This is a genomic window from Providencia sp. PROV261, from assembly GCF_028477945.1.
GTDB lineage: Bacteria > Pseudomonadota > Gammaproteobacteria > Enterobacterales > Enterobacteriaceae > Providencia > Providencia stuartii.
On record NZ_JAMPMC010000003.1, the window covers coordinates 1 to 57671 of the forward strand.

Consider the following 57671-nt stretch of genomic DNA (forward strand, 5'->3'; position numbering starts at 1 on the left):
TTTAAGCTGTTACGCACCATATGAATGATGCAGAGCTGAATTTGTGTTTGAGGATAAACGCTATGTTAGTAGACTTCGGTAGAGTGAGATTTCGCTGGAACGCTTGATTTAACTGAGGTTAGGAGACTTTAATAGACGTGATTGGAAGTGAAGATGGCGGAGGAGGAGAGATTCGAACTCTCGGATGGTTTCCCATCGGCGGTTTTCAAGACCGCTGCCTTCAGCCGCTCGGCCACCCCTCCGCAATGACGTGCACTATAAACATCTGCGCTTTCGATGTAAACCCCCTATTTTATCAATTGCTATAAAAATAAGCACTTAATGTGTTAATGGGCTAAATTATCAACATTTCCAACAGGTCGCTTGGGTTATCGCCTATTTTTTGCTAAATTTGCACTCTGTTTTTGTTTAGGTTGAAATCTGTATGTTGCTTTTTAACGGCCAAGAAATTGAGACTGACCCTCAGGGTTACCTTATCGATAGCCAACAATGGAGCGAAGATCTTATTCCTCTTCTCGCAGAGCAAGAAAATATCACTTTGACAGAAGAGCATCTTGAAATCATTCGCTTTGTTCGCGCATTCTACTTGGAATTTAATACATCTCCTGCCATCCGTATGCTCGTGAAAGCCGTTTCACAGCAATTTGGGGAAGATAAAGGAAATAGCCGCTACTTATATCGACTATTCCCTAAAGGCCCAGCAAAGCAAGCAACAAAACTTGCCGGCCTGCCAAAGCCCGTGAAATGTATTTAAATGGCTAGCCAATTAATAGCGGACCGAAAAATCCGCTATTTTTTCAGTGTGCCAATTTTCACTAAAATAGTGATCAATCTTTGCTCCTGGAGGGCCACCTGCATTGAGCCATTCTTCGACAAAACGGATATCTTGGTCTGAACCATAGATACCCAGTGCTACACTGCCATCTTCGCGATTATAGACATACCCTTTTATGCCATTTTGATTCGCCCAATGATACGTTTGGTAACGAAAACCAACTCCTTGTACGCGACCATAGATATAAAACAAACGTCCGGTTGATGTTGTCATTTTGGCCCCCATTATCAGTGCATTATTTACTAAAATACGATTTATTACAGTTGTCTTTTATTCATCGAACATATAATCTGGAATTGAGGCACTGCTTTTCAATGTTGCATATAAGACAGTGTATTGCGTTATGAGTAATTGTCCATACATTGGCTTGAAAACGCGGAACACTGCCCCAATATAAAGTTATAGCATAAGCAAGGCTTTTAGGAGGTGGCTATGATGATCACCAGTAAATATGGGATCGGGCAACAAGTTAGACATAAACTACTCGGCTACCTAGGCGTTGTGGTCGACGTCGATGCCGAATATTCGCTCGAACAACCACACGATGATGATATTGCTTCAAACAGCACATTACGTGATCTGCCTTGGTACCATGTTGTTATGGAAGATGACAACGGCGAAGCTATTCATACTTATTTGGCTGAAGCGCAAATTACTTATGAAACCGCTGATGACCATCCAGAGCAACCTTCCATGGACGAATTGGCAGAGTCTATTCGCTCACAATTACAGGCACCGCGCCTACGTAACTAGTTGTTTATAAAATTATTAACTTGTATCCAACAGTAAAGCAGCCCAACGCTGCTTTACTGTATTGTCATGCTTACTTTTCTAAACCTAATAAAGGGATTTCTTGTTTTGGGCATCTATCCATAACAAATTTCATGCCCGCAGCAAGTGCGATGTTTTTCGCATCTTCACTAATAACCCCCTTTTGTAGCCACAGTACTTTGGCTTTAATCGCAACGGCTTCCTGTGCGATCCCCACCGCGGCTTCAGCATTACGAAATACATCCACCATATCTATTGGTTGAGGAATATCCGCTAATTTTGCGTAGACTTTTTGCCCTAATAGCATTTGCCCTGCTAATTTAGGGCTGACAGGGATTATGGTATATCCTTGCTCTAATAAGTACTCCATCACTTCATAACTTGGACGACCTTTTTTATCACTTGCGCCAACTAAGGCGATCGTATTGACACTACGTAATATTTCAGCAATTTCTTGGTTAGTCATCAAAATAACTCCCTAAATCAGTAAACTATTAATCTACAATATGATATATGTTGTAGTGTGTGCTAACTCAATTTTTCTACTATGAGTACCACGTTGATGTTGCTGGCAAGATGAGAGAAAACATGGATTATGTTTTCAATTACCCCAGAAAGTTATGAGATAGTCTTTCTCTCATTATTGCGATAAAAACCAGCAGATCGCGACAAACACGTCATTATTAATATGCTTAGCGTGATACCACGCCACCTTTAAGGGAACATCATGGAATCAACTACTCGTACAATAAAAAACACTAAAAATATAGCACTCGTTGCCCATGACCACTGTAAATCTTCATTATTAGCTTGGGCAACAAAGAATAGCGAACAACTTAAATCCCACCAACTGTTTGGAACGGGTACCACAGCGAAACTGATTAGTCACCATACAGGGCTTCATGTTACTGGTATGCTTAGCGGCCCTATGGGCGGTGACCAACAAATAGGAGCGATGATCTCCGAACAAAAAATCGATGTTTTGATCTTTTTCTGGGACCCTCTGAATGCCGTTCCTCATGATCCAGACGTGAAAGCCTTATTACGTTTAGCGGCTGTTTGGAATATCCCTGTAGCCACTAATCCAGCAACAGCAGACTTTATTATTACGTCACCCTATTTTAATGGTGCAATTGATATAGTGATCCCTGATTACCAGCAGTACTTACAAGAACGCACAAAATAAGCCTTCAAGAGCCGGATAGTTTATCCGGCTCTTTGCTATTTAAGGTTTTTTCTGTCTAGGCACACCTAACTGTTTTAATTCACTAACGAACTCTGATGGTTCATCGGGGTTATACAGTAGCCATACTTGCTGTTTTGCACGCGTCATTGCCACATATAACAGCCGCCTCTCTTCTGCGTGCTCAAACTCCTCATGTTTAGGGAGTAACACTTGTTCCATAATGGATTCGCGTGCCGCCGCTGGGAATCCATCCTTCCCACTGTTCAGCCCACAAATAATGACATGATCGGCTTGCTTCCCTTTAGAGGCATGAATGGTCATAAACTCAATCTTAAGCTTTGGCCAGCGTGTTTGCGCTTTATTTAAGATTTCTGGTCGCAGATAGTGATAACGTGCTAAACATAAAATAGTTTCATTTTCCGTGACATAACCACTCATCTTATCGAATAAACGCTCCAGTGCATTTTCATAAAGCAAAACGACTGACTTTTTATTGCCTTTAACGAGGCTATTAAGTGGTTTATCGAGCTGCGTCGGATTTTGCAATATAAAGTGATTCGCAATTTCACCAATGCGCTGATTAAACCGATAAGTGGTGTCTAATGCGCACAGCGCTCCTTCGCCAAAATTGTGTTCAAAAGAGGTTGTCAGGTCAAGCTCTGCCCCGCTAAAACGATATATAGCCTGCCAATCATCACCAACAGCAAAGAGTGACGTTTGTTTATTCTGTTGACGCAATGCCTGTAGCAGTTTTGCTCTTAACGGCGAAATATCTTGAAATTCATCGACCAATATGTGTTTCCAAGGGCTAATAAAACGCCCTTTCTCTAATAAATTAACAGCTTGATGGATCAACCCAGAGAAATCGATAGCCCCTTCATCTTTTAGAGCAGTTTTCCAAGCCTTTAATAAAGGTGACATGAGACGAAGGCGTTTTTGAAACAGATCTCTAAACTGCTCGTCGGCAGATTCGATCATCTCTTTCTGGCTACCGCCATGCATACGCATTAAACTTAACCAGCGCTCTAAGCGACTTACTATCTTTTTACTGATTTTTTCATCTTTCCAGAATTCACCTTCCGGCACATCCCACTGTAGCTCCTCAGTTAGCCACTCACGCCAGCCTTTCGCTTGCGCTTTTTTCGTACTGCACTGTGTACGCCATTCATTCAATAACAATTCACCGCGTTTTTGAGAGTCAGTTTCGAATTCACTGATAGCAGGTGATTTATTGCTTCCTTCACGAATGATATAGAGCGCTAGCGCATGAAATGTTTTGGCTTCAATATCCTCCTGCTGCAAACGCTCTTGGATACGTTCATTCATTTCTTGCGCCGCTTTACGACCAAACGCTAATAATAAGATTTGCTCAGCCTTAGCGAGCTTTCTTAAAAGAAGCCAGCCGGCTCTCGCGACTAATACTGACGTTTTCCCACTCCCCGCCCCAGCAAGTACTAAAACGTTATCTTCTCCATTAATGACGGAGAGTGCTTGGCTTGAGTTTAACGGGGAGGTTTCAACATGTTGGAAAAAATCACTATAGCGTGACAGGATTGATTCACTCCATTGTTGGTTAACCTGTTGCCGACAACGTTCTCCATCATTGAGCCATTGCAAACAGTAGTGATAAGGGGCAGCACAGTTTTCAAATTGACTGACTCGCGCTAACGGCAGAGGAAGGGAGGAAAATTGCTCGCTGATCTTTTTACGAAAGGTGTTTAATTCACGCAAGCTAAACCAATTATCCTGCTGAGTTTGCTGCTGTATTCCTTTTGCGAGGGCGACAAGCACTTGAGCACTGACCTCACTCATTTCAATGCTCCATTGTTGCCATTTATCATTTAAATAGTGATAAAAGCGTTGCGTTTGCTTCCATTCGGTTCCATGCAAACGAACAACTTGCTCATCAGCTAGTTCAAACTCTAACTCCCCCCAAACAATTCCCCTTTTGCAATGAATATCAATTAATTGGTTAAAAGGGATAAGATATTGATGTTTTTCACCACTCACCTCAATGCCAGCATTTAATAAGCGAACCCGATTATAGGGATGCTGAGCCAGGCGCTGCCCAATCTGTGTTGATTTCAGTTCCATACATCCTGCACCTGAGTAGTTCAATCATGAAAATAACGGCTGCTTGATTCCAGACAGTTTTTTATTACTTACAAACACGCTATCCTATATAGACTCTAAATATTCGAGTTGTATCTAGGCGGCAGGTTAAACTGCTTGTTTATTCGTCGAAAAGACGCCCAAGGAGCCTATAAACCTTGAGCACTTCAACACGTAACAGCTAGGCAACTTAAAATATAACGAGTATAGACTACGAAATGTTCGCCTCTGAGGTACTTTGTGTTAACGCTGCTTACCAGTTATCGTCGTGTTTTATATAACAGTCATGCTCTATATTATATCCGAATCTTAATCGCCCTGACAGGGACGACACTGATCCCTTGGTTATTGGGGCAAGAGCCTAAAGTCACAATCCCTCTGACATTAGGTATGGTAGCGGCCGCCTTGACCGACCTAGATGATAGGTTGACTGGCCGATTAAAAAACCTAGCTATCACCCTACTTTGTTTTTTTATTGCCTCAGTTTCGATTGAGTTACTGTTCCCGCATCCCGTTCTGTTCTTTTTTGGGTTGGCACTCTCGACCTGTGGGTTTATTCTCTTAGGGGCGCTAGGTCAACGCTACGCCACTATTGCATTTGGTGCGTTATTGATAGCCATCTATACCATGCTTGGGGTGCCAATATTTGATACTTGGTACCAACAACCCACCCTATTACTTATTGGGGCTATTTGGTATAACCTTCTTACGTTGATCGGCCACATTCTTTTCCCTGTTCGGCCTTTACAAGATGCGATCACTCAATGTTATCAACAGTTAGCCTCCTACCTCGATGCAAAGGCCAACTTATTCGACCCTGATCTTGAAGATGACTACCAACAGTCAGTCTATGATTTAGCCTTAGTCAATAGCACCTTAGTCAGTACGATGAATCAGGCTAAAATTGCGCTGCTCAGTCGGCTCAAAGGCGATAGAGGCCAGAAAGGAACACGTAATACCCTACAATATTATTTCGTTGCACAAGATATCCATGAACGGGCGAGCTCATCACACATACAATATCAGCAACTGAGTCGTACGCTACGCCATAGCGATATTCTCTTTCGTTTCCAACGACTACTTAGCATGCAAGCGCGGGCTTGCCAACAGGTAGCACAATCTGTTTTGTGGCGTAAGCAGTACCAACATAACCCGCGCTTTGAAGGTACTTTTGCTTACCTTGAAAACTCACTGCAACTGCTAAAACAACAGTCACCTGCAATTCATGAAATTAAGGCGCTGTATAATCTACTCAAAAATCTAAAAGGGATTGATGTCCAACTGAGAGGGCTTGGCCTCGAACAAGGTTCACGCCAACAGAATAATAAACAATTTGAACAACTCTCAGATGAGTCACCTTCAGGCATCAGTGATATCATCGCGCGCTTCAAGCACCATTTAACGCCGCAATCCGCCCTGTTCCGCCATGCAGTTAGGATGTCTCTCTTATTATGTACAGGCTATCTCATCATCCAATTATTTGATTTAGAAAGAGGATATTGGATTTTATTGACTAGCTTGTTCGTTTGTCAGCCTAACTATAGCGCAACAAAACGGCGGCTCGCACTCCGTATTATTGGCACACTGATTGGGATCCTCGTTGGCTTGCCGCTATTAAAATTTGTTCCTTCTATGGAAGGGCAGCTCACCTTAATTGTTATCTCTGGGTTACTGTTTTTTGTTTTCCGCAGTAGCCAATATGCGCAAGCGACACTATTTATTACTCTGCTCGTTCTATTTTGTTTCAACCTGCTAGGGGAAGGATTTGAAGTTGCTCTCCCTCGGGTCATTGATACGCTAGTTGGTTGTTTTATAGCCTTCCTTGCTGTTAGCTTTATATGGCCTGATTGGAAATTCCGCCAATTACCGCAGGTTGTGCAAAAAACCATGAACAGTAACTGCCGCTATTTAGATGCGATTTTACAGCAATATTACCAAGGTAAAGATAACAGTCTGGAATACCGTGTTGCACGCCGCGATGCCCACAATAATGATGCTGAGTTTGCTTCTATCGTTTCCAATATGGCATCCGATCCTAAATCGTATAAAGTCACTCAAGAGCAAGCCTTTAGGCTCCTCTGCCTCAACCACACCTTACTGAGTTATATTTCAGCATTGGGTGCGCACCGAGAGCAAATGCAAAATGAGGAAAACCTGATTATTTTGAGTGATGCTATCTGTTATGTAGAAACATCATTACAAGTCATGAGCCTAGATACCTTAATGGATGAGAAATCAGAACGTCTACGAGAGAGTATCACTCATCGCATAGATAGCATATCGACCAGCGATGATGAAAAGACGGTCCTTATTATGGAACAAACAAGGCTGCTGCTTGAACTGATCCCTGAAATAAAATCCATGATCAAACAAATTAATATTCCCGTTACTTCGCCTCTTGCAAATGGCCATTATTCAGCCATATAGCGGATAAATCAAACTGATGAGCGGGTGTCAAAATACAGCGTTAATCGTTACACCCGCTTGTGCGACCTTTAGCCTAATACGGTTCAACCAACGCTGTTGTACCAATTAATCAACTCTTGTTTAATTTGTGTCGGCAGCACAGCACTGTGATAACCTTCGATTGCACCAGCCAACCCAATTAATAATTTGATACTAGGGGAAAAACGACCAAGCTGTTTTAACTTCAAAAAACACGCTTTCGCGCCTATTTCACGTAAATCGTCGGCTTTATGAATACCTATTTTCCCTAATGCCCTTTCAACCGACATATTCATATTAGGTAAATCTTTTATCCGAGTGACGGCAGACTGCTTTTGCTGCCGCTCTTCAATAGCTGAACGATAGGCTAAATCAATGCAGTGCAATAAAAGCGCTTCATTCTCCCAAATCTGCTGAGGTAACTGATAATAGCGCAGCTCTAGTGGGATCCCTTTTTTACTGAAAACTAACCGTTCAAGTTCAATTGATTCAAAGTAGCTCCTTGCAAAAAGGCAGCCACGTAAATATAAGAGCCCATCAAGCGCTAAGCCAACAATAACGTTATCAACAATCAAACAATAGCCGCCAAAATAGTTTTTCTTTTTAAATTCACCAAAACCTTTTAACAGCTGATCTAATCGAGAATCATTTTTTTCCGTTAAAGACATACACCCAAACTCCTTATGAGCATTCATCTACTTCCATCCTTGTGTGTGAAACTATAAATACCTTAATTTTACAAACAATTAGCAGAAGTACATTCTGAGAGGATCCGCTAAAAACTCCAAGAATATTGCAGATAAAAACAACAAAGTTGCGAAGCGCTTTGAAAAAATAGTCTTGATATTGGATAAATATACAGTTACTGTATATGCATACAGTTTGATTGCGAGGTGAACTATGGCTATTTATTCTTGGAACAAGGCAACTGAACATTCTGTTAACCACAGCACACAAGCAATGCCTTCAACACCGCCTATTGATGGCTCGATGCAACAAGGCATGGTGAGTGAGCTGGTTTACGATGAAAAACATCCTATTATGGATTACATTCTACTGCCGATGTTGCGTCAGTTCGGGGCGCAATCTCGTTGGCTGCTTTGGCTAAGCCCCAATAAAAAGTTAAGTCGTCACTGGTTAATGCAATCAGGCTTGCCTATTAACAAAATTATGCAACTCAGCAATATGGCGTCGATAACGACGATAGATGCGATGGAAAAGGCATTAAGAAGTGGTAATTATAGTGTTGTTTTAGGTTGGCTACCGGAATTAAATAAACAGGACTTTGCTCGCTTACAAACGGCAGCACAAGAAGGACATTCTATCGGCTTTATTATGCGCCCTCAAAAAACACATAATATCGCAAGTATCCATTCTGGACAGCAAAATAACCTAAAAATTCACTCTAACTATTATCACTAGCCAAGATTAAGAATATTCTTAGTAAATTTGACATTCGGATATCTCAGACTCAGAAAATACCGAAAAAATAATTGAGATCAATGTGATAGATAATAATCAACTCAAAATAGGATTACGTTTATCTCTCTGATTTATCCGCTAAAAAATGTTTTTTTACCATGATTTTTGCTTGCTCTACTTGTATCTTTTTTAGTTCGTTGTAGACTTTAGCTTGTTAAGGTTATGGCATTATTTTTTACTTTTTATAAATTTTTGTAGATAATGTCAGCGAAACCTAGCAAGTATTTTAAACCAATGGCGAATAATAAGGCTCTTTGAAGCCATGCCTATATTGGATGATAACGAGGCGTAAAAAATGAAAAAGACAGCTATCGCAGTAGCAGTGGCAGTAGCAGCTTTCGCAACTGTTGCGCAGGCAGCTCCAAAAGACAACACTTGGTATACCGGTGCTAAACTGGGTTGGTCTCACTATGAAGATACCAGCTTCACTCCAGTTGATCGTGAAAACACTGTAGGTAAAAGTACTGACCGTGATACTTTCGGTGCTGGTGCATACGCAGGTTACCAATACAACCAGTACATGGGCTTCGAGCTTGGTTATGACTGGTTTGGTAAAATGAAATACAAAGGTGCTGGTAACAACGGCGACCTGAAATCAATGGGTGTTTCTCTGACTACCAAACTGAGCTATCCAGTAATGGACGACTTAGACGTTTACACTCGTTTAGGTGGTATGGTATGGCGTACTGATGTTAAAGCACACCAAACAGGTGAAGAGCGTTACAAAGAAAACGATACTGGTGTTTCTCCTGTATACGCACTGGGTGTTGAATATGCAATCACTCCAAACTGGGCAACTCGTTTAGATTACCAATGGGTTAGCAACATCGGTGATAACGACAACCTGGGCGTACGTCCTGACAACGGCATGCTGAGCGTTGGTCTGGCATACCGCTTCAACCAAGAAGCAGCACCAGTTGTTGAGCCAGCTCCAGTTGTTGAGCCAGCGCCAGTTGTTGAGAACAAGCGTTTCACTCTGCGTTCAGACGTTCTGTTCAACTTCAACAAAGCAACTCTGAAACCAGAAGGTCAGCAAGCACTGAACGAACTGTATAACGAACTGAGCAGCATCGACCCAACTCAAGGTCGCGTACTGGTAGTTGGTTTCACAGACCGTATCGGTTCACAAAACTACAACCTGCCACTGTCACAAAAACGTGCTCAGTCAGTTGTTGATTACTTAGTTGCTAAAGGCGTTCCAGCAAGCGCAATCGCTGCTGAAGGTCGTGGTAAAGAAGATCCAGTAACTGGTAACAAATGTGACAACGTTAAAGGCCGTGCAGCTCTGATCGAGTGTCTGGCTCCAGACCGTCGCGTTGAAATCGAAATTCAAGGTACAACTGAAGTTGTCACTCAACCAGGTGCTTAATTCTTAGCCCCTCGTTCGAATTTCGAACTGAATACAAAAAACCCCATTTCGATGGGGTTTTTTTTTATGCTAAAAATCATCAGGTCACTAAACACAATCTGTCATTGTTACGATTAAATCAATCGTGGTCGAAAAAATAATGGCAGGTTACAAAGCATTTCGTTGGGAATAAAACGATCGTGGTTGATCAACGGGCAACTTGAGATAATCGTCTCCCCTATTTCTTGGTACTTGAATTCCCTAGAATCGCCTGTAGGTCTTGCTTTAACGAACTCATTTGGCTCTCATACTTATCTTTATGCTCGGCATCTTCGATCAACTGAATGATCGTCTCTGATAATGTTTTATTGCGTTTCACTGCAAGGTTAGATAAACGCTGCCAAACAGAAAAGTTAAGGTCGATAGATTTTTTTCTGGTATGGGGATGCTCAGCATTGAAATGACGTTTACGTCTTGCTCGAATGCTTTGCTTCATACGGTTATCCAATTGTGGATTCATATGCAAAGCGATCCATTTTAAAACCTCTGTGGGCTGGTTTTCCATTTTGAGCAATAGCGCGATAGCCTCACTTTCGGCACTTCTTTCGATATACCGAGTAATTGGCTCACCACTTCGGGACTTCTTCACCAGATATTCCCATTTCCAGCCACATTCTAAATTTTCAAGCTGCTGATATTTCATATTTTTTCCTGACGAAGATCGAACCTGACCTATATTAGCAATTTTAGATGAAGATACGCAATTTAAGCACCACCGTCGACCTATTATTGACAAAGAAGATAACAACTAGGCACAAAATAGTGTACAATCAACGCTCACCTATTAACAATTTAATGAACAAGCATGTCCACATTTGAATGCATACTTCTCGTATATGGGATAGGCGGGGTGTGCTCAGCGCTTATAACACTACTCCTGACTAAAGACCCTAATATCTTTATGAGATTGCTCAGTGCGCTCTTAATTGGCTTAACATGGCCAATGTCTTTGCCTGTTGTGCTATTATTTTCTTTATTCTAACTGATTATACGACAATTATTGCTGCAAGATTGGCGCTCAAACGCTAATATAGCAACCTTGCCCTATGGGTAATAAATTGGCCTGAAAACAACATATACTCTAAATAGTTTGCAGTACAGCGAATTGCTCAAAAAATGAGCCACTACTAATGTACTAAAGTCTGTGAGTCGTACATATGTATGTCGTCAATAACGGGGCAGCCTACAATAAAAAGAGTATAAAATATCCAAACCAAATTCAGGCATACGCGCCCTGCTCACCGACAGGCATTTTACTTATAATCATATTAATAGCAGAAAAATTATAGTGATCAGTCAAGAACTAACATGGCAAGGCCTAATACCTGACCTAACGCCTTACCAGGCAAACTTTGTTTCTTCAGATACCCTGACTCCTGCTTCTTTGTCAGAAATCCAGCCAAGGCTATTTGATAGCATTGAGCGCTTTATCAAAGAGAATTCACGGACTCGATTTATGTTTATCAAGTCCGACGACAGTGAGCATTATCTAGCAACATTTGCTGAGGCGATCCGCCCTTTACTGACCCCATTTTCGCCCATTAATGGTGATTATCAACTCACTGAAAATAAACTTGCTTTCAAATGGTGTCCTGAAATTGAGGGGCGCTTCTCAAGCCGAGCAAATATTGCCTGTCGCCATTGGATTGAGCCGGAACAACTGTTTGGGTATATCACACCATCATTACATCCAGTGCCGGGTTTATTACATCACGTTAATGGTGGAGTATTGATATTATCGGCATCATCATTGGTCTCTCAACCCCTGATGTGGCAGCGGCTACAAAATATGATAGCTCGCCGCCAATTCGAATGGTTGCCTTTCTCCGATAATCAACCATTACCGATTGAAATTGAACCTCAGCCACTCGATATCAAGTTAATCATTGTTGGTGACCGGCTTGAGCTTGAAGAGTTTGAGTACACTCACGCAGATCTCTTTGAACATGCTATTTATGGGGAATATGAACCCATAATGTTCTTTGATAATGAAGAACAACTCGCCTTGTGGATGCGCTATATAAAATCAATTATTAATGCTAACCATCTCCCCGAAATCGCACCTGATGGTTGGCCTACGTTTATCACTCAGGCAACACGGTTTTGTGAAGATAAATTTAATCTGCCTCTTGATACACAGTGGCTAGCCCGCCGATTGACGGATGCCTCTCACTATCAGTCAGGCAACTTAATGGACGCCAATGCCTTTAATCAGGCTGTGGAAAACCGCCTATGGCGCCATAGTTTCCTGACAGAACGTTCACAAGACGATATTTTGCAAGAACAGGTTTTTATCAAAACCGAAGGCGAAGTGATAGGACAAATCAATGGATTGTCCGTCTTGCATTATCCTGGGCACCCAGAAGCGCTGGGAGAGCCTTCGCGCATTACCTGTGTCGCCCATTTAGGTGATGGGGAATTTGTCGATGTTGAACGGAAAGCCGAGCTTGGCGGCAACATTCATGCTAAAGGCATGATGATCATGCAAGCTTATTTAAATTATGAGCTAAAATTGGAGCAGCCTCAGCCATTCTCAGCCTCGATTGTTTTTGAGCAATCCTATGGTGAAGTTGATGGCGATAGCGCCTCTCTTGCCGAACTTTGTGCGTTAATTAGTGCATTAGCGCTCCAGCCTATCGATCAGCAAATCGCCGTCACCGGTGCTGTCGACCAGTTTGGTTATGTGCAGCCTATAGGTGGTGTAAACGAAAAAATCGAAGGCTTCTATGATATTTGTGCTCAGCGTGGTTTAACAGGGCAACAAGGGGTAATTATCCCAATGGCTAATGTGCGCCATCTCTGTGTCAAAGAGGCTGTTGTCAATGCCGTACAAGAGGGGCAATTCCATATTTGGCCTGTGGAGCATGTTGCTCAAGCGATCACATTACTCACTAAGCAGCCCTATTTTGAGCAGCAAGCTGAAGGTGATAACGTACACCTGTTAGCTTTAATTCAAGAACGCATCAATCAAGCAAATTCACCCGAAAAACCAAAACTTCCATGGTTCCTAAAATGGCTTGGTTGAATAAAAAAATATCAGATCGGAGTTGTTCAGCGTACAAGTGTAAGCTATCCTGTATTCTTAAACTTAATTAAGGCTATCAGAAGAACATGGTTGATAAACGCAGTTCCTATACAAAAAGTGATTTAGAAGCTTCTGGAAGAGGCGAATTATTTGGCGAAAATGGGCCTCCATTACCTTCAGGTAATATGTTGATGATGGATCGTATCATCACCATGACTGAAGATGGTGGTACCTTCAATAAAGGCTATGTCGAAGCTGAATTGGATATCAATCCAGACTTATGGTTCTTCGGCTGCCATTTTGTTAATGACCCTGTTATGCCTGGCTGTTTAGGCCTAGATGCCATGTGGCAACTCGTTGGTTTCTACCTCGGGTGGCTCGGCGGGGAAGGCAAAGGTCGTGCTCTTGGTGTTGGTGAAGTAAAATTCACGGGCCAAGTACTTCCAACGGCTAAAAAAGTGACTTACCGTATCAATTTTAAACGTGTTATTAACCGTAAATTGATTATGGGTCTTGCCGATGGTGAAGTACTGGTTGATGGTAAAGTCATTTACGTGGCTAATGACCTAAAAGTGGGTCTATTTAAAGACACTAGTGCTTTCTGATCCCGCACCTAAGCGCTAAAAACTAAAACCTCCGCAATGGCGGAGGTTTAAAATTTGTTTGAAGTGAATTAAAAAACCGTTTATTTAGGTTCTCTAACGAATAAGTTAGGCTTTGTTCTGCCTGATTATGCAGAGAGAATCGCCCTGTCCTCCATGGCTTTACGCCAGCCTCCTAACCAGTGCGATCGTGCATCTACAGATTGATAGGGGCACAATTCTTTGGAACGACCTGCTATACCTGCTTGATAACCTCTTGATAAAGCTCTTTCTAAACGGTCTCGCTTCTGTCTTTTCATGCCTTACTTCCCTCATTGTCTAAAATGGAAAAGAAAACAGCACCTAAGCCCTTCATAGCGTTAAGTTAAGTCACTAGTGGGATTCCGCTCACCGACCCTTTCTTGATACTTAGGGATAGCTTGCCTTGCCACTCACAGACAATTCAAACTATGTAGGGGATCATCTCATTTAGGTACACTATAGAAATACAGCCGACAGATTAGAAAATCAAGTAAAGAATTTCATATAAATGTCATAAATGCTATAAATGTGATTTATATTTTCAAATTATGACAACTCGTTGATTTTAAATAAATTAATATCAATTTTATTATATGTATTTATATTGAAATATTTTATAATTGAATGATATGCAACCAATTTTATAAAAAAATGCACCTTAGCCAATGACGGCGTAAGATGCACTTTATTGATGAAAATAGTGAATATTACTTAAGATTTATTGGCCTCTTTAGCAATCTCACTCGCAACTTGCTGCCATCCATCAGCTAGCGTACGGACTAATTCTGGATAGCCATCTTCTTTTTGTTCAAGCTGTATATCGAAGTTACGACGGATGATCTCTTTGCCACGCGACAAAGTCCAGAACCCTTGAACTAATACCTTGCCATCGTAGCGGCCATTAAAACTTGTTAGCGTAATATCCAATGTGTCCGGCGAATTCTGCAAAGGTTGTAATGAGACTAAACGCCCCGGCAACGCAGAAGACAATTCACTCACCATGGATTGTCCTAACTGTTGTTCTAATGGGCTAGCCCATAAATGGGAGCTAGCATTATTGTAACTGACATCTGACGTTTGGTAAGTAATACCATTTGATGTCAGAACATCCGCCAGCATGATGCGCTGTAACCAAATTTGATTTTGTTGCCCCATCACAACCGCACTTTGTGTTGCCGGCGATTTCACCGGCAATTGGTAATACACTTTTTCAGGGGTGCTGCTACAAGCCGCCAGCATTAAAACAAATATCGATATCAGATATCTCATTATTTTTTCACTCCTTTCGGTACAGGATCCTTAGACGGCTCAGCTTCGAATACCAAGGCATTACTCTTATTATTCAAAGTACGTAACAGTGGCTGGACTTCCCTAAGCACCTGATCTAAACGTTGCATATTATCGACCATCTTATTATATGCAGGAGACCCCGGCTGGAACCCTTGCATCGCACGGTTCATTTCATTCAACGTTTTTTGCAAGTCTTGAGGGAGTTTCTGGAACTCTTTACTTCCCATCACTTTATTTAGCTCAGCGAGCATAACTTGCGCTTCTTTGATCGTTTTTTGCCCTTCAGCCAACGTTTGAGTCGTTTGATTCAGCATAGGCTCAATCGGCATCGCATTGATTTTATCCAGCACAGAAATCACTTTTTGCTGAATTTGCGCTAAGCCACCGCTCGTCGTTGGGATGACTTTATAACCAGCCACCACAGTTGGCCCTTTATATTCAGGCACATTAGGCACAAAGTCGAGATCAACAAAAAGTGCCCCTGTTAGCAAGTTCCCAGATTTTAACGATGCACGAAGCCCATCCTTCATCGCTAATTTCAACTCATTTTTCAAGTTAAAATCAGCACCAACATCTTTTGCAAAACGCTCAGGCTCAATATGAATTAATACAGGAATACGGAAATCGTTATCCAGTTTTTGGTCGAGGCCTTTGGTATAGAATGGCACTTGAGCGACCGTTCCTAGGCGAATACCACGGAACTCCACCGGTGCACCAGGCTGTAGCCCACGTACTGAGTCAGAGAAGAACAGAACGAAATCTTGGTATTCAGTATACAGAGAGTTTTGAATACTACTTTGGTTATCAAAGAGTTTAAATTCTGTATTTTCTTTTACACCTTCTCCCGGCGCCCAGCCAGCAGGTACATCAAAGCTTACGCCTCCTGTCAGCAAGGTGGCAATAGAGCCAAGCTCAACATGGATCCCTTGCGATGACATATCAAATGCAATACCACTGTCCTTCCAAAAGCGCACATTCGTACTAATTAACTTATCATAAGGTGCGTTGATGAACAGTTGATAGCGCATATCACGCTTACTCATGTCGAAATTACTGGTTTCAACTGAGCCAACACGGTAACCTCTAAACAGTACAGGGTCGCCTAGATTGAGTTGCCCAGCGCGGTCACTCACCAAGATAACGCGGATCCCTTTCGCATCCGGTGATGCTAAAGGCGGCGAATCAAGCAGTGTAAACTCGTTATGCTCCTTTTTAGAGTTACCCGGTTGTAATTCGATGAAAACTCCCGAAAGCAATGTGCCTAATCCTGTCACACCTTCACGGCCAATTGTCGGCTTTACGATCCAAAATGCAGAATCCGCACGTAGGAGATCTTTCATATCGCTATTTAAGCGTGCTTTGATAACAACTCGACTGAAGTTGTCATCCAGCGTCACGCTTTCAACAATACCAATATCCACACTACGGCTCTTGATTTTGGTTTTACCCGCTTCAATGCCTTCTGCATTGTAAGTAATTAATGTCACTTCAGGGCCTTGATGGCTGAAGTGATAAAATAGTATCCAAGCACCAATGAGAACAGTAACGATAGGGATCACCCAAACAGGTGACCAACTTTTCAATTTACTGATTTTGGCATTGGCCTGTGGTGTTTCTTGTTCACTCACCCGATGGCTCCTTCTTGTTCAACAACTTTTACCGCACTTTTCTTTTCACAACGATCCCATGTTAATCGAGGGTCGAAAGTCATCGCAGCAAACATCGTTAAAATCACAACGACACCAAAGAAAATAACGCCCTGTGCAGGGACGATACTCATTAATTGCCCCATTTGTACCAATGCGGCCAAAATAGTAATGACAAACACATCGATCATTGACCAACGCCCCACATACTCCACCAATTCATAAATAAAGTGCATTCGATGTGGGTCTCGGTTGCCATAACCTTGAGAGTCAAGACATAACCACGCGATACCTATCATTTTTAACGAGGGCACCATAATACTGGCGATAAAAATAATTAATGCGACAGGATAAGAGCCATCCCCCCACAATAATATCACGCCGTCCATAATCGTTGAGTCCATATCGCTACCCAACATATTGGTCGTCATCACCGGTAAGACATTCGCTGGAATATATAGGAAAAACGAGGTCAATAGCAGCGCAACTGTCCACTGTATACTTTGATGCTTACGTACGCTACCACGAGCGTAACAGCGCGGACATTGGGATTGTTCCGCCGGTAAGATAGCCGTGCACACTAGGCACAGCCTTACGTTCTGGCTGATCCCAGTTCGCCCTACTTCTAATTTATGGGCTAACTTAGGGGCTGCTTCAATTTTGTTCCACATCCAATGCCGGTCAAGGCATTGAAATGCCCTAACTTGCAAGAGGCAAAATAGACAATACGGCAAAAAGCTTAACCCAACACCAATGTCACCATAAGCAATCAGTTTTACAAAGCTAACCAGAACCCCTGCGAGGAAAATTTCCGCCATACACCAAGATTTCATTTGAAATAGGATACGGCTGATCCACACTTTGATTCTTTTTGGAACATACACTTGTAATCCCAATAGTATGATTGTCACCATACAAAAGGCAGGGATGACTAATGAAAATAACAGAAAAAAGAGGGCTAAGCTGCTGTAACGCGTTGTCGAAATAATCTCGATAATTTGAAATATAGAAATTTCATTTTCAATCCCAGCCGCACTCATTTTGACAAATGGAAACATACAAGCGACGAGCAGCATAATTAATGCGCTAAACGCATACGCTGCCGGCTGCTTGTATGGATAGCGCCACTTTGACACCAACACTGTATGACAGCGTGGGCAGGTTGCTTTAGTTCCCTGTTCTAATTCAGGTACCGCAACCAGCATGTCGCATTGTGTGCACAGCACATGTTCATGAGACTCATGAGAGCACAAGGTGATTCGCCCCTTCTTATTTCCTGAACGATAAACTAGCCATTTTTCAGTAGCTCAAGCTCTTGCCAGCGGTCGAACGCCTGCTCTAGCGCTTGTTCCTTTTCAGCTAATGTATTTAATGTTTTTTCGGTTATATCGTGAGGCTGGTTAAAGAAATCAGCATCACCAATCGCCGCTTGAAGTGCTTCAATTTCACCTTCTAGCTGTTCGAGCTTCGATGGTAATTGTTCTAATTCACGTAGTAAATGGTAGCTTATCTTATTATTTCGCTTTGTAGGTTCTTTTACCTTAGGCGATTTATCTTGCTCCGCTATTTTACTTTGTTGTGAATTTTTCAAGCTCACGGTTTGTGCTTTTTGCTGTTGGGCATCAAAATAGCCTCCAGCGTAACGGTTAATCACCCCGTTACCTTCAAAAATCCAACACTCTGTTACGCTATTATCAACAAATTCACGATCATGACTAACCAATAAAACAGTGCCTTGATAGCTATCGACCAACTCTTCAAGCAGTTCTAGTGTTTCGACATCAAGGTCATTGGTCGGTTCATCGAGGATCAATAAGTTGCTTGGCTTTAAAAATAAGCGTGCAAGTAACAAACGATTACGCTCACCACCAGATAATGCTCGTACCGGTGTCATGGCGCGTTTGGGCGGGAACATAAAGTCTTGTAGATAACCGAGTACGTGGCGTGGTTTACCATTGACCATCACCTCTTGCTTCCCTTCTGCAAGGTTATCCATGACCGTCTTATCAGGATCGAGTGCGGCGCGGTGCTGATCAAAATAAGCGACTTCTAATTTAGTTCCACAGTGCACTCTGCCACTATCTGCTTTAAGATCACCCAACATCAATTTGAGCAGGGTTGTTTTACCGCAGCCGTTTGGCCCAACTAAAGCGATTTTGTCTCCACGTAACACTTGCGCACTAAAGTCTTTAACCAGTACTTTATCATTGATTTGGTAATTCACATTTTCCAGTTCAAAGACAATTTTCCCTGAGCGAGACGCTTCCTCAACCTGCATTTTCGCACTTCCCAGCACTTCACGGCGCTGAGAGCGTTCTACGCGCAAGGCCTTGAGTGCACGAACACGCCCTTCATTACGGGTACGTCTCGCTTTAATACCTTGTCTGATCCACGCTTCTTCTTGGGCCAGCTTGCGGTCAAATTCTGCATTTTGCATCTCTTCCACACGCAACGCTTCTTCTTTTGCCACCAAGTAATCATCATAATTGCCCGGCCATGACGACAACTTACCTCTATCCAGATCAACAATACGTGTTGCCATATTGCGAATAAATGAGCGGTCATGGGAAATAAATACGATACTACCTTGGAAATCTTTCAAAAAGTTTTCTAACCATAAAATGGTTTCGATATCCAAGTGGTTAGTCGGCTCATCAAGAAAGAGGACTTGTGGATTACTCACTAATGCACGACCAAGAGCCGCTTTACGTAGCCAGCCCCCAGACAGTGATGACAGTTGAGTATCCGCTGGCAAATCCAATTTTTTCAAGACATCACTGATACGGGCATCCAATAGCCATAAGTTACGGCTATCTAGTACTTCTTGTAATTCAGCTAATTTATTTAAATTCTTTTCACTCGGATCGGTTTCCACCAATTTAGAAACATGGTGATACTCTTTGAGGTATTCCGCCTGCTCTGCTACGCCTTCGGCAACAAAGTCAAAAATCGTCCCTTCAATATTACGGGGTGGGTCTTGCTGTAAACGAGCAACCACGAGATCTTGTTGGTAAAGCAGTTGCCCATCATCAAGAGGCTGCTCTTTAGTTAGGACGCGCATGAGTGTCGATTTACCCGCACCGTTGCGTCCAACTAAACAGACACGCTCATTTTCTTCGATATGAAGTTCCGTGTTATCCAATAAAGGGGCATCACTAAACGAAAGGTATGCACCCGATAAATTAATTAAAGCCATTGATGTTATCCTTTATGCTGCATGGCGGATCAGCCAGCAGTTATGAATCTGACGATTACGAGCAAAATCTTCTGAACGCGTTTTGGCGGTAATTTCTTCTGCTTGTAGTCCTAACGCATTCAGAGCTTCGATATCCATTTTAAAGCCACGCTTATTGTTAGAGAACATGATGGTACCACCACGACGTAACATGCGTTTTAGGTGAGTGATCAACTGAACATGGTCGCGCTGTACATCAAAAGTACCATCCATTCGCTTTGAGTTTGAGAATGTTGGCGGATCAATAAAGATCAAATCAAATTGTTCTGGGCTATTCGCCAACCAGTTTAAGCAGTCAGCTTGGATCAAGCGATGTTGGCGACCCGTTAAGCCGTTAGCCTGTAAGTTTTTCTCTGCCCACTCAAGATAGGTACGCGACATATCAACTGACGTGGTACTTTTCGCGCCCCCAAGCCCTGCATGAACTGTTGCGGAGCCGGTGTAGCAGAAGAGATTAAGAAAATCTGCACCACGACTCATTTGTCCTAACATGCGCCGAGCAATGCGGTGGTCTAAAAACAGCCCCGTATCAAGGTAGTCGGTTAAGTTCACCAGCATCTTAGCGTTGTATTCTTGCACTAAAAAGAAATCCTCTTTTTGTGCTAGTTTTTCATATTGCTGTTTACCTTTCTGACGTTGGCGTGTTTTTAATACCAACTGGTTAGATGACAGCTGCAATACATTCATCGTCGCCGTGATCACATCAAATAAACGTTGGCGCGCTTTGCGTTCATCCACCGTTTTCGGTGGTGCATACTCCTGTACGACCACTTTGTCACGATAAACATCGATAGCCACATTATATTCTGGCAAATCTGCATCATAGATGCGGTAGCAATCAATCCCTTGCTGTTTAGCCCACTTGCTGAGTTTTTTATGGTTCTTACGTAAGCGATTAGCAAAATCAGGAGAGATTTCACCGACCGTTTCCGACGGTGTTTCTGCCAATAAATAATTTTTCTGTACGCAATCCAATGGGCCATTTTTGGCCTTAAATTCACGTTCAGAGCGTAGTTGTAAGCAACTTAACAGTTCAGGAGAGGCACTAAAAATAGATAAACGCCAACCAGGGAAACGCGCCTTCACAATACGCCCTAATTGGCTATGTAAAGCAATCAATGCAGGCTCACTTTCAAGACGTTCGCCATAAGGCGGGTTACTTAAAATGGTTCCCTTAATGCCTGTTTCAACAGGATTTTCAAGCATAGCAGCATCGCCATGATTGAAAATCACTAATGTTTGAACGCCCGCCCTACGTGCATTAGAGCGCGCCATATCAAGCACTCGTTTATCGATATCAAAACCATAAAAACGCGATGCTGTCTCTTTTAGGCCTTGACGAAAACGCACTTGCGCTTCCGTGATCAGCTCTCGCCATAATGCAGGGTTATATTTTGACCAAGCATAGAACCCCCAGTGTTCACGGTACAAGCCAGGCGCTCTGTCTGCTGCAATCATAGCCGCTTCAATCAATAGTGTGCCGGAGCCACACATAGGATCGACAAGGGGGGTGCCCTGCTGCCAGCCTGAGCGATTGATAATCGCAGCGGCTAACGTCTCTTTTAATGGCGCTTGCCCTGCCAAATCACGATAACCACGGATATGAAGTGCATCACCACTTAAATCAAGCGCTACGCTAGCTTTCTCTTTATTCAAGTAAACATTGATACGAATATCAGGCTGCTGGCGTGCAACATCAGGCCGCTGATCTAATTTACGTACGAAGCAATCGACAATGGCATCTTTAACTTTTAAAGCACCATATTGGCTATTGCGGATCTCTTCGTTTGTACCACTAAAGTGAACTGAAAATGTGTCCTCAACTGAGAATACCTCAGTCCAATCGATAGCTTGTACACCAAGGTATAAATCTAAGTCGCTATAAACATCAAATTCATTCAATGGTAATAAGATACGGGATGCCAGCCTACTCCAGAGTAGACTCTGATACATCACCCGTTCATCAGCCTGAAAATAGACGCCCCCTTGTGCAACTCGGCACTGACTAGCGCCCAGAGCTTCCAATTCCGATTTCAATAGTTCTTCTAGGCCACGAGCTGTGCTGGCAAACAGAGAATTCATAGTATTTTTTACCAATTTGGATGAAAAATTGTTGCGCATTATAGCTAATCTTATGGACTTGTCATAAAGTTGCTCAGCAACAATTATAAGGATTAAATAATGATTACGCTTTCACGCCTTTATACGCACCCAGTCAAATCAATGAGAGGGATACGCCTGTCTCATGCATACGCCGATACCAGTGGGCTAATATTTGATCGCAATTTTATGGTAACAACGCTGGAAGGTAAATTTATCACGGCAAGAAAATACCCTCAGATGTTACTATTTACACCAGCAATGTTAAATAATGGGCTTTATCTCAAAGCACCCGATGGTGAAAGTGTGACGGTATTGTATCAGGACTTTGATGAGAATCAGAGCCCAACTGAAGTCTGGGGCAATCATTTTCATGCACTTATTGCGCCTGAATCAGTCAATACTTGGCTAAGTCGTTATTTTGATGAGCCTGTTCAACTACGCTGGTTAAGTCCTCACTTGTCACGTCGCGTCAAAACCATGCCCGATGTGCCTATGTCGTTTGCCGATGGCTACCCCTTCTTATTAATTAATGAAGCTTCGGTACAAGAGCTACAAAGGCGTTGCCCCGCCAGCATTAAGCTTGAGCAATTTCGCGGTAATTTGATTATCACCGGTGCCCAACCTTTCGAAGAAGATACATGGAAAACGATTCAGATTGGCGATGTCGTTTTTAGCTTAGACAGACCATGTAGCCGCTGTATTCTAACGACTGTTAGCCCTGAAAAAGGCATTAAACATCCACACAGCGAACCATTAGCAACACTACAAACCTTCCGTACCACGGAAAGTGGTGATGTGGATTTCGGGCAAAATGTCGTTATCCATAATACTGGAATTATACGAGTGGGTGATACCGTGACGGTTCTTGAAAAGAAACAACCTAATCAGTATATCCCAAAAGAGCGAGAAACGGATAATAAAGCGAAAAGTCCTTCTACGCCATTAAGTACGGTCACAGTCACTTTTGAAAATCATGATTATGAAGGAAATAACCAAGAAGTGATCCTTGAACAATTGGAATCAAAAGGGATCACTTTACCTTATTCCTGCCGTGCTGGTATTTGTGGTCAATGCAAAATAAAGTTGATTGAAGGGGAAGTCACGCCATTAAAACAAAGCGCAATTAAAGCGGATGGTTATATCTTAGCCTGTAGTTGCATTCCCAAAAGTGCGATTAAATTAGCTTTAAGCTAATTTTCTAACACCATCATCTCAATAATAACGATTATTTTATTGATGGTGTTATTGGCGAATATTAAAGAATATCCATATTAATAGATCATGGACGATCAATTAAATGACATTCTCATACAGTAAGCGATTAGACTTGCGTTTATATTGCCTCATACGATCATTCATGATCTTAATTGGATCACAAAAGCGTAATTTACGATCAGGCAATTCTAATTGTGCCTCCGCTAATAAACACAAACTTGCCGACGTACCAGCCTCAGCAATAATAAATGTCGCTATATGATGGCTATTTTCTAAACACACTTGAATAAGCTGACCTTGCGCAGGTACTTGAATATCGTGAAAAGGAGAAAAATACCAACTTTTCGGCATTTGCGGTTTTAAAAAGCGAAATGCCACTAAACTGTTCAGTACTAATTCAGCCCGTTCTTCATGAGATAGATTTAATTTTTTAGCCTGCTCATCAAATATATAAAACTCCGCAGCATCTTCAATGCTAAAAGGCATTTCATCACGTGCGAATGCTGTCAGCATTTTTGCGGGAAAACATGAGCGAAATATCATGCCGTTGGCGAGATCTAGCATCACCCTATCATGGTCATGATCAAAATACCAACGCCAATGATCATCGGGTTTTATTATCATAAACGATCCCTTAGCGATTTACCGGTATACTCACCATACTTTAAGTTGCCAATTGAGTCGTGCTCAATTACCCTAGCTGTTGCATTATTTTGCTCTAAGGATTTTTTAAACGAATAATTCGCTTACTGCCTAAAAGCAACTCAAATGAGTTAGAGTATAAATATATTTTTAAGATACTAGCTCAAAATAATTCGATCTTAAAAATGCAAAACAAAATGATTTAAAAATAGACAGCCAACTCAATATAGATTAAAAGGGAGCATAAATAAAGCCCCCTTTAGGTAAATTTACAGTTAACTATATATGGTTCACAATATCTTTTATTAATTTTGGCCCATTATATATAAAACCAGAATAAATTTGGATTAATGATGCCCCCGCGTCCATTTTTTCTCTCGCAGCAGTTAATGAGTCTATACCACCCACTCCAATAATAGGTAACTGCCCTTTTAATTCACGAGAAATGATCCGAATAACCTCTGTGCTTTTTAGTTGCACTGGGCGTCCACTTAAACCGCCAGCTTCATTACAATGATTTAAACCTTGAACTAAAGAACGATCTAACGTGGTATTGGTTGCAATCACACCATCAATATTATGTCGAACTAAGCTATCGGTAACTTGGATTATTTCTGCTTCGGTCAGATCCGGTGCAACTTTAACCGCAACAGGAACATATTTTTGATATTTCGATTGTAATTCCAGTTGCTTGGCTTTTATGCCACTTAATAAATCATCCAACGCTTCGCCATATTGCAAAGTGCGTAAACCTGGCGTATTTGGTGATGAAATATTAATAGCAATATAACCGGCATGTGCATAAACTTTATCCATGCAAATTAAATAGTCATCCTTGCCTTGTTCCACTGGGGTGTCTTTATTTTTACCGATATTAATGCCAATAACCCCACCGTAAGTTGATTTTTTGACATTTTCAACAAGGTTATCAACGCCTTTATTGTTGAACCCCATACGATTAATCAGTGCTTCCGCTTCCACTAATCTAAACAATCTAGGCTTATCATTACCTGATTGCGGCCGTGGCGTCACCGTTCCAATCTCAACAAAACCAAAGCCCATTGCTCCAAAAGCATCAATACATTCACCGTCTTTATCTAAACCCGCAGCTAGGCCAAGTGGATTTTTAAAAGACAGTCCCATACATTGAACAGGTTTAGTAGCAACAGATTGGCGGAGAAGGAATTTAAGCGGGGAATTATTTAAACATTGAAGCTGCCGAAACGTCAGTTCATGGGCTTTTTCTGGGTCGAACTGGAATAGAGCCTTGCGGGCAAGGTGATATAACATATCCAATAACCTATTTCTGTCTATACCCACCATATTTTAAGTTGTAAGCACAGCGATAACACTTGCTGCCGACACCTCAAACTATTTTGTGTATAAAGCGATTAAAAGACACAATGTTCCGCGCGTCAAAACACTCAACAAATGAAATTTGCTGAGGCCATTTTTAACAGGGATACATTTTCATCCGATAAAACGCGACATAGATTACCCTATTTTACGCCTTTTTTTCTATAAAAAATTCATTTATTCGCTACTTGCAAACCAAAGTTGCCTTAATCGGCAATTGAACCGTTGCTGTCAATGGAATAACACCGCATACAACCTAATATGATTGCCTGATTTAAAAGAAAAAGCCCTTGAAACGACGTTCAAGGGCTAACAACACAGCTAATATCAGTAAAGAACTTAGCTTTCGAGCGCTTTCGTCACTTTTTCGAACAGATCACCTGAAAGGTTATCCAACGCTTTGAGTTGCTCTAACGTATTGCGCATCAGGCCTTGGCGTTTATCGTCAAAACGTTTCAAACGGATCAACGGTTCAATCAATCGCGATGCGACCTGTGGGTTACGTGTATTTAAATCCACGAGGATCTCATACAGGAATTGATAGCCGCTACCATCTTTCGCATGGAAAGCTGACGGGTTACCGGAGGTAAACGCCCCAACCAAAGAACGCACACGATTTGGGTTGCTCATACTAAATGAACGGTGATTCAGCAAGCTACGTACTTTCTGCAAGACATCCGGAGCAGGGCTAGTACCTTGCAATGTAAACCATTTATCCATCACTAGGCCATCGTGGTGCCAACGCTCATCAAAGGCCGTCATTAATGACTCTAGGCACGGTAACTGAGACTCACTCGCCGCCGTTAATGCGGCTAAAGAGTCGGTCATATTATCGGCCGATTTGAATTGTTCTGACACTAATTTGTCTGCGAGTGCTTGATCATCGCCTGCTGCAATATACTGTAAACACACGTTACGTAATGAACGTTTCGCAATATCGCCGTGGTCAACACGGTAGCCATCAATTTTAATCGATTGATAAACCGCGAGGAATTCATCAGCCATTGCTGTCGCCAGTTGATGAGCGATAAAGTTAGCAACATGATGGATGGCATCAGGGTCGATAGTTTGGAAAAATTCTGCCATCTCATTTTCAGAAGGCAGAGTCAAAATCAGTGCCGCGAGTGCTGGATCGATGGTGTCATTAAGTAACACTGCTCGGAATGCATCAATCACATGCTCAGGGAGAACGAGCGCGTTGCCCGCCTGATAGTTCGCAACGTTGATCTTCACATAGTTACCGATCAGTTGCTGAGCCGCATCCCAACGTGAGAACTCATTACTTGCATACTGCATCAGAAAAGCGAGTTGCTCATCACTGTATGGATAGTCCAATTTAACTGGCGCAGAAAATTCACGTAGTAATGATGGCACAGGGCGGCTTGGCACATTATCAAAAGTGAATGTTTGTGATGCTTGCGTAACATTCAATACAGAGTTTACGCTACTGCCAAGATATTGCAGAGGAATAACGGCCCCATCTTCACCATACAACTCAATATCGAGTGGAATGTGTAACGGCTGCTTTTCTGACTGATCCGCGGTCGGAGGTGTCATTTGGCTCACATGCAGCACATACTGTTGCTTTTCAGGGAAGTACTCATCACGAACCGTTAATACAGGTGTCCCCGATTGACTGTACCAACGACGGAATAACGAAAGATCCACATTCGAAGCATCTTCCATCGCTTGCACAAAGTCATCACAGGTTGCGGCGCTGCCATCATGACGATGAATATACAGTTGCATACCCGCTTGGAACATTTCTTCCCCTAGCAGAGTATGGATCATACGAATAACTTCAGCCCCTTTTTCATAGACCGTTAGCGTATAGAAGTTATTCATCTCGATCACTTTTTCAGGGCGAATTGGATGAGCCATTGGGCTTGCATCTTCAGCAAACTGAGCCGCACGCATCACTTTGACATTATTAATGCGATTGACAGAGCGAGAGCCAAGATCTGAACTGAACTCCTGATCACGGAAAACGGTCAAACCTTCTTTTAGGCTCAGTTGGAACCAATCGCGACAAGTGATACGGTTACCTGTCCAGTTATGGAAATATTCATGACCGATAACAGATTCTATATTTAAGTAGTCTTTATCGGTTGCGGTTTCATTTTTAGCGAGCACATATTTTGAGTTAAAGACATTCAGCCCTTTATTCTCCATCGCGCCCATATTAAAGAAATCAACCGCCACTATCATGTAGATATCAAGGTCATATTCAAGACCAAAGCGATCTTCATCCCATTTCATGGCATTTTTTAGGGATTGCATCGCCCATGGTGCACGATCAAGGTTGCCTTTATCAACAAACAACTCTAATGCGACCTCGCGGCCTGTGCGCGTCACGAAAGTGTCGCGAAGAACATCAAAATCCCCCGCAACTAACGCAAATAGGTAACTTGGTTTAGGGAACGGATCTTGCCATTTCACCCAATGGCGCCCATCATCGAGTGTCCCTTCGGCAATACGGTTACCATTCGATAGCAAGTAAGGATAGCGCTGTTTATCGGCGGTAATTGTCGTCGTATAACGCGCTAACACATCCGGCCTATCCTGATAATAAGTAATATGGCGGAAACCTTCTGCTTCACATTGAGTGCATAATGCATCCCCTGAAACATATAGGCCTTCTAATGCTGTGTTTTTTTCAGGGCTGATTTCATTCACTATGCGTAATGTGAAAGCCTCAGGCAATGATGCCAATATCAGCTTACCATCTTGCTCTTTATAATCAGTCCAAGGCTGACCATCCACTTCAATAGAGACCAATTTAAGGTCTTCACCATGCAGTTCCAGTGTAGATGAGGCTGGGTTAAGGCGTTTGACTTGGCTAATTGCCGTCACGACGGTTTTTGCGGGATCGAGGATAAAATCAAGATCAATTTCAGAGATAGTATAATCAGGTGCTTGGTAGTCCTGACGATATTTCGCTTGTCGCAATTGGGTCATATGAAACCTTTTTTATTCGTTAATTCGATATAGTCGTTTACCAATTCTTCTTTATATTACTATACGCTGCTGCAACATAAATGCTATATGAGAAACACTCTCATCATACTATGTTAACGATTTATGACTATCAGTATCGATAAATGTTAACAATTGGTTTGTTCGTTGATGCTATAACGCTGTTAAATAGAAAATTACGTGTTAGTATCGTTTCATGCTCAATGACTGGCAATGAGTATATTAACGCTTGTTAATCAACTCTAATCGCTAATGTGCCATTCTGGTCAATGACGTATACTCTAAATCATTCGAGAGCCATGGCAAATAGGCCATAACCGTCACCGATAAGGCGACAACTCGAAATGTGATGAGTATAAATAAATATTGGAAATGCTCACAGACACAAGAGTGATGCAATAAGGCTTCTATCTTCTGTCAAAGTGAGTATACTTTTCCAACTTTAACGATTTAGCTAATAAGTAGATAGCTCCGCGAGGACGCCTGCGCGCCATGAATTTAGACGCTACCCCTATTATTACATCACTGCTTGACACTGATGCTTATAAGCTTCATATGCAGCAGGCCGTATTTCACCATTACAGCCAAGTACCGGTTGTCGCCGAGTTCCGCTGTCGTAGTCGTGAAATTCTAGGTGCCTATGCCGATGAAATCCGCCAGCAAGTCCAATTGATGGCTCACCTTTCACTCACCGATGATGAGGCCAACTATTTAAAAGAGCTTCCTTTTTTCAAAGACGATTATCTTGCATGGCTAAAAACGTTTCGCTTTAAACCTGAACAGGTCAATATCACCACTGCGGATGATGGGCAGCTCGCAATTCGTATTAGTGGCCCATGGTGCGAAGTGATTATGTGGGAAGTTCCCCTCCTCGCCTTGATCAGTGAAATAGTTCAACGCGATAGGCATCCACAGGTGACCCAAGAAGATGCCGTTACTCAGTTGAAAAAATTACTGACGGTATTTTATGATCAAGCGGCCGAAAACCATATCGACCTTAGCCGCTTTAAACTCATGGATTTCGGCACGCGCCGCCGTTTTTCCTATGATGTCCAATCTGCTATCGTCTCCTTGCTTAAAGAGGAGTTCCCTTACCTTGTGGGCACAAGTAATTACAAACTGGCACATAAATTAGGGCTAGCCCCCGTCGGCACCCAAGCCCATGAATGGTTCCAAGCGCACCAACAAATTAGCCCTGAGTTAGCCAATAGCCAACGTGCTGCACTCCAAAGTTGGCTTGACGAATACCCCGACCAACTTGGCATTGCATTAACGGACTGTATCACGATGGATGCATTTTTGCGTGATTTCGATGATAACTTTGCGAAGCGCTACCAAGGATTACGCCACGATTCAGGGGATCCTATTGAATGGGGAGAGAAGGCCATTGCGCACTATGAGAAATTAGGCATTGACCCAATGACTAAGACGCTCGTGTTCTCAGATAGTCTCGACTTACAAAAATCATTAGAGCTGTATCGCTATTTCCATAAACGCATTAACCTTGTGTTTGGGATTGGCACAAGGCTCACTTGCAATATTCCCGGTGTCGTACCTCTGAATATTGTGATCAAATTGGTTGAATGCAACGGCAAACCCGTCGCGAAATTATCCGATAGTCCGGGTAAAACCATTTGTGAAGACGATGAGTTCGTTAATCAGCTTCGCAAAGCGTTCGATCTTCCTAAAATGGAAAAGGCTTGCTAATTTGGCGATGCACTGTGTGATACCTTAATGGGAATAGGTATCACACCAATTCCCCTTTCAGCGTACGCAATAACACGATAACTTGTCGCTTAATAATATATTTGCTTGCTATTCTAACCCCAACTAGGTTATAGCTAGAGGCTATTGCACTTTTTGGTACAAAAGTATCGATTTTTTACTTGTTTCCTGCCTCACGGCAAGTAACATAGAACTTTAACCTTGAAATAGAGAATTTCGGGAAAACAAATACTTTCATTGGTCTATAAGATGAAAAATGGCTTATTTAGCCCAGTGAAAATGTCATCGTTAATTTCGTTTATATAAAAGAGAGTAATTTTTATGATCGTAGCGCCTGTAGTCGATGTACTGCAAGGCCGTGTGGCGGTTGGCTCTGAAGTCACCGTTCAAGGCTGGGTACGTACAAGGAGAGATTCAAATGCTGGTTTTTCTTTCCTCGCCGTTTATGACGGTTCCTGCTTTAACCCATTACAGGCTGTCATCAATAATAATTTACCTAATTATAACGACGAAGTCCTGCATTTGACGACAGGCTGTTCTGTTGAAGTCACGGGGATCGTGAAAGAGTCACCGGGCCAAGGCCAATCTTTCGAATTAGAAGCAACAGCCGTTAACGTTGTTGGTTGGGTTGAAGATCCGGATACTTACCCTATGGCTGCAAAACGTCATAGCGTTGAGTACTTACGTGAAGTCGCACACTTGCGTCCTCGTACCAACTTAATTGGTGCGGTAGCTCGTGTTCGCCATACCCTCGCCCAAGCGCTGCATCGTTTCTTTGATGAGCAAGGCTATTTTTGGGTTTCTACCCCAATTATTACAGCTTCAGATACCGAGGGTGCAGGTGAAATGTTCCGTGTTTCTACACTGGATTACAACAACCTGCCACGTAACGACAAAGGCGAAGTGGATTTCAGTGAAGACTTCTTTGGTCGTGAATCCTTCTTAACCGTATCCGGTCAATTAAACGGCGAAGCTTATGCCACCGCATTAAGCAAAGTCTATACCTTTGGCCCAACATTCCGTGCAGAGAACTCAAACACCAGCCGCCACTTAGCGGAGTTCTGGATGGTAGAGCCAGAAGTGGCCTTTGCTAGCCTAGACGATGTTGCGGGTCTTGCTGAGCAAATGTTGAAGTTTGTCTTTAAAGCTGCGCTGGATGAGCGCCGCGATGACCTTGAGTTCTTCGCTCAACGTGTCGACAAAGAGGTTATCAACCGCCTTGAAAGCTTCGTTAATTCAGATTTCGCTCAAGTTGATTACACTGACGCAATCAAGATCCTTGAAACCTGCGGTAAGAAATTTGAAAACCCCGTTTACTGGGGGGTTGATATGTCTTCTGAGCATGAGCGCTATTTGGCTGAGCAACATTTCAAAGCACCTGTGGTTGTTAAAAACTATCCTAAGGACATTAAAGCTTTCTATATGCGCCTTAACGAAGATGGCAAGACAGTGGCAGCAATGGATGTACTCGCCCCCGGTATTGGTGAAATCATCGGTGGTTCACAACGTGAAGAGCGCCTTGATATGTTAGACGCGCGTCTTGAAGAGCTTGGAATGAACAAAGAAGATTACTGGTGGTATCGTGACCTACGTCGTTACGGTACCGTGCCTCACTCAGGCTTTGGCCTCGGGTTCGAGCGCTTAGTGGCTTATGTAACAGGTGTCGGTAACGTCCGTGAAGTGATCCCATTCCCACGTACACCACGCAATGCGGCATTCTAATCACTACAGCTTTTCCAAATAAGCTTCCAATATCGAGCCTATCATGGCTCGATATTTTTTATCACCGTCATTCTTTTTAGTCGATTTGCGAAATACATCACAGCGTTACCAACTGAGCACAATTTCTGCACCCTTTTTAAATTGATTTAGCTTAGATCGGAAAATTCCGCTTTTTTCATCGTTTTTTGTTTTCTCTATAAGCAAATCTATCACTTATATTTATCTAAGCTGTTCAAAAAAAGTTCAATTTGACCTTTAAAAAAGTTCCCTAAATTTTGTAATTATTTTTAAACTGGTCATACCTGTGGTTATTTTTCACTCTATTTTTTACATTTTGAAACACCTTGTTACCATTTGTTTCAGAATCTTTATTTTTGTAGCACTTTGAGGGTAGATAAATTTATTTACCAATGGAACACTGGACGCCGACATAGACGACACTAATCTCTCATAAATAGTTCCAAATTTTTTTGAGAATTATTTTTGGCAGTGGCAGGTGTCCGAATAACACCAATGAGGGTAATAATAATGATGAAACGCAATATTCTTGCAATGGTTATCCCAGCTCTGTTGGCTGCAGGCGCAGCAAACGCAGCTGAAGTATACAACAAAGACGGCAACAAACTAGACGTTTACGGTAAAGTTGACGTTCGTCACTATTTTGCTGACGCAGACAAAAAGAATGACGAAAAAAGTGAAGATGGCGACGATTCACGCGTTCGTTTAGGTGTTAAAGGTGATACTCAAATCACTGATCAACTGACTGGTTTTGGTCGTTTTGAGTGGGAAACTAAGACTAACAAAGCTGAAGACAACAACGAAAACAAAAACCGTTTAGCATATGCTGGTTTGAAATTCGCTGACTTCGGTTCAATCGATTACGGCCGTAACTACGGTGTTGTTTATGACACGAACGCATGGACTGACGTATTCCCACTGTGGGGTGCAGACACCATGGCTCAGTCTGACAACTTCATGACTAGCCGTAACCGTAACCTGTTAACTTACCGTAACAACAACGCGTTCGGTTATGTTGATGGCCTGAGCTTCGCACTGCAATATCAAGGCAAAAACGGCGACAACAACAAATCTACCGCTGGCGTTCGTAAAGACAACGGTGACGGTTTCGGTTTCTCAACTGCTTATGAGCTAGGTTGGGGTGTAACACTGGGTGGTGGTTACTCTAACTCTTCTCGTACTCCAGCTCAGCAAAAAGACAAGGCAGCTGGTGGTCAAAAAGCGCAAGCTTGGAACGTTGGTGGTAAATTCGACGCTAACAACGTTTACTTAGCCGCTATGTACGGTCAAACACTGAACATGACTCGCTATGGTGACGATGGTATCGCTAACAAAACTGAAAACGTTGAATTAGTTGCTCAATACCTATTCGACTTCGGTCTGAAACCATCTATTGGTTATAACCAATCTAAAGGTAAAGACCTAGGTGCTTGGGGTAACAAAGACCTCGTTAAATATGTTTCTGTAGGTTCTTACTACTACTTCAACAAAAACATGTCTGCAGTTGTTGATTACAAAATCAACCTGCTGAAAGACAACGAGTTCACTCGTGACAACGGTATCAACACTGATAACGTTCTGGGTCTGGGTCTGGTTTACCAGTTCTAATTATTGTTTAAACAATAATTCAGACAACAGTGAAATCTGTTTTGAAAAGCAACGCTTCGGCGTTGCTTTTTTCGTCTGTATAGCGAGCTTGTACAATCTATTGTCTTTCCTCCTTTTAGTTACCGCTAAGCCATTAAATCTCGCATAAAAATCAATTCTTAAGTTAATCTGTGGGGAAGTAAGTGAAAACCGCTGTATTTTGTGCGATTAATGGTCATATCCCATGCAATTTATACCTGCATCACAAGATCTTGCCAATTTTTAGTAAAACGGTTGGCAAATTGTTTTCTGCGCGTTAACCTGAGCACTCAACATTTTCGGCTTAACAACTGAGCTTTGGAATCGACAACATGTTTGAAAAAATTACTGCTGCCCCTGCTGACCCTATTTTAGGCCTTGCTGATAGTTTCCGTGCTGATCCTCGTGAAAACAAAATTAACCTCGGTATCGGCGTCTACAAAGACGAGTCTGGTAAAACCCCTGTTTTAGACACTGTAAAAAAAGCAGAGAAATTCCTGCTTGAAAACGAAAATACCAAAAACTATCTTGCCATCAGTGGGATGCCAGAATTTGGTCGTGTCACCCAAGAGCTGTTATTTGGTAAAGAGCATGAAATTGTCACCTCTAAACGCGCTCGTACTGCACAAGCGCCTGGAGGTACGGGTGCCCTACGTATTGCCGCTGACTTTATCGCTAGTCAAACCAATGCTAAACGTGTTTGGATAAGCAATCCAACATGGCCAAACCACAAAAATATTTTTGAAGCCGCTGGCTTAGAAGTGTTGACTTACAACTACTATGATGCCGCAAGTCATGGTATGGACTTTGATGGTATGCTCAACAGCTTATCTTCTGCGGTAGCCGGTGATGTTATCGTTCTGCATGGCTGCTGCCATAACCCAACAGGTATCGACCCAACAGCTGAGCAATGGGCTAAACTCTCTGCCCTATGCGCGGAGAAAGGTTTACTGCCAGTATTTGACTTCGCTTATCAAGGCTTTGCTAAAGGGTTAGATGAGGATGCTGAAGGGCTGCGTATCTTTACCCAACAAAACCCAGAAATGATCGTCGCCAGCTCTTACTCTAAGAACTTCGGCTTATATAATGAGCGTGTCGGTGCCTGCACCATTATTGCGAAAGATAGCGATAATGCAGAGCGTGCGTTTAGCCAAGCAAAAGCGGTTATCCGTGCTAACTACTCAAACCCACCAGCACACGGTGCAGCCGTGGTTACGACCATTCTTTCTGATGACGCATTAAAAGCAGAGTGGATCCAAGAGCTGACCTCAATGCGTGAGCGTATTAAACGTATGCGTCAGTTGCTGGTGAATACACTGGAAGAAAAAGGCGCTAAACAGGACTTCAGCTTCATTATCAACCAAAATGGTATGTTCTCCTTCAGTGGCCTCAATAAAGAGCAGGTAGAGCGCTTACGTAGCGAATTTGGTATCTATGCAGTTAGCTCTGGGCGTATCAACGTCGCAGGTTTAACGCTGGAAAACATGGTGCCACTGTGTGAAGCCATCGTAAAAGTGCTGTAATGGCTTAACACGATAAAGTTTTTACAATAATAGAACGCCTCTCAATAAATTATGAGAGGCGTTTTTTCTTTTTAAATAACAGAAAACTAGCTCGATAAAATCACAGAAATAGCCATGTCCCAACAGGTTGTGGCATGGCTTCATAGGGTGAAAGCAAGCTTAGATGGTGATTAAGTCGTCATCACCAAACAGGAAGATCATCCTGCAAAAATGGATTGGTTTTGCGCTCATGACCAAGATCTGACATTGGCCCGTGGCCTGGGATAAACTGATAGTCATCCCCTAAAGGCAGAACCTTGTTTTTGATTGAAGCAATCAACGCCTGATGGTCTCCACGAGGGAAATCACTGCGCCCTACCCCCCCTTTAAATAGCACATCCCCCATTGAGATAAGTTTATCTGCATGGTTAACAAAAATAATGTGGCCAGGGGTATGACCGGGGCAATGCAATACATCAAAGGCCATCGTTCCACAATGAACAGTCTGCCCCTCTTCTAACCAATAGTCAGGGGTGAAGCTAGGACCACCTTCAATATTAAACATCGCATGTTGCTCTGCTAGCGCTTCAATCCAAAAAGCATCTTCTTTTTGTGGGCCATAAATAGGGGCTGAAAAGTGCTTAGAAATGATAGCCGTTGCACCGATATGATCAGCATGCCCATGTGTGAGCAGAATTTTAGTGAGTTTTAAACCACGCTCTTCGATAGCGGCAATGAGTTTTTCAGCTTCACCACCGGGATCGACTATCACTGCTTCCATCGTATTTTCATCCCAAATCACCTGACAATTTTGCTGAAAAGGGGTGACTGGGATAATCATATAGTTCATTAAGCAATCGCTCCGTAATCTGTTTTATTTATACCCTAAATACTTCAAGAAACAGCGCAAGGCAAAGTAATCCCTGCGAGTGCGGTGACTTGAAGTACGCTGAGCATAGGTACAGATTACCATGTTCTTGCCGGACCTGTATCAATATGGATGAAATTACTTTTTGGATAATAACCAACGCCGCCAGCTCTCATTTTCAGTGCCGCTTTACGGATATGGCTCAATTGTATCCCTTCGATATGGAAGTCCATTGCTTGTCCACGAGTATGGTAACTCTTTTTCGCCACCCCCGAGCTGCTACGGCGCAAGGCATTATTTGTTTCAAGTGAACGGTAACCTGAAATCAATTGAATAGGCTTATTCGACCCTAACATAACCTGTAACATATAAATTTGGTCGAATAACTTAGGATCAATGGTTTTGACTTTATCGCAACGGTAATCACGGAATAAGTGATTTAATCGAGCTAACTCAGATTTGTTATAATGGCGTCCATCAAAAAACTCTGTTTTTAAAAATTCCCCAGTATTGAGGTTTTGAAAACGCAAAATTTTTGGTTTAGGCGTCGTCATAGCAGCAAAAACATGGCTAGGCAATAAACTCAGCCCAAAAGCGGCTGCACCAGCACCTAACCACTTGCGGCGATTTTGGTCGATAATATCCATAGATGGTAACTCAAATTTCAATGGGTTAAACATACCCAGCCGTTCGAGCTACAACTTAGCGGCTAACTTCTTTCGAATCACTTCATTGCGCGCCTAGCTGCATCTCGAATGAGAGAGTATAGGAACAAAATTTATACTATTGTTCAGTCTAACAAATGATATTTAACTTTAATGTATAAAAATGTAAAGAAATAAGTAAATAAGCGCAAATTTGGCATATTTACGCCAAAAGAGTGAACTTGGTCACTCATAATAAACAGAATATCTTCTTGTTATTGAGTAATCATTGAAAATATAGGTTTTGATACTTAAGTGTAACCCACTATCAACTAATTATTAGTGATAATAGAAATATCAGGGAGGAAACCTCCCTGATATCACATTTAATGTAAGATGTTTTTTATTACGGGTAAATATTTTTCAGCATTATTGATACTATTATCATATTGGTAAATATCAGCGCGGTACTGAGGCTGTTGCTCTTTGTCTACCCACGCCGTTTGATAATAAAGATAAACGGGTATCCTATCCGGAATATTCACATAACGCGTACTTCCTGCTTTTACTGCACCATCAATACGCTTTTGCTCCCACCCTGCATCACCTAACAAGATACTGGCTAATTCGCTGGCTTTATTTACCCGTACGCACCCTGAACTGATAGCACGTGCACTCCGATTAAATAAGCTGTGGTTCGGTGTATCATGCAGGTAGATTGCATCCGAACTTGGCATATTAAATTTATAACGACCTAATGAGTTGGTCGGCCCCGGTGCTTGGCGGATCCGATAAGGAAAATTCGCTGGAGTGATAACATCCCAATTGATGGAGTAGGGATCAATCTCAAAGGAGTCTTCCCCCCATCCGGAATAGACCGTGTAACCTTTGCGGCTAAAATAGCTAGGATCCTGCTTCCCTCTTGGTGCAATGTCTTTACGAGCCATGCTGGTAGGCACGCTCCAAGGTGGATTGATCACCACATTATTTAATGCACTGCTCATTATTGGCGTTTTACGATCAGGCCGACCAACAATCACTTTCGAATCTAAAATCACTTCATCATTTAGGAAGAAATTTAATGAAAATGCAGGGATATTCACCAAGATCCCAGTGCCATTATTTTCAGGAATAATACGTAAGCGTTGAATATTCAACGCCATTAGCCCTGCTTTTTGCTGAGGTTTCATATTCAGCCAAACTTTGGTGCCTTTCCCCACCATACCGTCAGCTTCCAAGCCGTAGCGCTGTTGAAATTTTTTGACAGCTTCAACTAGCTCATCACTGTACAAACGCGCTTGTGCGGTCGCTTTGGCGATTTCTGCATCTGGCGCTGCGGCATCTAACTCTGTATTAATCGCCGTTTCATCAAGTAGCCCTTGGCGATACAAGATCTCACGTAAAGCGATAACATCATCACTCGATTGACCCGGTTTTAGGGTTTTGGTATCCACTAAAGCCAACCCATCGTCATCCATTTTTAGTTGCTTCAACATTTCTTCGCGCATAGGCTGATACAGGGAATGTTGAGGCGCTTGTAATTTGACCCATTCATTAAGGCGGTTTTCGGCGGCGGCATCCAACCATGGCTTCATTTGCTCTGCCGTAGGTGCCACTATTTTGTAAGGCTGTTTCCGGTATAGCCAAAATTGTCCATTAGCTGAAACACCAGAAAGATATTGTAGATAACCCAACATGGCATCAGACAAAATCACATCACGGCCTAATTCGCTCAACTGAACATGTTCAAGGGCGGCTAACCACTCATTAAATTGAGGTTGTACCCCTGAAAGTGCCAGCTCCGCCAGTTGTTGCTGAAACTGTTCGATAGCCGTTTCATCTTGCCATAACAGTTTCATCTGCCGATCTGCATAAATCTTCGCGAGTTGTGAAGAAAAAACAGGTTTTATATCGGCAGGTAATGCTCCCGTAATTTGCGCTAAACTTTCAGTTGGTGTGATAGTCGCCACAGGGGTTGCCACCACCTCTTGCTGCAATGGCGCTTCTTCTGTCAAAATTAGCCCATTGTCTTGCGCTGAAAATACAGGAAGTTGTATCGACAACAGCCCACAAATTACCGAAAGTTGCAGAGCTTTCACTCTTTTCTTTGCCATAAATCCACCTTAAGTAACCACATGGATAACAATCATTTTTTATTATATTGAATATTAATTGTATTTAATTTCGAAAAGAATGTTATAGGAATTGGCTAATTTTGTCTTTAAATAACGCGAAACGATTTTACGCTTAGCCATTAAAACAGAATAAATACAACCAATGAAAAATAGACGTATTTACTGCTAAAATACCTAAAAACAAATCATAAAAATGAAATAATAACTAGATTGTTAAATTAAATATGACTTAAGTGTGATAGTTTCCTCTTTACACCTCTTTTGACTATTTCATGGCGAATGATACATTTACCTCTTATGAGTTAATCTTTGTGAGATACTAAAAAAGGCGCCAGGCGCCTTTATATTATTCATATTATGTCGATTAACCTAATTAATATTCAGAGTTAATCACAACTTCTTCACCAAATTGCCCTGCTTTAGGTAATGGTTGGTAGGAGGAGTTTGCGGCACGTAAAATACGAATACCACGGATATTTAATTCACGAGCTGCGGCAATATCGGCATCAGCATCACCATAATAAATTTTTAATTTATGGTCACGCATCCAACTGACTTTATTATTTTGTCCCGGTTCATCCCCCGCAAAAATGACTGGGTTCATTTTATCTGCCGGGATACCAAGCCCTTCTTGTACATATTGGCTAACGGTTTCTGTTTTTGTCTTCGTGCGGCCAGTAATAAAGTAAACAGTATCACCACGTTTTAGATGCATTTGGACTAACTCGATGCCGACTTTTTTAGGCATGCTGAATTTATCCCATTCATTATTCATCTTTTCCCAAAATTCCCTATTTTTGAGATAACTAAAATCATTTGGAGAATATTCTAGTTTACCGCGATAAAAACCAGGACTGGAAAAAAGTACGGTATCATCAATATCAAAACCAACAGCCATAGGAGCTTGGCCTTCAAGGCTATTTTTAATTTGCTCAACAGAAACCCAATGAATTGGTTTCTGTTCAGCTAACTCTGCCACAGTTACCCCTGGGCTAACAACGTCTGGCATTAATACTTTTGCCTGTGACGTTGCCGTAAAGCTGAATACTAACGCGATGGCACTTAGGGTCAATGTCGTTTTTTTCATGTTGGATCCTTACTGATTTATTGACGATGCAGGCATCATGAAAGCAAGCCATAATTATACAAAATATAATTTATTTGGAATGCATCACAAGAATTCAGATAATAATGTCTTTTCTCTCATAAAAATGAGATTAATGTCTCATAGTGACTTTCTTATTCCGATCCAATTAACCACTATTCAGTAAATTTAACTTATGCGGATTTTTATTAAAAAAAAACGGCATTATTTCTAACGCCGTTTTTAGTGACTTAAATAGGTTAATTACCCTTGAGGCAATTGTGCTTGTGAACTTGGGTTATCTTGACCAAACCCTTTTAATCCAACAACGTGTACGTGCTCTCGATTATCAAACACTTTACGAACCAATTTATAGGTCGTTCCTTTTTCAGGACTGATATTCTCAGGTGCTGCAATAATCAGCTGCATTTCTAACCGCTCACACAGCTCAAACAAGGTGGCGATAGATTTTGCATCCAGTCGAGCGGCCTCATCGAGGAACAGCAAGCGGCAAGGAATGATATCTTTTGCACGTAAGCGACGTGACTCCTCTTCCCAGCTTTGCACCACCATAACCAATATCGACATCCCTGTACCAATCGCTTCACCTGTCGATAATGCACCACTTTCCGCCTTCAACCACCCATCAGATCCGCGGTTAACTTCAACTTCAAGTTCAAGGTAATTACGATAATCAAGTAACTCCTCACCGATAGTTTGCGGTAAGCGTTGCCCCATATCGATTTGTGGGTTCAAGCGTTGATAGAGCTTAGCCATCGCCTCAGAGAAGGTTAAACGCTGGCTGGTGAACAGGTCTTGATGCAATTCGCTCTCTTCTGAGAGCACCGTCAATAACAGAGAATGGCTTTCTCGAATATTGACATTCAAGCGTACCCCTTTCACCTGACCAAACGCAACGGCCTGCAAGCCTTGGTTCAACATGCGAATACGGTTCTGTTCACGCTGAATGGTCTTACGAATAATGTTAGCCACACTCTTCGAACTGATCGCCAGTTTTTGCTCACGAGCCGTTAGCTCTTCTGTTAATCGAGCCAACTCAATTTCCATTTGCTCAATCGCATCGATGGGGTCATCAGTACGAATGATATCTTGACGAATACGCTCGCGAAGATGCTGATAAACAGCAATAAAGAATTGGATCTTACGCTCTGGGCGTTTCGGATCTTCAGATAAACGCAGTACATCACGTAAATGTTCATTATCTGCTACCGCTAAACGTAACGCCCCCAAAGCCTTATCCGACATTGAGCGTAAACTATCACCGTCGGTATAAGCCAATTCTCGACGGTGTAAACGCCGCTCAACACCATTGTCTTTCACCAAGCGCATGACAGCACACCAGCCAGCCTTAGCCGATACCACTTGTTCGCGCAATAGATAATAATCTTTCTCTAACTTGCGAATACGTTTTTGCAAGTTTTCCATTTCCGCTTCACATAAGGTCTGCTGTTTTTCTAGCTGGTTAATTCGGCTACGATTCGCCATGACAGATTGATGTAGCTCATCACGACGAATACGTGCACGCTCTTGCGCATCAGGATCCGCTTTAACACCAATATCCTGCATTTCTGCTTCTAGCTCTTTTAACATCTCTTGTTTGGTATCAAACGAGCTGCGAAGCGACGCTAAAACTTGATTGAATTGTGCTGATTGTGATTGCTGCTGACGTAACTGCTCACGAGCGCGGCTTCTTTCATTTTCAGCTTGCTCTAAGCGTTGGCGGAGTTTTTCGTTAAGGTCGGCATTCTCATTCACCATCCCCGTCGAATCACTGTAGCTAAAGTGGGCGCGACGCTGCACCACTTCCACCAAGGCAAAGGCCTGTTGTTTCGCGATTTGCTGACTATGTTTCGCATTCTCATAGTCTTGACGTAGCTGATCATGTTGCTCAGGGTCACTCAATAACGCGGTAACGATAGGCTCTAGTTTTGCTAACGCCTGACCATGTTTATTTAAGAAATGGGCAGCTTCTTCTGCTTCTGAAAGCTCATCTCGAATTTCGTCAGCGCGATCCGCTAGCGTTTCATCCATCAATAACCCAACTAAAGGTAATAGTCGGTTTAATGCAGATAGAGACTCTTTACCCATCGCAAACTGTTGGCGCTGTTGCTGAGTTTGCTCTTCAAACTGAGCCAAATTACGCTCTATCTCAGTACGTTTTTGGTTTAAGGTGCGGATTTCGGCTTCAGGGTCGGCTTCAAAAGCTACCGAAATATGTTGACCAATAAAACGACTAAAAGCTTGATGTGCACGTTGAATTTTTTGTACGTCAAACGAGAGCGTTGCGTAGCGCTCAGCTAAGTTATCACGCTCTAGTGTCAATGCTTCTAAGCGTGTTTCACGGGCTGCTCGGCCAAATAAGGGCACTTCCGGATAACGAGAAAAACGCCATTGCCTATCTGACGAGCGTACTAATACCGCATTTTCAAACTCTTCTGCATCGAAAACACTGTCATCGAAGGATTGGGGATCCCCTTCAATAAAGTAAACATCTTCTGGGCAATCTTGCAACGTTTCTAATTGGCTGCGCACCACCGAAAGGTCTTGAACAACAATCCCATTTCGAGCAGGACCATACAGCGCCGAGAAATAAGGGGCATCTTCAATGGTGATATCGTCGTAAATTTCCGATAACAACACCCCACCAAAACGCTCTGCAAGGGCAAGTAAACGGCTATCTTCCGCACCACTAGGTTGACTGAGGCGCTCAATTTGTTTCTCTAATTCGCGACGTTGGCTCGCCACCTCGTCACGCTCAACGGTGATTTCCCTTTCCTGTTCAAGCAGTTGCTGCATGTACTCTGTAACAGCACCACTTGATTCAAATGATTGTTTGGCTTGTTCGTTAAGTTGAGTCAACGCTTCTTGTGCCATTAACCATGCAGGCGCTTTAGCCGTTAATACTTGAATGCGTTGACGAATTTGCTCAAGCTCTTGGCGCATCTGCATACGACGTTCGCCGCTTTCGTTGACACCAACACTTAATTCTTCTTGCTGCGCTTCCAACTCGGCCATTAGGCCATCTAATTCATCTGGCTCATAGCTTTTGTTATGTCGCTTACAAAATTCGTTTAATAAGCGCTCTGCATTTTGCTGACTGTCTAAGCGTTGTTGTAATTCAGCGAGTTGCATGCGTAATGGTTGCACTCGCTCTGCCAAATGTTGCTGTGAAGACCAATCGCGTAATAGCGCCCTTGCTTGCTGGTAAGCCTCGCTACGACTGACTTCACCTACCATACTTTTAACAAGTTGGTACGCTTGCTCAAACTGACTGTGTGCCGCATCCGCAACACTGATTTTTTGTTCTAATGTCAGTAACGCTTCTGTGGCCTGCTGCTCGCGAGCTTCAAAGGTTTCTAACCACTCGTCTGCATTTTCTATTGATAAGTCAGGTAATTGGCACAATTCACGCGCCCGAGTCAGTGCCTGCAATGCTTGCTGATATTGAATAGCACGGGTTTGCTGGACATCAAGCGCCTGCTGATAATCAGCCAACTGGCTTTTTAATTCATCAACTTCAATTTCAGCCGCTTCAGCACGTGCTTCAAACTCTTCTTGGCGCTCTGTCGCCTCAGCAACCACTTCCGACTGCTCTTCAAGACGGAAAGTCAGCTCTTCAATATCGGCTTGGTAGCGATCGATTTTCTCTTGCTGACGCAATGCCGTCTGAACAAGGTTTAAATGGTCATTTGCAGCCTGATAATCAGCCTCTAAATCAGACGATGCATTATTTTGTTCGTTCAATTCGCGGGCAATTTCAACGCTACGAACTTGCTCTTGCCTCAACTGCTTACGGCTCGCCAATAGTTCACTACGCGCTGCCATTGCTGAATCAAGGTGAATACGTCGTTCATTGGAGTGACGCATATAATCGGCTGACACATAATCTGTAGCTTGGCTGATCAGATGTTTGAATAAATCACGATCCGATTGGGTTACGCGGATGGCTTCTAGTGTCAGGCGGTTTTCACGTAGCGCAGCTTCCATGTCTTGGAAAGCCTTACGTACTCCACTGTTTTCTGGCAATAAATAATCACGTAGCGAGCGAGTGATGGCACTAGAGATCCCGCCATACAATGACGCTTCAATCAGACGATAATATTTGCTACGGTCACTGGCTGAACGTAAACGCTTCGGTAAAACACCGAGTTCAAACAGGACTGAATGGTAATCCGTGATTGAGTTGAATTGCTTAAAGTGGAGGCCTTCTTGCTGTTCTAAACGCTCTTTTAATTCGTTGAGAGCGATAACTTTTGCTTGGCGCCCATCCACTATTTCGGTCAAAACTTCGGTCGGTACTGTCGCGATTGGCACACCTTGGATCATGAAAGGTTTAATATCGACTTTCTTATCACGACCCGCAACCTGTTGCAGCCTCACCCCAACAATGACGCGCTGATGTTTAGAGTTCAAAACATCCAAAACAGCATAACAGACCCCCGGGCGTAGCTTACCGTGTAAGCCTTTGTCGCGTGAACCTGTTGTTGCCCCTGCTTCGGTGGTATTACGGAAGTGCAGCAAGGTGAGATCGGGGATCATTGCGGTAATAAATGCCGCCATCGTTGTTGATTTACCTGCACCATTTCCCCCTGACAGCGTGGTCACCAGCTCATCAAGGTCAAAAGTACGCGCAAAAAAACCGTTCCAGTTAATCAGCGTCAGTGAGCGAAACTTCCCGCGTTCAATCATACTTGTTCATCCTCATCACTCTCAGCCGCATCTTGGTCTTCGTCTGTCTCTTCATCTTCACTATCCTGTAAGGATAACCCTTCTTCGAGGGAGATGGCCTCACCGTCACGGATCATACGTAATTGGGCTTCTTGAACGTTATCACCACTACGAACGTCAGCACCGAAACGGAATACTGATTCAGAAATAATAAATCTGTTCGAGTCGTTTTGAATAAAATGTACCATGCCTAAACGACGTAAGCGGTTCAGGGAGGTTCTCAGCTTTTCTTGTAGCTTTTGTTTATCCAAATCAGAACCGGTTGAGCGTTGATTAACAAATTTCAATAATTTGCTTTCATCCGCCAACGATAGTAGCTCTTCAAATAGCTCTTGGGCGGTAAAAATGCCTTGGTTAGTCAATCGTTCAGGACTTAAGTAGAGATAGCAAAGAATTTTCCCTACCATCATATCCAGCTCAGATAATACCGAGCGTGGGATCAAAGTTGTTGAACGGGGACGTAAATAGAAAAAGCCTTCCGGTGCCCGAATCAGTTCCACATTGTAGCGTGCATAAAATTGCTCTAACACCTCTTGAAAGTCCATCAAGAAGGCATGGTTATCAAGGTCATCAATACTAATATGACGCCCTGAACGCAATTGACTATCTAGCTCTGGGAAAATGGGGTTGGCCAATGCCTGAGCCAGTTTAACTGGCATAAATTGTTCAATATTTGTCGATGACATGTGCCTGCACCTTGGCTCCGTAATCATTAATTGCTAGCCACTCTGACGGCAATCCCGCCAAATCAGCCTCTGCGATACCTAATTTAACAGCCTGATCAATAATAATGCGTGTCACATCAAAGTGACGTTTCTGTGGATACTGCGTTAAGTACTCTTGTACGACTCGGGCAACATCCAGTGGCTGTTTTTCGCGTTTATAGAATGCCAGTTCCGCTTCCATAAGCTCGGCTAACCGATCGTTCACCTCGCTAAACTCTTCAAATTCAAGGTCTGGAGGCAATTCCCCCATCACCTCTTCATCGTTCAAGGCCAACTCTTCGTCACGCATATCAAATAGACGGTCCGCATTCGCGTAAGTCAGCGCCCATGGGCTATCAAGATATTGTTGAACGGATTGGCGTAAACGCTGCGAGAAAATACGGTTTTTATCCATATCAATTGCAGTACGGATAAATTTATGGACATGGCGGTCGTAACCAATCCAGAGATCGATAGATTGTTGACCCCAACTAACAATGCGGTCTAATTTGTTTTGCAAATCGTAAACTAGCCTATCCACCATATCGGAAAAGACTGGCGCATTCATATTCGCTTCTTGAATACGTAATAAATTCGCCTGTAATTTATCTCCGGCGGCTTCTAACGTATCCTGAAGCTCTCGCAATGTACCGGATGTCTCTGATAACAGCTGTTCACAGTTTGCGATAGCGGCCTGCCAATCTTGGTTGAGTAATGCCGCAATATCTTCTTTGATACTATTTTGCTGCTCATCCATCACGCGCTGAGATAAATCAATGCTGTCGAATATTTCAGCCACTGAATATTTCAGGGGGGCGAATACAAAACGGTGCCAATAAAATTCATCGCCGCCTTCTTCGGCTGCCTCTGCTGCCCTTTGTAGCTCACCTGCCACAATGGATAGCTGCATAGACAACCTTAATGTAGAAAACTCACGCTGACGAATGTAGTAGTCGCTTATTCCAATACCAAGTGATGTCAAACGGTAAATGGCGTTACCTTCTGTAATATCACTGGTAAAACGGTTAAATATTTTCTGGCGAACCATATCATTGATGGCGTTGTTCGCCCTGACAGATAATGATTCCGTGGTCTGTTCAAAACCTTTACACACTTCACGGAATGCATCAATCAACTCCCCTTCATTCATTTCACCGTTAACGCGTTCGCTGTTTAATACCGCAACCGCCAGCAAGAAAGCTAAGCGCTCTGGAGGCAGTGAAATCGAAAAATCATTTTTTCGTGCCCAGGACACGAGTTCAGGGACGGTCTGGGAAAAATCACTCATAAATCGTCCTTTATTATTGGTTTTCGTGCCATGACATGAATATAACGCCCCATGCTGATGTAGGGTTCCTGACGACAATATTGTTGTTCTAAAGCCAAAAGCGCCGGAAAATCTTTTTGCTGTAACTGCCGACTTTGCAGGTAGTCATGAAAGACTCTGACGCCACTTTTGCCAATAATCTCCATTTTGCAATCAGACAACCATTCATCGACTTGTTGTGGTAGTAATGGATTTTGTGGCGATAATGAACGTTTACGTCGACGTTGGATATGCGGTGTAGCAAGATGAAAATTACCTAAAATCGCGTTTCGCATTACTAAACCATTTGCATTATAGAACATGACAGAAAATACGCCTTCTGGCCTAATTATATCTACCAACTGTTCAATTGCATATTTCTGTTCACTAATCCATTCAAGTACCGCATGAAATAGCACTAAATCAACCGTACCTTCAATATGTTGGCGAATATCTTGAACGGCACAATGAATAAAACGCATATTTTCGCTAATCCCTTGTTCTTCGGCAAGTTCATTAGCGCGTTCAAGCATTTCTTCGGATAAATCGCAAAGTATGACCTGATGTCCCATTGCCGCCAGTTTGCGCGAAAAGTGACCTTCGCCACCGCCTGCATCTAAGATACGCAATGTTTGCCCATTAAACTGAGATAAAATCAATTGGGTTAGATCTTGCCAAACAACCGCTTCGCGTATTTTACCTTTTGTCGTGCCATAGATATTTTTTGCAAATTTATCAGCAATATCATCAAAGTTGCGGTCTACCATGTATTATCCGGTACTCTTTAAATTAGCCATTCATGCCTGTTAACACAACGCCACCTTCCCAGCAAATGTTAAAATCAGCCAGTTCTTATTTCGCCGTTAATGAAATAAGATCAAATCCAGAATATGATTCAATATTAATTCGGCTAAAATAACGCTGTACATCTGCTTGATGTTTAAGGCTGCTGAAACCTAAATGATATACGCTCAATAACTCGATGTGCAGGGTTTGAACCGCTAGGAGCATCGATAGCTCTGTGACTCGTGCGAATGAGTGTAGTCAAAAATACAGCAACTTGAAGTATGACGATTATAACAGATAACGGCCTTATTTTGGCATAGTGCGGTCCTGAATTCAGCAATCAGAACAATTAATTGACGATAAACTCCAAAAAATAGGTTCACTTATGCTATTTCTTTTAAAAAAATACTTGGGCGCCTTACTTATGCCGCTCCCTCTACTGCTGCTGATCGGGTTTATCGGCCTTATATTGCTGTGGTTTACACGCTGGCAAAAGAGTGGCAAGGCCTGTGTATCCATGAGCCTTATTGTGATTGCCCTTTTAGGGTTGCAGCCTATTTCCGACAGTTTACTTGCCCCTGTTGAAGGGAATTTCGATAAACGCTATGAACTGATCACAGAAAATCCCCCCGAGGATGTTCACTATATTGTCGTGCTCGGTGGTGGGTTTACCTATAATCCAGATTGGAGCCCGAGTTCTAACTTGCTCAACAATAGCCTGCCTCGCGTCACTGAAGGTGTCCGTTTATACCTAAAATACTCAGGAAGTAAGCTTATTTTTACAGGAAGCAAAGCGAATAGCACTATCAGTAGTGCAGAAGTTGCGGCCATGGTTGCTCAGTCACTTGGTGTACCTGCTAGCGATACGATTGCATTAACAGAGCCAAAGGATACGCAAGAAGAAGCATTTGAAGTGGAAAAAATAATTGGGAAAGAGCCGTTTTTGCTGGTGACCTCGGCGAACCACTTACCAAGAGCCATTTCCATGTTTACAGCACGCGGCATGCAGCCTATTCCTGCCCCTGCAAACCAATTGGCCATCAAAAGTGCACTCAATCCGTGGGAAAAATATTTCCCTTCCGCATTCTATTTTAGCCATAGCGAACGGGCTTGGTATGAATTAATCGGCTCTATTTGGTTTTATTTAAAGCCAGATAACACCGAAGCACTAGAAACCCCCATTTTAACGCCTGAGGCCATAGAAGCAGAATAAATAGAACAATAAAAAAGGTGTGGCTCAGAAATGAGTACACACCTTATATGGCTACCGATATTCATCGGTGCTTATTTAAATTGCTTTCTTACTAGCTCGAGATCTTCTGGAGTATCCACACCAGCACCCGGTGCTTTTTCAGCCACTGCCACATGTATTTTTTCGCCATACCAAAGCACTCTTAACTGCTCTAGCATTTCGATTTTCTCTAATGGGCTGGCTTCCCATTTAATATAACGACGAATAAACCCTGCGCGATAAGCGTAGATCCCAATATGACGTAAGAAATGATCACCGATAGCATTTTGGCTAACGGCGAATTTATCTCTATCCCATGGAATGGTCGCTCGAGAAAAGTAGAGCGCATAACCTTCATGATCTGTCACTACTTTTACCGCATTTGGATTAAAGGCTTCTTGAGCATCATGAATAGGCACTGCCAATGTTCCCATCTGCGCTTGGCTACCTTGAAGGTTCCTTGCAACTTGGCTAATGATTTCAGGTGGGATCAAAGGCTCATCACCTTGTACATTCACAATGATTTCGTCGTCCGCAAAGCCATAGGTGTCAATGACCTCTGCTAAACGCTCTGTTCCTGATTGGTGGTTAGGATCAGTCATACAAGCTTCACCGCCTGCTTGGATAACTGCATTCGCAACGTCAGGGTGATCGGTCGCCACAACGACACGTGACGCCCCTGACTTAATGGCTTGCTCCATGACTCTGACAACCATCGGCTTGCCATGGATATCAGCAAGGGGTTTCCCCGGCAGTCGAGTAGAAGCATAACGAGCAGGAATAATAACAGTAAACATAATGATTACTGCCCTTCGTCTAATGCAACTTTGCGAGCTTCACTTTCCAACAAAACAGGAATGCCATCACGGATAGGATAGGCAAGGTGATCGAATTTGCAAATCAGTTCAAGGTTTTCTTTGTTGTAACTTAATTTGCCATGACAGATAGGGCATGCAATGATTTCAAGTAAACGGTGATCCATGTTTTCTCCCAAATGGATTTAACTCACTTCGGGTCAGGATAACACAAGCCGATATCACCGTTAACTTTAATCTTTTTGAATACGCTCTCCTGCGAGAAATTGAGAGGATAGAGGTGCAGGAGAAACGGTACTGTTAATGATTTAATTAATAAGCAATAACGTCAGCAGCCGTTATGCCATCTGAATTGCGAGTAACAGAAAACTCGACATTTTGACCTTCAAATAATGATTTGATTTTTTTATTTGCAATTGATTTACGTGTAACAAAGATATCATCACCGCCATTTATTGGTGAAATGAATCCATAACCCTTATTTGCATCAAACCATTTAACTCGACCCATATGTAATTGAAAATTCATATTAAAACTCCTTTTGTTCTGAGAACAATAATTCTATTTATTGTTGTACTATTACTCTTTACACGTTATACCCCATGATAAATTGCCGATTTATTAAAACGCTTTAAGAGCAAGTAAACGATTACTACCGGATGTACTGTTGTTATTAATCTGTACACACTATTAAATTAACGGTCTTTCGCATACCAATCATCCACTGTAACTTAACAGCCTATTTTGACATTGAGATGACAAAACTGATGAATAAACGTGGAAACTGCGAGGAAATAGAGACGAACTCAGTTGACCGTGAATAAATCAAATATAGATACTCATTATTAATGAATTACATTTATATACATAATAAAGAGATCTACATCACGTTGGAGATATTATTATCACAGTAAATGTTTAAAGACAAGTTTTTTTATAGCGTTCTACCGTGTTTTTGATCTCACTGAGGATTTTTGCTTCCCCTGACGCATCGAAAGAAGCGTCCACAGGCAGATACCACCAATTGACTTGGGCGAAAGATTGGCATTTTACTGCGTCTTTTTCGGTCATTAGCAGGGGTTCATTATTAGGTGTTAATGCTAACAGAGAGTGTTGTTGATACGGCTGATGATCTGCAAAAGCATGCGTTTGCACCAATTCTACCCCTTTTTTTTCTAAGGAGGCGAAAAAGCGAGGAGGATGACCTATGCCAGCCATAGCAACCACCGTTTTAAGTTCACTCACTGCACACTTTTCACCACTGAGTAAATTAACGGCAATATCCCCTTCTAATGCCATAGCGACTTCATTAGCGTTTGCTTGCCCACCATTAACGATGACGGCATTCACACTCGTTAAACGCCCCGCTCTTTCACGCATTGGCCCAGCGGGTAACCACCAGCCATTGCCAAAACGGCGTTGACCATCAATCACAACGATTTCGTAGTCTCTGGCTAACGCATAATGTTGCAAACCATCATCGGTGATGATCACGTCCAACTCATGGTTTTCCAGTAATGCTTTCACCGCCTCACTGCGTTTGGGGGCCACCGCGACAGGCGCTTTGGTTCGGTAGTGAATTAAAATAGGTTCATCACCGGCTTCATCCGTTGTCGTCGTTGATGAAATCACTAGTGGATAGTGATCTGCTTTTCCACCATATCCCCGAGAAACCACACCAACGCGGTAACCTTCCCGAGTTAATGCTTCTACTAGCCAAATAACGACAGGCGTTTTACCATTCCCCCCTGCCGTTAAATTGCCAACAACGATTACTGGAACTGGTGCCTTCCAAGAACGGAATAACCCAGCTTGATAACTTATACGCCTAACTAACGCGATCGCCCCATACAGCAGCGAGAACGGCAGTAGTAAGATATAAAGCCATGACTGACCAGCCCAGATTTTTTCTATCATTGGCTAAACTGTATTTTATGTAGTTGAGCATAGGCCCCCTCTAGCGCTAATAACGCTTTATGGTTGCCACGTTCGATAATGCGACCATCTTGAACAACTAAAATTTCATCCGCATTTTCAATGGTTGATAAGCGGTGAGCAATCACAAGAGACGTTCTATTTTTTTGCAGTTCGTCCAGTGCTGCTTGAATAGCTCTTTCTGATTCAGTATCCAATGCAGACGTTGCTTCATCTAGGATCAAGATAGGGGCGTCACGCAACAGTGCGCGAGCAATGGCAATACGTTGGCGTTGCCCCCCCGAGAGCATCACACCATTTTCCCCAATCACCGTATCTAAACCTTTATCCAGTTTCGCGATAAAGTCCATCGCATAAGCCATTTCTGCGGCTTTCTCAATTTGCTCGCGGCTAAAACGCCCATCCGTTGCATAAGCAATATTGTTTGCAATGGTATCATTAAACAAATACACATGCTGTGAAACCAGAGCCACTTGGTTACGCAATGACTCAAGGGTATATTCCCTAATATCATGCCCATCAATACGGATAGAGCCTTTATCGATGTCATAGAAACGTGTAATCAAATTGGCAATGGTTGATTTCCCTGAGCCTGAACGCCCAACCAAGGCCACCGATTTACCTGCTGGTAAAGTAAATGAAATATCATCTAATGCAGGATGTTCTTTAGTTGCATAAGTAAACGTGACATTTTCAAATTCAATATCACCTTTCACATTAGATAATACTTTGGTTCCCTCGTCTTTTTCTTGTTCAGTATCGAGAATAGAGAATAGTGTTTGGCATGCTGCCATCCCACGTTGGAACTGAGAGTTAACGTTAGTGAGCGATTTCAATGGGCGCATTAAAGCAAACATAGAAGAGAAAACAACGGCGATTGTCCCCGGTGATAACTGTTCACGAATTTCAGGGAAACTTGCCGCATACAGAACGAACGCTAATGCAAAAGAAGCAATCAATTGAATAATCGGGTCTGAAATTGCCGAAGCAGTGACCATTTTCATTGATTGGCTACGCATATTATTGCTGACTTTATTAAAGCGCTCAGTTTCAACTTTTTGTCCGCCAAAAATTAAAACTTCTTTGTGCCCTTTTAACATTTGTTCAGCACTAGCCGTAACATGCCCCATCCCCGTTTGCATATTTTTACTGATCTTACGAAAACGCTTAGAGACGATGCGGATTGTAATAGAGACGATTGGCGCGATAACAATCAAAATGAGGGAGAGTTGCCAGCTATAGTAGAACATCATCGCAAACAAACCGATGATATAGGCACCTTCACGAATAATGGTAATTAATGCACCTGACGATGATGCCGCCACTTGCTCTGAGTCATAAGTGATACGTGATAAGAGGGTTCCTGTAGATTGCTGATCAAAAAAGCTGACAGGCATTCCCATCATATGGCCAAATAGCTTACGGCGCATACTCATTACAACTTGCCCAGAAACCCACGAAACACAGTAGGTTGAAACAAAGCTAGATGCACCACGAACAATAATTAGACCTAACATAGCGAGAGGAAGCCATTTTAAAACGTCATTATCCGCTTTCTCAAACCCTTCATCGAGTAAAGGCTTTAATAAAGAAATCATAAACGCATCCCCTGCTGCGTTGATGACTAGAGCGATAGCTGCAACAAATAAGCCTGCTTTAAACGGCGAAATAGTAGGCCATAACCGGCGAAACGTTTGTCGTGTCGAAAGGTCTTTATCAATCATGTTTTTATTACCAAACTTAATGTAAGCGCACTATTCTACTCGGGAAATGGCGGATCACCAAACCAGAGATGATACCATCTAGGGTACATTTCGATTCGATAGCGCAAAATGTTTAACTTTTCTCTTTTAAACCAGATGGTTACCTGACCTGACTCCGCTGTATTAATCCATTTAATATTATTATTTTTGTACCGTAAGTACACTTTATCTGACGGTATTTTCCAAGGACTGTATCTTGCTGAAGAGACTAATACCGTTGTTGGTGAAATTGTTCTAATGAATAGTGACGTTGATGACGTATTGCTGCCATGATGTGGCGCAAAAACAATGTCCGCATTTAATCGATGTTTATATAGTGCGGTAATTGCTTGCTCACCCTGCTTTTCGATATCACCTGTTAGTAAGATTTTATGGTAGCCATCGGTTAACATGATCACACAAGAATCATCATTATGAGACTTTTCAGCAAGCTTTTCAGGCCAAAGCACTTCAAAGTGCAGCTCTCCCCATTGCCAACGTTGACCTTTAGAGCAAGGAAGATGTTGCCCCCCTCCAAAACTGCTTCGCACATTTAACCAAGGGTATTGTTTTTTTAGAAATGGCACTCCGCCTATATGGTCAAGGTGCTTATGGCTTAGAATAAGGCCTATCGGGATAATCCCTTTTCGTTTTAAGTATGGAATGATCTGTTTTTGGGCGTTACTTCCTCCTTGCCAACGATTACCTGTATCATATAAATAGGAGACGCCTTTTTGCTGTATTACAACGGCTAAACCATGACCAACATCCAGAGTGGTTAAGCTCCATCCTTGCTCTACTGATTTATCAACCGCACTTTCAGTGCCGATGCACAATGCACTAAAACAGCCTAATAACCCAATATAGGTTCGATGCCAGCCAAATGAAATAAATACACCAATCAACCAGCAGAATAAAGAAACCCACAATGAAACGGACTGTAGCTCCATCCAAAAATCACTGAGATACGCTAATGGCTTTATTCCTATTGAAATAATGCTATCAATTAATTGCAAAATAAAATGATGGATTGCAGCACTTGGAAACAGATATAGCAGAAATGAGAGTAAGATAAGCGGTACAACCAACCAAGAAACAATAGGAACCAACCAGAGGTTTGCCCAAAAGCTCATAAAATTGATCCCTTGAAATAATCCCATTTGTATTGGTGCTAATAAGATCAATAAACCCGTTTGTAAATGCACGAAAGGAATTAACCAACCAAGGATTTTTGTATGCTGTGTAGAAGATGATACAGAAAATAACTTGAACCAATACAGTATCGCCAATACCGCAAAACTGGATAACCAAAAGCTGTCAGATAGCATAGCTAAAGGGTCTGCAAGCACAATCAAACCAATGCTCCATACCGCCCATTGCCATGAAAAATAGAGGCTCTTTTGCTGTTTGATATAGATCCACAACCCCAATGCAATTAAAGCACGTGTTGCTGGAATAGCGAAACCAGAGACCCATCCATACAGAAAAGCAAAAATGCCTCCAAATATAATAGGTATTTTGGGGCTAATAACGTAGCTGGGAAGCAAATACAGTAAGCACCGAGCAAGCCAATAGCCTAGTAAATAAGATAGCCCGATATGCAAACCGGATATGGCGATAAGGTGGCTCACACCTGTACTTTGTAATAGTGCAGATAACTCAGGCGTTAATAATGTGCGCTCACCAAACATTAAAGCATAAGTAATCGCAGCATTTTTTAATGAAAGAATTTCTTCCTTATAAAAATCTATTACCCTCTGCCGCACAGAGCAGCGAGAGTCGATCATTGTTGTTTGGGTGTTTTTTAATTTACCAATAATACGTTGTGATAGGCTATAACGTTGTTGGTCAAAGCCCCCTTCATTTAAGGATGCATGTAACGGTTTTAATAGGCTATTAAGTTGCCAAGTTTGCCCCGCACAAATAGTAACACCTGACCGATGTTTCACTTGCCATACCGCATATAATGGCGGAAACACGGTGACCCCAGCAACTTTATTAATTCTGACTTTAATGTTTTCTTTTTCTTTATTAAATAGTGGTACGCTGATAATAGTAACGTCTAATAATTGGTACTTTTTTGACAGTAGGTTTATTTTCTCAATAACATCATTAGCGTGCCAACATGCCCACAAAAATGCGATAGCTATTAATAGAAAAAACTTCAGATAACGATGTGCTTTTATAAATAACAAAAATAGAAACAAGATACCTGAAATAATGAATGAATTATTTATTGTGGGGATATGATGAATAAATAAAATCGGTAATGTGCCAATAAATATCGCGATCGCCGCTAAAGTATAGGAAAGTGATCCTCCCCGAAATAGTGTCAGTATACTGCCATACATTTCCTCACCTCTTAGTGCGCCACATGAATGAGCACCATAACGAGGCTTACCCTTTTTTGGAAAACATGAATATCAGCGATACGAGCTGCTTCCTAATACTTGATGATATCACTCAATCATATTTTTTTATTTAGGAGGGGCTTCGCAAAACTATTTTGTTTTTATTGTTAATTTAAATAATTATTGAGAGAGAGTATCGCCGTTTGGATTAAATTAAAAGTAAATGATATCGTTGTCTATATAGCTTCATCTATCTCGATTTTAGCTAAGCTAAATATCAACAACCTATATAATCTAACTACCTAAGTGGGTCATTCATGTTCGGGTAACTTGTGTCTGCATTCCAAGCCATTGCTATACCATAACCAGTTTTATTACGCTCCTAACCTATGGTGCTCTATTTTTTAGCCATTAGCAGATTGCTCCAGCCCTACGACAATACTTAAACGGTTTCCTGCGAGTCAGATAAGCAATTAAGCAGCTCACGATCCCCTTTACTGAGCGTGTCGTTTTAGCCAGAAACGCTATCAATACGTTAAAGACCCCCAATAAAAAAACGGTGCTGTGAAACACAAGCACCGTTTTGAACTAATAATTAAGATTTACAATCAATTATTGACCATAAATATTTACACGGTCACGTAATTCCTTACCTGGTTTAAAGTGAGGAACGTATTTACCTTCCAACTCCACTTTGTCTCCAGTTTTTGGGTTACGCCCAACACGCGGAGCACGGTAGTGAAGAGAAAAACTGCCGAATCCGCGGACTTCTATACGTTCACCACCAGCCAGAGTATCTGCCATATGTTCGAGAATTTCTTTAACAGCATCCTCGACCGTTTTTGCTGACAGATGAGATTGCTGGCTAGCCAGTCTTTCGATTAACTCAGACTTGGTCATAGTACCTCCCTAAACTACCGTTACGAAGGGGTAACGCCTGTTACCCCTACCTTAATTATTCGCCTTTAGCTGCTTTGAAAGCTTCAGCCATTGCGTTGTTACCGAAGCTAGTATCTTCTTGCTTGTTCACAGTAGCGATAGCGTCTTTTTCATCAGCTTCGTCTTTTGCACGAACAGACAGGTTGATTACACGGTTTTTACGGTCAACACCAGTGTATTTAGCTTCAACATCATCACCAACTTTCAGAACCTGTGTTGCATCTTCAACACGGTCACGAGAAGCTTCTGATGCACGTAGGTAACCTTCAACGCCCAGAGTCAGCTCAACAGTTGCACCTTTAGCATCAACTGCAATAACTTTACCAGTTACGATTGCGCCTTTCTTGGTTGCTGCTAAGTAGTTATTGAATGGATCTTCAGCTAACTGCTTAACGCCCAGAGAGATACGCTCACGCTCTGCGTCGACTTGCAGAACAACGGCTGCGATTTCGTCACCTTTTTTGTATTCACGAACTGCTTCTTCGCCTGCAACGTTCCAGGAGATGTCAGACAGGTGAACCAGGCCATCGATGCCGCCTTCCAGACCGATGAAGATACCGAAGTCAGTGATTGACTTGATTTTACCTTCAACACGGTCACCTTTGTTGTGAGTTTCTGCAAATTGCTGCCATGGGTTCGCTTTGCATTGTTTCAGGCCTAGAGAGATACGACGACGTTCTTCATCGATATCCAGAACCATAACTTCAACAACGTCACCAACGTTAACAACTTTAGATGGGTGGATGTTTTTGTTAGTCCAATCCATTTCTGAAACGTGAACCAGACCTTCAACGCCTTCTTCGATTTCGACGAAGCAACCATAGTCAGTCAGGTTAGTTACGCGACCAGTCAGTTTAGTACCTTCTGGATAACGTTTAGCGATTGCAACCCAAGGATCTTCGCCCAGTTGTTTCAGACCCAGAGAAACACGGGTACGCTCACGGTCGAATTTCAGAACTTTAACTGTGATTTCATCACCAACATTGACGATTTCGCTTGGGTGTTTAACACGTTTCCAAGCCATATCAGTGATGTGCAGCAGGCCATCAACACCGCCCAGATCAACGAATGCACCGTAGTCAGTAAGGTTCTTAACGATACCTTTAACTTCCATGCCTTCTTGCAGATTTTCGAGCAGTTGATCGCGTTCTGCGCTGCTTTCAGATTCAATTACAGCACGGCGAGAAACAACAACGTTGTTGCGTTTCTGATCCAGCTTAATAACTTTGAACTCTAGCTCTTTGCCTTCCAAGTGGGTTGTGTCACGAACTGGACGAACGTCAACCAGTGAACCTGGTAAGAACGCACGGATACCGTTCAGTTCTACAGTGAAACCACCTTTTACTTTACCGTTGATAACACCGGTTACAGTCTCAGCTTCTTCGTAAGCTTTTTCCAGCATCAGCCATGCTTCGTGGCGTTTCGCTTTCTCACGAGAA

General features: G+C 42.5%; 45 protein-coding genes and 1 tRNA gene (1 of these 46 running past the window's edge). 15 read left to right on the forward strand and 31 right to left on the reverse strand.

The window, feature by feature from the left end; genetic code table 11:
• Nucleotides 1-154: 154 nt before the first annotated feature.
• Nucleotides 155-242, reverse strand: a tRNA-Ser gene (locus PR675_RS00500).
• Between the two features lie 182 nt (nt 243-424).
• Between PR675_RS00500 and PR675_RS00505 the strand changes: the two genes are divergently transcribed.
• Nucleotides 425-754 (forward strand): TusE/DsrC/DsvC family sulfur relay protein, encoded by a 330-nt coding sequence (locus PR675_RS00505; RefSeq protein ID WP_004918228.1) that lies wholly within the window; start codon nt 425-427, stop codon nt 752-754.
• 12 nt (nt 755-766) lie between these two features.
• Here PR675_RS00505 and PR675_RS00510 read toward each other — a convergent pair whose 3' ends face one another.
• On the reverse strand, nt 767-1048 hold the full coding sequence (locus PR675_RS00510; protein ID WP_223854711.1) for an acylphosphatase: 282 nt from the start codon (nt 1046-1048) through the stop codon (nt 767-769).
• Nucleotides 1049-1267: 219 nt separating this feature from the next.
• Here PR675_RS00510 and hspQ point away from each other — a divergent pair, with 219 nt between their 5' ends.
• Nucleotides 1268-1588, forward strand: a complete 321-nt coding sequence (gene hspQ, locus PR675_RS00515; RefSeq protein WP_004918224.1) for a heat shock protein HspQ — start codon at nt 1268-1270, stop codon at nt 1586-1588.
• 70 nt (nt 1589-1658) lie between these two features.
• Here the strand turns inward: hspQ and PR675_RS00520 are convergent, their stop codons facing one another.
• Nucleotides 1659-2072 (reverse strand): CoA-binding protein, encoded by a 414-nt coding sequence (locus tag PR675_RS00520; protein ID WP_060560707.1) that lies wholly within the window; start codon nt 2070-2072, stop codon nt 1659-1661.
• A 261-nt stretch (nt 2073-2333) separates the two neighbouring features.
• Here PR675_RS00520 and PR675_RS00525 point away from each other — a divergent pair, with 261 nt between their 5' ends.
• The gene (locus PR675_RS00525; protein ID WP_014657950.1) at nt 2334-2792 is read left to right on the forward strand and encodes a methylglyoxal synthase; all 459 of its coding nucleotides are present in this window, start codon (nt 2334-2336) and stop codon (nt 2790-2792) included.
• A gap of 39 nt (nt 2793-2831) precedes the next feature.
• Here the strand turns inward: PR675_RS00525 and helD are convergent, their stop codons facing one another.
• The gene (helD, locus tag PR675_RS00530) at nt 2832-4886 is read right to left on the reverse strand and encodes a DNA helicase IV (RefSeq protein ID WP_060560706.1); all 2055 of its coding nucleotides are present in this window, start codon (nt 4884-4886) and stop codon (nt 2832-2834) included.
• A gap of 258 nt (nt 4887-5144) precedes the next feature.
• On the opposite strand from helD, the gene yccS reads away from it, so the two are divergent.
• Nucleotides 5145-7331 (forward strand): YccS family putative transporter, encoded by a 2187-nt coding sequence (gene yccS / locus PR675_RS00535; protein ID WP_272582648.1) that lies wholly within the window; start codon nt 5145-5147, stop codon nt 7329-7331.
• Between the two features lie 83 nt (nt 7332-7414).
• Here the strand turns inward: yccS and PR675_RS00540 are convergent, their stop codons facing one another.
• On the reverse strand, nt 7415-8017 hold the full coding sequence (locus PR675_RS00540) for a TfoX/Sxy family DNA transformation protein (protein ID WP_225829639.1): 603 nt from the start codon (nt 8015-8017) through the stop codon (nt 7415-7417).
• Between the two features lie 232 nt (nt 8018-8249).
• On the opposite strand from PR675_RS00540, the gene sulA reads away from it, so the two are divergent.
• Both sulA and ompA read left to right on the forward strand, forming a co-directional pair.
• Entirely contained in the window at nt 8250-8771 is a 522-nt protein-coding gene (sulA, locus tag PR675_RS00545) for an SOS-induced cell division inhibitor SulA (RefSeq protein WP_014657947.1), read from the forward strand.
• 355 nt (nt 8772-9126) lie between these two features.
• Nucleotides 9127-10200 carry a porin OmpA gene (ompA, locus tag PR675_RS00550; RefSeq protein ID WP_014657946.1) on the forward strand — a complete coding sequence of 358 codons (1074 nt, stop codon included), beginning with the start codon at nt 9127-9129 and terminating at the stop codon, nt 10198-10200.
• A gap of 217 nt (nt 10201-10417) precedes the next feature.
• On the opposite strand, the gene matP is transcribed toward ompA, so the two are convergent.
• Nucleotides 10418-10882 carry a macrodomain Ter protein MatP gene (matP, locus tag PR675_RS00555; RefSeq protein WP_004918208.1) on the reverse strand — a complete coding sequence of 155 codons (465 nt, stop codon included), beginning with the start codon at nt 10880-10882 and terminating at the stop codon, nt 10418-10420.
• Between the two features lie 162 nt (nt 10883-11044).
• On the opposite strand from matP, the gene PR675_RS00560 reads away from it, so the two are divergent.
• From PR675_RS00560 to fabA, 3 genes are all read left to right on the forward strand, one after another.
• A complete protein-coding gene (locus PR675_RS00560; RefSeq protein WP_014657945.1) occupies nt 11045-11221 on the forward strand; it encodes a GhoT/OrtT family toxin in 177 nt (58 codons plus the stop codon).
• A 306-nt stretch (nt 11222-11527) separates the two neighbouring features.
• Entirely contained in the window at nt 11528-13264 is a 1737-nt protein-coding gene (locus PR675_RS00565) for an AAA family ATPase (RefSeq protein WP_036943637.1), read from the forward strand.
• A gap of 86 nt (nt 13265-13350) precedes the next feature.
• Complete coding sequence (fabA, locus tag PR675_RS00570) at nt 13351-13869, forward strand: bifunctional 3-hydroxydecanoyl-ACP dehydratase/trans-2-decenoyl-ACP isomerase (protein ID WP_004918201.1); 519 nt, start codon at nt 13351-13353, stop codon at nt 13867-13869.
• 125 nt (nt 13870-13994) lie between these two features.
• Here the strand turns inward: fabA and rmf are convergent, their stop codons facing one another.
• The 6 genes from rmf to rlmKL all read right to left on the reverse strand — a co-directional run bounded on the left by rmf (nt 13995) and on the right by rlmKL (nt 22140).
• Complete coding sequence (rmf, locus tag PR675_RS00575; RefSeq protein ID WP_014657943.1) at nt 13995-14165, reverse strand: ribosome modulation factor; 171 nt, start codon at nt 14163-14165, stop codon at nt 13995-13997.
• Between the two features lie 433 nt (nt 14166-14598).
• The gene (gene pqiC, locus PR675_RS00580; protein WP_004918199.1) at nt 14599-15156 is read right to left on the reverse strand and encodes a membrane integrity-associated transporter subunit PqiC; all 558 of its coding nucleotides are present in this window, start codon (nt 15154-15156) and stop codon (nt 14599-14601) included.
• Nucleotides 15156-16805 (reverse strand): intermembrane transport protein PqiB, encoded by a 1650-nt coding sequence (pqiB, locus tag PR675_RS00585; RefSeq protein ID WP_272582649.1) that lies wholly within the window; start codon nt 16803-16805, stop codon nt 15156-15158. The genes pqiC and pqiB overlap by 1 nt, the downstream gene beginning before the upstream one ends.
• Entirely contained in the window at nt 16802-18076 is a 1275-nt protein-coding gene (gene pqiA, locus PR675_RS00590; protein ID WP_071599643.1) for a membrane integrity-associated transporter subunit PqiA, read from the reverse strand. Before pqiA ends, pqiB begins: the two co-directional genes overlap by 4 nt.
• A 35-nt stretch (nt 18077-18111) precedes the next feature.
• A complete protein-coding gene (locus tag PR675_RS00595) occupies nt 18112-20019 on the reverse strand; it encodes an ABC transporter ATP-binding protein (RefSeq protein WP_004918188.1) in 1908 nt (635 codons plus the stop codon).
• 12 nt (nt 20020-20031) lie between these two features.
• Nucleotides 20032-22140 (reverse strand): bifunctional 23S rRNA (guanine(2069)-N(7))-methyltransferase RlmK/23S rRNA (guanine(2445)-N(2))-methyltransferase RlmL, encoded by a 2109-nt coding sequence (rlmKL, locus tag PR675_RS00600; protein WP_060560733.1) that lies wholly within the window; start codon nt 22138-22140, stop codon nt 20032-20034.
• A 99-nt stretch (nt 22141-22239) separates the two neighbouring features.
• Between rlmKL and PR675_RS00605 the strand changes: the two genes are divergently transcribed.
• Nucleotides 22240-23355, forward strand: coding sequence for a YcbX family protein (locus tag PR675_RS00605; protein WP_040132970.1), 1116 nt, complete (start codon nt 22240-22242; stop codon nt 23353-23355).
• A 99-nt stretch (nt 23356-23454) separates the two neighbouring features.
• Here PR675_RS00605 and PR675_RS00610 read toward each other — a convergent pair whose 3' ends face one another.
• The 3 genes from PR675_RS00610 to pepN form a co-directional block, all read right to left on the reverse strand.
• The gene (locus PR675_RS00610) at nt 23455-24000 is read right to left on the reverse strand and encodes a cell division protein ZapC (RefSeq protein WP_004918182.1); all 546 of its coding nucleotides are present in this window, start codon (nt 23998-24000) and stop codon (nt 23455-23457) included.
• A gap of 297 nt (nt 24001-24297) precedes the next feature.
• Nucleotides 24298-25308, reverse strand: coding sequence for a quinone-dependent dihydroorotate dehydrogenase (pyrD, locus tag PR675_RS00615; protein WP_014657940.1), 1011 nt, complete (start codon nt 25306-25308; stop codon nt 24298-24300).
• 405 nt (nt 25309-25713) lie between these two features.
• Nucleotides 25714-28332 (reverse strand): aminopeptidase N, encoded by a 2619-nt coding sequence (gene pepN / locus PR675_RS00620; protein WP_060560703.1) that lies wholly within the window; start codon nt 28330-28332, stop codon nt 25714-25716.
• Between the two features lie 510 nt (nt 28333-28842).
• Between pepN and pncB the strand changes: the two genes are divergently transcribed.
• The 4 genes from pncB to PR675_RS00640 all read left to right on the forward strand — a co-directional run bounded on the left by pncB (nt 28843) and on the right by PR675_RS00640 (nt 34964).
• Nucleotides 28843-30057, forward strand: a complete 1215-nt coding sequence (gene pncB, locus PR675_RS00625) for a nicotinate phosphoribosyltransferase (RefSeq protein ID WP_004918176.1) — start codon at nt 28843-28845, stop codon at nt 30055-30057.
• Nucleotides 30058-30396: 339 nt separating this feature from the next.
• A complete protein-coding gene (asnS, locus tag PR675_RS00630; protein ID WP_004918174.1) occupies nt 30397-31797 on the forward strand; it encodes an asparagine--tRNA ligase in 1401 nt (466 codons plus the stop codon).
• Nucleotides 31798-32325: 528 nt separating this feature from the next.
• Entirely contained in the window at nt 32326-33423 is a 1098-nt protein-coding gene (locus PR675_RS00635; protein ID WP_272582650.1) for a porin, read from the forward strand.
• Nucleotides 33424-33773: 350 nt separating this feature from the next.
• On the forward strand, nt 33774-34964 hold the full coding sequence (locus PR675_RS00640; protein ID WP_004918170.1) for an amino acid aminotransferase: 1191 nt from the start codon (nt 33774-33776) through the stop codon (nt 34962-34964).
• 181 nt (nt 34965-35145) lie between these two features.
• Here the strand turns inward: PR675_RS00640 and PR675_RS00645 are convergent, their stop codons facing one another.
• The 8 genes from PR675_RS00645 to cmoM all read right to left on the reverse strand — a co-directional run bounded on the left by PR675_RS00645 (nt 35146) and on the right by cmoM (nt 47200).
• Nucleotides 35146-35793, reverse strand: coding sequence for an MBL fold metallo-hydrolase (locus tag PR675_RS00645; RefSeq protein WP_004918165.1), 648 nt, complete (start codon nt 35791-35793; stop codon nt 35146-35148).
• A gap of 116 nt (nt 35794-35909) precedes the next feature.
• Nucleotides 35910-36458 (reverse strand): YcbK family protein, encoded by a 549-nt coding sequence (locus PR675_RS00650; protein ID WP_014657936.1) that lies wholly within the window; start codon nt 36456-36458, stop codon nt 35910-35912.
• A 383-nt stretch (nt 36459-36841) separates the two neighbouring features.
• Nucleotides 36842-38569: a L,D-transpeptidase gene (gene ldtD, locus PR675_RS00655; RefSeq protein ID WP_060560701.1), complete on the reverse strand. Its 1728-nt coding sequence runs from the start codon at nt 38567-38569 to the stop codon at nt 36842-36844.
• 394 nt (nt 38570-38963) lie between these two features.
• Nucleotides 38964-39677, reverse strand: coding sequence for an acid phosphatase AphA (gene aphA, locus PR675_RS00660; protein ID WP_004918158.1), 714 nt, complete (start codon nt 39675-39677; stop codon nt 38964-38966).
• Between the two features lie 261 nt (nt 39678-39938).
• Entirely contained in the window at nt 39939-44384 is a 4446-nt protein-coding gene (mukB, locus tag PR675_RS00665) for a chromosome partition protein MukB (RefSeq protein ID WP_004918156.1), read from the reverse strand.
• A complete protein-coding gene (gene mukE / locus PR675_RS00670) occupies nt 44381-45109 on the reverse strand; it encodes a chromosome partition protein MukE (protein WP_004918154.1) in 729 nt (242 codons plus the stop codon). The genes mukB and mukE overlap by 4 nt, the downstream gene beginning before the upstream one ends.
• Entirely contained in the window at nt 45090-46415 is a 1326-nt protein-coding gene (gene mukF, locus PR675_RS00675; RefSeq protein WP_014657933.1) for a chromosome partition protein MukF, read from the reverse strand. Before mukF ends, mukE begins: the two co-directional genes overlap by 20 nt.
• On the reverse strand, nt 46412-47200 hold the full coding sequence (gene cmoM / locus PR675_RS00680; RefSeq protein ID WP_004918152.1) for a tRNA uridine 5-oxyacetic acid(34) methyltransferase CmoM: 789 nt from the start codon (nt 47198-47200) through the stop codon (nt 46412-46414). The genes mukF and cmoM overlap by 4 nt, the downstream gene beginning before the upstream one ends.
• A gap of 404 nt (nt 47201-47604) precedes the next feature.
• On the opposite strand from cmoM, the gene elyC reads away from it, so the two are divergent.
• Nucleotides 47605-48432 carry an envelope biogenesis factor ElyC gene (gene elyC / locus PR675_RS00685; RefSeq protein ID WP_060560700.1) on the forward strand — a complete coding sequence of 276 codons (828 nt, stop codon included), beginning with the start codon at nt 47605-47607 and terminating at the stop codon, nt 48430-48432.
• A 71-nt stretch (nt 48433-48503) separates the two neighbouring features.
• Here elyC and kdsB read toward each other — a convergent pair whose 3' ends face one another.
• From kdsB to rpsA, 8 genes are all read right to left on the reverse strand, one after another.
• Entirely contained in the window at nt 48504-49247 is a 744-nt protein-coding gene (gene kdsB, locus PR675_RS00690; protein ID WP_014657931.1) for a 3-deoxy-manno-octulosonate cytidylyltransferase, read from the reverse strand.
• A 5-nt stretch (nt 49248-49252) separates the two neighbouring features.
• Complete coding sequence (locus PR675_RS00695) at nt 49253-49432, reverse strand: Trm112 family protein (RefSeq protein WP_004918148.1); 180 nt, start codon at nt 49430-49432, stop codon at nt 49253-49255.
• 145 nt (nt 49433-49577) lie between these two features.
• The gene (locus PR675_RS00700; RefSeq protein WP_004918147.1) at nt 49578-49793 is read right to left on the reverse strand and encodes a cold-shock protein; all 216 of its coding nucleotides are present in this window, start codon (nt 49791-49793) and stop codon (nt 49578-49580) included.
• 390 nt (nt 49794-50183) lie between these two features.
• On the reverse strand, nt 50184-51182 hold the full coding sequence (gene lpxK, locus PR675_RS00705; RefSeq protein ID WP_060560699.1) for a tetraacyldisaccharide 4'-kinase: 999 nt from the start codon (nt 51180-51182) through the stop codon (nt 50184-50186).
• Nucleotides 51179-52924 carry a lipid A ABC transporter ATP-binding protein/permease MsbA gene (gene msbA / locus PR675_RS00710; protein WP_004918144.1) on the reverse strand — a complete coding sequence of 582 codons (1746 nt, stop codon included), beginning with the start codon at nt 52922-52924 and terminating at the stop codon, nt 51179-51181. The genes lpxK and msbA overlap by 4 nt, the downstream gene beginning before the upstream one ends.
• 35 nt (nt 52925-52959) lie before the next feature.
• Nucleotides 52960-55293 carry a DNA internalization-related competence protein ComEC/Rec2 gene (locus PR675_RS00715; protein ID WP_014657929.1) on the reverse strand — a complete coding sequence of 778 codons (2334 nt, stop codon included), beginning with the start codon at nt 55291-55293 and terminating at the stop codon, nt 52960-52962.
• Nucleotides 55294-55905: 612 nt separating this feature from the next.
• The gene (ihfB, locus tag PR675_RS00720; protein ID WP_004918141.1) at nt 55906-56193 is read right to left on the reverse strand and encodes an integration host factor subunit beta; all 288 of its coding nucleotides are present in this window, start codon (nt 56191-56193) and stop codon (nt 55906-55908) included.
• 55 nt (nt 56194-56248) lie between these two features.
• On the reverse strand, nt 56249-57671 hold the 3' portion of the coding sequence (rpsA, locus tag PR675_RS00725) for a 30S ribosomal protein S1 (protein ID WP_014657928.1). It continues 251 nt past the right edge of the window; 1423 of the gene's 1674 nt are visible here — the last part of the coding sequence; the start codon falls outside the window, past its right edge — the gene reads right to left on this strand; the stop codon is at nt 56249-56251.

Coding starts and splice junctions, on each gene's coding strand:
- PR675_RS00505 (WP_004918228.1), top strand. CDS start 425: ATGTTGCTTTTTAACGGCCAAGAAATTGAGACTGACCCTCAGGGTTAC.
- PR675_RS00510 (WP_223854711.1), bottom strand. CDS start 1,048: ATGACAACATCAACCGGACGTTTGTTTTATATCTATGGTCGCGTACAA.
- hspQ (WP_004918224.1), top strand. CDS start 1,268: ATGATGATCACCAGTAAATATGGGATCGGGCAACAAGTTAGACATAAA.
- PR675_RS00520 (WP_060560707.1), bottom strand. CDS start 2,072: ATGACTAACCAAGAAATTGCTGAAATATTACGTAGTGTCAATACGATC.
- PR675_RS00525 (WP_014657950.1), top strand. CDS start 2,334: ATGGAATCAACTACTCGTACAATAAAAAACACTAAAAATATAGCACTC.
- helD (WP_060560706.1), bottom strand. CDS start 4,886: ATGGAACTGAAATCAACACAGATTGGGCAGCGCCTGGCTCAGCATCCC.
- PR675_RS00540 (WP_225829639.1), bottom strand. CDS start 8,017: ATGTCTTTAACGGAAAAAAATGATTCTCGATTAGATCAGCTGTTAAAA.
- sulA (WP_014657947.1), top strand. CDS start 8,250: ATGGCTATTTATTCTTGGAACAAGGCAACTGAACATTCTGTTAACCAC.
- ompA (WP_014657946.1), top strand. CDS start 9,127: ATGAAAAAGACAGCTATCGCAGTAGCAGTGGCAGTAGCAGCTTTCGCA.
- matP (WP_004918208.1), bottom strand. CDS start 10,882: ATGAAATATCAGCAGCTTGAAAATTTAGAATGTGGCTGGAAATGGGAA.
- PR675_RS00560 (WP_014657945.1), top strand. CDS start 11,045: ATGTCCACATTTGAATGCATACTTCTCGTATATGGGATAGGCGGGGTG.
- fabA (WP_004918201.1), top strand. CDS start 13,351: ATGGTTGATAAACGCAGTTCCTATACAAAAAGTGATTTAGAAGCTTCT.
- rmf (WP_014657943.1), bottom strand. CDS start 14,165: ATGAAAAGACAGAAGCGAGACCGTTTAGAAAGAGCTTTATCAAGAGGT.
- pqiC (WP_004918199.1), bottom strand. CDS start 15,156: ATGAGATATCTGATATCGATATTTGTTTTAATGCTGGCGGCTTGTAGC.
- PR675_RS00595 (WP_004918188.1), bottom strand. CDS start 20,019: ATGGCTTTAATTAATTTATCGGGTGCATACCTTTCGTTTAGTGATGCC.
- rlmKL (WP_060560733.1), bottom strand. CDS start 22,140: ATGAATTCTCTGTTTGCCAGCACAGCTCGTGGCCTAGAAGAACTATTG.
- PR675_RS00605 (WP_040132970.1), top strand. CDS start 22,240: ATGATTACGCTTTCACGCCTTTATACGCACCCAGTCAAATCAATGAGA.
- PR675_RS00610 (WP_004918182.1), bottom strand. CDS start 24,000: ATGATAATAAAACCCGATGATCATTGGCGTTGGTATTTTGATCATGAC.
- pyrD (WP_014657940.1), bottom strand. CDS start 25,308: ATGTTATATCACCTTGCCCGCAAGGCTCTATTCCAGTTCGACCCAGAA.
- pepN (WP_060560703.1), bottom strand. CDS start 28,332: ATGACCCAATTGCGACAAGCGAAATATCGTCAGGACTACCAAGCACCT.
- pncB (WP_004918176.1), top strand. CDS start 28,843: ATGAATTTAGACGCTACCCCTATTATTACATCACTGCTTGACACTGAT.
- asnS (WP_004918174.1), top strand. CDS start 30,397: ATGATCGTAGCGCCTGTAGTCGATGTACTGCAAGGCCGTGTGGCGGTT.
- PR675_RS00635 (WP_272582650.1), top strand. CDS start 32,326: ATGATGAAACGCAATATTCTTGCAATGGTTATCCCAGCTCTGTTGGCT.
- PR675_RS00640 (WP_004918170.1), top strand. CDS start 33,774: ATGTTTGAAAAAATTACTGCTGCCCCTGCTGACCCTATTTTAGGCCTT.
- PR675_RS00645 (WP_004918165.1), bottom strand. CDS start 35,793: ATGAACTATATGATTATCCCAGTCACCCCTTTTCAGCAAAATTGTCAG.
- PR675_RS00650 (WP_014657936.1), bottom strand. CDS start 36,458: ATGGATATTATCGACCAAAATCGCCGCAAGTGGTTAGGTGCTGGTGCA.
- ldtD (WP_060560701.1), bottom strand. CDS start 38,569: ATGGCAAAGAAAAGAGTGAAAGCTCTGCAACTTTCGGTAATTTGTGGG.
- aphA (WP_004918158.1), bottom strand. CDS start 39,677: ATGAAAAAAACGACATTGACCCTAAGTGCCATCGCGTTAGTATTCAGC.
- mukB (WP_004918156.1), bottom strand. CDS start 44,384: ATGATTGAACGCGGGAAGTTTCGCTCACTGACGCTGATTAACTGGAAC.
- mukE (WP_004918154.1), bottom strand. CDS start 45,109: ATGTCATCGACAAATATTGAACAATTTATGCCAGTTAAACTGGCTCAG.
- mukF (WP_014657933.1), bottom strand. CDS start 46,415: ATGAGTGATTTTTCCCAGACCGTCCCTGAACTCGTGTCCTGGGCACGA.
- cmoM (WP_004918152.1), bottom strand. CDS start 47,200: ATGGTAGACCGCAACTTTGATGATATTGCTGATAAATTTGCAAAAAAT.
- elyC (WP_060560700.1), top strand. CDS start 47,605: ATGCTATTTCTTTTAAAAAAATACTTGGGCGCCTTACTTATGCCGCTC.
- kdsB (WP_014657931.1), bottom strand. CDS start 49,247: ATGTTTACTGTTATTATTCCTGCTCGTTATGCTTCTACTCGACTGCCG.
- PR675_RS00695 (WP_004918148.1), bottom strand. CDS start 49,432: ATGGATCACCGTTTACTTGAAATCATTGCATGCCCTATCTGTCATGGC.
- PR675_RS00700 (WP_004918147.1), bottom strand. CDS start 49,793: ATGAATTTTCAATTACATATGGGTCGAGTTAAATGGTTTGATGCAAAT.
- lpxK (WP_060560699.1), bottom strand. CDS start 51,182: ATGATAGAAAAAATCTGGGCTGGTCAGTCATGGCTTTATATCTTACTA.
- msbA (WP_004918144.1), bottom strand. CDS start 52,924: ATGATTGATAAAGACCTTTCGACACGACAAACGTTTCGCCGGTTATGG.
- PR675_RS00715 (WP_014657929.1), bottom strand. CDS start 55,293: ATGTATGGCAGTATACTGACACTATTTCGGGGAGGATCACTTTCCTAT.
- ihfB (WP_004918141.1), bottom strand. CDS start 56,193: ATGACCAAGTCTGAGTTAATCGAAAGACTGGCTAGCCAGCAATCTCAT.